Raw genomic sequence first — 57,671 nt, 5'->3', positions numbered from 1 at the left:
TACTTCTAATAACGCACTTATTTCCTCATTTAGAAAGCTATATTCAGCGGCCAAAACAGAGTGTCACCCAATTTCAGCAGCTCATTGGAAACGGATAGCATGGCGGTGGTGGCCATTGGCCTTATTGGGATATTGGTTGAGACGACTGTTATGAAGCTAATGTTCCGGTACATAAGAGCTAGGGTTACATTAAAAGTATTATTTTATTTTTTTCTTTCAATAATACTTGCTTGTATCGCACAGGCGGAAACAGGTGGCACCATTCCTGTTGGAAAATTTTCGAGCGGAGGATTGGAAGGATGGGAGGAAAAGCTCTTTAATGGTAAAACAAGCTATGTTTTTGTTCAGTTGGGTGACACAACTGCTCTTAAAGCTGACAGTAAAGCCAGTGCATCAGGGTTAGTAAAAAAAATTACTGTAGATATTAAAAAATACCCTTATCTGACTTGGCGTTGGCGCGTTTCAAATAGATTAGGCCAAATGGATGAAAAACAAAAATCTGGTGATGACTATGCAGCAAGGATATATGTTGTAGTATCTGGAGGCCTATTTTTTTGGAATACTAAAGCAATAAATTATGTTTGGTCGAGTAATTTGCCAAAGGGTACATCCTGGCCGAATGCCTTTGCAGGAAGTAGCGCACGAATGTATGCAATACGTTCTTCCGATGACCAGCTAGAAACGTGGTACGAAGAAAAACGCAATGTCTATGAAGATTTTAGAAAATTGTTTGGTTCAGAAGTGCGATATATTCATGTGGTCGCTTTGATGACTGATACTGATAATAGTGAAGGTAAGGTAGTTTCCTACTACGGTGATATTACTTTTTCACAAAAGTGATATCCAGCAGGGTTATGGCTAAAATTTAGTTAGAAGGAAGAACGATAATTAATATCAACTTATGGTGAACTTAATTGAAATGTACTAACCTAATAGACAAAAGGTTTCTATTAATGTGTTTGTAAATTGGATCGGTAGATGGCTTTTATATTCAGGTTCATTGCCCTAGCTCTCTTGATAACTGTTGGTTTAGCGTACAGTAGTATATTGGCTGATGTGGGGGTGATTGATTCTGAAATTATTTCTTCTTTCGAGAAAACTACTGATATGCACTTTGACCATTCGGTTTCAACTGCGCATGTACATGTAGATGAAGATCTTACCGAAAGTTTAGCGCAGAATTGTCATCACAGTTCTGGTCCCTCATGTAGTGGTTGTTGTTTGTTTTCGTATGGCGCAATAAATTTTGTGCATCATAATGATATATGGGTTCATAGAGCCGATAAATATTACAATTCCTGTATTTTAACTGGCCTAAAGCGGCCGCCAAAGTTAATTCCTCAGTCTTTTCAGGTTTAGTTTTTTCGTCAGGTAACGGGTTAGTTATCGACTTATACCATGAATTGTTATGAGGAATTTTGAAATGTCATTCTCTAAAGTCATTAGTGCATTATCTATCTCTGCGTAATCATCCCAATGCTTCCAGGTTTCATTCGGATTAATCAGAAAACTGTCGAAGCACTCTGGATCATTGCTATCTTGCCAAGCGACTTCAATTGGGTAGCTATCGTCTGATAAACCGCTTGCTTCTACATCAAAAATTATCATTTTTGGTAGTTTGCTCCAGTTAGTAAAAATCACATTTAGAACACAAACCTGTATTAATATTTTACCATCAAAACTGATACAACCGGAAAATTCCATGGTTTGACAAGTAATTTCGGCATAATAACTTTCACGACCAGCTATTGTAGAGCACTATTTTCTGGTATCAATATAGTTTGAGACCTTTGCTACGCTCGTGACGTCGTGCAAAGGTCTCAGTTTGGCATATTGAATTGGTGACAAGCATAATGACCTAAATGGATTAGACTGACTGCTATTGCAGGATGAAATATGGACTCCCTAGAGCAAGAATTAGCACATATAGAAACTCAATTGGCAGCTATAGAAAAAGAAAAATCTGCCTTGCTCGAGCGTAAGCACCTTCTTCAGAACCAATTTACGGAAAAACAGATACCCGCTATTCAAATCGAAACACTCAGCGTGGATGACAAAGTGGCTTTGTTTTCCTGCCTCTTTAAAGGCCGAACCGATATATTTTCTCGACGATGGGAAAACAAGCAGGGCCGAAGTGGCTATGCCGTTGCATGCAGCAACGAATGGCGCCAAGGGATTTGTCACAAGCCTCGTATAAAATGCGGTGACTGCCAGCATAGAGCATTAAGTGCTATTGATTATGCGGTTATCTATGATCACCTTGCCGGCAAACATACTGTTGGTTTATACCCTCTTTTACAGGGTGATGATTGCTGGTTATTAGCGGTAGATTTCGATAAGTCAGATTGGCAGCAATCCATCACTGCATATAGAGAAATTTGTTTAGACTTTTCTTTACCAGTTCTCGTTGAGCGATCTCGATCCGGTAACGGTGCGCATGTTTGGGTATTCTTTGAAGAAACCGTTCCTGCGAAAGATGCTCGAAGATTAGGTTTTTCGCTATTAGATAAAGCAATGGAGAAACATGCCGGTTTATCCTTTGAGTCTTATGACCGACTGTTTCCTAATCAAGACACCATGCCTGAAGGCGGCTTAGGAAATCTTATTGCACTGCCCTTACAGAATGAACCTAGAAAAGTTGGAAATTCAGTATTTATTGATGAGCAGTTTAAAGCTGATACAGATCAATGGGCAGAGTTAGCTAAAGTAAAAAGGGTAAGTCGACGTGAGCTATATGATTTGTTGGATCAACTCGAAGACAACTCAGACAATAGTCTAGACCTAAAACCTTGGGAGAAATCTTTCCCTGTTAAAAAGGATAAAATTGAAGGCTGCCCTCTCAAAGTTGCCGTTGTTTTGGCAAACAAGATCTACATCCCCATCGAAGGAATGCCCCAGGCTCTAATTGCGAGAATGAAGCGCGTTGCCAGTTTCTCCAACCCTGTGTTCTTTAAAACTCAAGCGCTGCGTTTTTCAACCAACGGCATTCCTCGCTTCATTTGTTTGGCGACCATTGAACAAGGCTATCTGTGTTTACCAAGAGGTTGTTTTGACGAGGTTACGGAAATCCTAAACCAGCAAGAAATTCAGATAGAAATTGATGAAAAGAGACAAACAGGACAAAAACAGAAAGGCATCAAGTTTAAAGGGGAACTGAGGCCTGACCAGAAATCTGCCGTGAAGGCCCTAAGTCAACATGATGTGGGGGTGTTGCACGCACCGACAGCTTTTGGAAAAACGATTACTGCGATTGGTGTAATTCATAAACGTAAAGTAAACACACTGATACTTGTGCATAGTCGACAGCTGCTGGACCAATGGAAGGAGCGCTTGTCGATGTTTTTAGATAATGCCGAGATTGGCGTTATAGGTGGAGGTAAACGAAAGGCTACCGGGATGATTGATGTGGCAACGTACCAAAGCCTAATCAATCGAACCGACAATACCGTGGACCCTGCGGTTTTCGAGTATGGCCAAGTCATTATTGATGAATGTCACCACATTTCTGCACCCAACTATGAGCGTTTGCTTAATGAAATTCATGCGAAATATGTTCTGGGTGTGACCGCAACACCTCAAAGGCAGGATGGCCATCAACCCATTATATTTATGCATGCAGGGCCTATTCGGCATGCTGTTGCTTCATCAAAACAAAACCAGTTTGATCAGAGGGTTATTACTAAACTTATTTCTAGCATTCCGCCAACAGAGATGTTGAATCCTGAATCTCGACCTCATATTGCTGAGGTATATCGGTGGTTAATGGAGAGTGAGAGCAGAAACCAACAAATCATTAATGATGTGGCGCTTTCTGTCAACGAAGGTCGTAACCCAATCCTGCTAACAGAAAGGCGCGAGCATGTTGAGCTACTCAGTGATCTATTGAAAGATAAAAGTATTTCATTCACTGTTCTTCGTGGGGGAATGAAAGTGAAAGAACGCAAAGATGCAATGGCATCCTTGGATGAATCACAAGTGCTGATAGCGACAGGTAAATACATTGGAGAAGGGTTTGACCTTCCAAAACTCGACACACTATTTCTAGCGCTTCCGATTTCCTGGAAAGGGTCGTTAGCTCAATATGCTGGTCGTATTCATCGTACAGCGGAAGGGAAAGAAAAAGTCGTCATTTATGACTATGTGGATAATCAGCTTCCAATGTTGCAAAGAATGTTTCAGCGTCGCCAGAAAGGTTATAGAGCCTTAGGTTATACTGTTTTCGAGTCAGGATCGGATGGTTTTATTCAGGGATCATTGGTCTAGATCAATGTGAAAGTACTAAATTTACTAGAAAATCTTAATGCCTGATAAAAACAATAAATAACAATGACTTAGAATAATAAATAAAAATGGTCGACTAAAAAGTGAGAATTTTGCTCACTTTATATGTTGTTCTGCACAGCCATTTGTTGCTACATATCCACTCTCTTTAAAACTCCAGATTATTCTTTAAAAGCCCGCTATCATTAGCGATCGTTTCTTTGGCTCAGCTTATCTCAATGTCTGAAATCTGATTAATTGTTTTTCATATGTATTTTTTTAGGATATCAGCGGATGTTCGAGTTCATCTGAAAAGGTGAAGAGCAAGTTATTTTCTTTAATAGTTGGTTTGTCTCAGTTTGTTTCGTCAGGAATAATTATCCGAAGCTTATTCGGTTGAGCTAAGAGAAAGGATGGCGTAAAGCCCAACATTGACCTGAAAGTGTGGCAATAGTGTGATGAGTCATTAAAGCCAGCCGCAACCGCCGCCTCTGTTAAATTTTCTCCCTGACCGACTAAAATAGCTGTTACATATAATCGATGCCATAGGCGATAGCGGCGAATTGGAACACCAGTTTGTTGCTTAAATAATTGAACTAAGCGTGAGGCTGATAGGTTGACAGCTAACGCAAGGTCATCAAGTGATAAATTATCACCTATTGTTTGTTTAATTAATTTTATTACTTCCACAACGCGCGGATCAGTGTCGTAGCAATCCATACAAGCCTGATTATTCTTGGTTAGTAGGTGCTCAATGTATTCGTATGCAGGCTTCGATTCTAATTGTGATCGATACATTTCCCAAAAGTCAGCAATAAACTCATCTTCACAAAATAATTGATATCCTATCCCATTCTCATGTTTCTGCATCAATCGTGATAATGAAGAATAATCGACGCCAAGCGGGTCCAAATTGCAGTTCACAATAATCGCATTATGGGTCTCTACACGAACGGACATACCTGCTGGTAAAAGCAAACTCCAGCATTCTATTGGCTCTAATTGTTCTTTTGTTTGAAAGGTTATAGGTTTATCTAGGGCAACCACTAAGGCTGCTGCACCTTGTGATAGATCTAGAGTTTCAAACAAGGGGCCAATATATAGCGTTCGCTTATCCCATAGATATAACAAGGATGGGTTAATGTTATGCACCATAATATCACTCGATATTGACTCATTTTTTTGTTGCTATGCAGCTTAAAGTTGGTTACTGCTATCGCTAAACAAGGCCCTATAAAAAACCACAATACAGCTTACACCTGTATACTATAAAAGATAAAAAGTTCAAGCTCACCCACATCATTCCCTTTTAGTGAGCTGTTTATCGATTTCAACAGATAAAAACAAACATTATCAAATCTTACAAGCGTCGCCCTTTTCGTAAATTCTATTCTTGCCATGTTGAAATTCCTTCAGCAATAAAAATAATATTTTAAGGACGAGACTATGAAAAAAATATTAATTCCCTTAGCGACGGTATTAACAATCGCGCTTTCATCTCAGGCACAGGCCGGATGGTTTTCCGATTTCTTTAGCTATACAAAAACAAAACACCCTATCGTTCTAGTACCGGGTATCTTTGCTTTCGACACGATTGCAGGCATTGATTATTGGTATCAAATTCCAGCTAGTTTAGAAGCAAAAGGTGCTGAAGTTCATGTAGCAAAGATTAATGCATTTGATAGTTCTGCGATGCGTGGTGAGGCGCTTATTGCTCAACTGGAAGAAATTCAGGCAGCGTCTGGTGGTAGTATTCAGAAGTTTAATCTTATGGGCCACAGCCAAGGTGGTATGACGGCACGTTACGTTATGAATGTTCGTCCAGACCTAGTTGCTTCAGTCACGACTATGGCGACACCACATACAGGTTCACCACTTGCAGATTTGGTAACAGATATTGCTCCGCCAGAATCTGTGCAAGGCGTTTTATTCGAAGTATTTGCGAATACGGTTGGTAATTTAGTGAATTTACTTTCTGATAATAAAAAAGATCAGTCTGATATTTACGCAATGCTTGGTGAATTTAATGAAGCTGGTGCTGCACAGTTCAATGCTAACTTTCCGCTTGGCTTACCCGCATCAGAATGTGGAGCTGGGCCATCGAATGTTACGATAAACGGTGAAAATATTAAGTTATATTCTTGGGGCGGTACTGGGCATTTAACCGGTGGTCTTGATATCTCAGACGCATTATTTGCTATTACCAGTCTTGCATTTGACGAAGCAAACGATGGTGTTACGGGTATTTGTTCCAGTCACTTCGGCTCAATATTGCGTGATGATTACTTCATGAACCATCTTGATATTAATAACCACGTTCTAGGCCTTGTTTCTATTTTTGAAACTAACCCTAAAACCGTTTTCAAAAACCATGCTAATCGTCTAAAAAAGGCAGGTATGTAAGTGTAATTACCGCTAGCACATTGAAGGATTGTTACTCCCTAACAATCCTTTATTAAACTTATCTCAACTAACTCTGCGGTTTACACTATGAACACGAAAAAAACGATCATCGCAAGTAGCTTGTTTCTAGCTGTCGTTTTGTTAACGAGCTACCTTGTTAGCAAACCTAATCACTTTGGTGACACTGTAACTTCTGTAGGTGCAGGAAACGCTGAAACAATTACATCTGCAAAAGCAACAAACCAGCGGTTACTTGATGATGCCCTTAATCATAAAATAGTGAAAATTCACTCAGATAACGTCCCGTCATTAGCTGGTATAGAGCATGAAACAAATATTCTCACAGATAGTGAAGGCAATTTACGGGTAGATGAGTCTTTAAAAGAATTGTTTGAATTTTATTTATCTTCCATTGGTGAAGAGCCTTTCGAGCAGGTGCTTCAGAGAATTCAGTCAGAACTAGACTCTCAATTGAAATCCCCTGCGCTAGAACAGGCTTTATCCTTATTGAAACGCTATGTTGACTATAAAATTGAACTAGTAAGTATTGATCAAGAAGCACCAAGTCCACTGGTTCACTCAAATTCAGCTATTGAAAATATTAAGCATCAGAAATCTCAGTTGAGTGCTTTAAGGTCAAGCTACTTTGATCCGGTCGAATACCAGCAGTTTTTCGAACAAGAAGAGCTTTATGATAACTACATGATCTCTCGCATAGAAATAACCCGCGACCAAGCATTGGATGAAGAAACAAAGAGGCAAAATATAGATGCCCTAGAACAAACGCTTCCAGAAGAAATTAGGTCTGTTAGAAAAAAGGTCTCATTGCATGGAAACTTGTATGCACGTGCAGAAAAAATGAAATCTGAAGGTTTCAGTAATGAAGCGGTTTTTCAAATAAGAGAAGAGTCTTTAGGAACGGAGGCTGCAGAAGCCTTAGCAAAATTAGACGACGACCGAGCGCAATGGCAGAAGCGTTTAACAGGCTACAAACAACAACGAGATGCGATTATTGACTCCGGGCTTAGTCAGGCAGATCAATTGCGTGCGATCAATAACATAATCGACGTGAATTTTTCGGGTACTGAAAGGCTCAGGGTTAGGGCGCTAAATAGTAGCTTGTAGAAGCCGCTGTTATCTTTATTTCAGTCCTTACTTCTTTCTCATATTAAGTTTATTCTTTGGCAAACATAAATAAAATTTAGGCTTAACTAAAGTAGTTACGAGATAAGCATTAGGTACTCTCTATGTCGAAATAATTCTTATACCACTTCCTGTGCGGCTGCCAATAACGTCAATCCTATTTGCCATTTGTTCTTTGAGTCTGTTACGTGTGAAATGAGACCTATCATAAGTTCGCTAGCTTGTAGGTTTGTTAAGACTCTTTGCGGCGTCGAGTGATTCTATATCGAGACAGCTAAAGCCTTCGTCGATAAATAGGGTGTCTAGTTTAATTCCACCCGCATAAGACTGAACCGCATCGGATAAATCACGTGCCAAAGATAGCACAGTAAGAGAAAAAGGGGGGTGGAGGGATTAAATATTAATCAAATCAAATTTGGTTAAAAAGAAATCCCTCCGTCCCCTTTGCTCTTTCACCCATGCGATGTAGTTCATGACCGCAGTCATCACAGCTTTTGTCTTCGTCTGCCAGGTCGTGAATGATGACATCACGTGGTAAGTCTTTTGGTAAAGGTTTACGAACCGGTTTTTTACGCTCGTAGGTGATCGACTCTTTTTCGGCTTCGGTAGGCTCTGCTTCAGACTCATCTGCTAATTGCTCCACCTCATTAAATAACTCACCCTGACCCGGGTAGCCTTCAGTGCTTTTACCAAATTGTTTATGCTGAGCTAAACGAAACTGTTCAGTAAGATAAGCGATAGTCTCATCTCTTTCTGCGAGAAGTTTCTTCAGTAAAATAGGGTCGTCAGGGAGTGATTCGATGTCTGTTTTCATGCGTGTATTTTAACAAAACACACGCTAACTTGCTGTTTTTATTTATACTATTTGTCTGATTTTATTACATAATATTTTGATAATTGACAGCTTGATGACCGATGACATCATAGCCTTCCAGCAACCAAGACAACTGCTGTTCATTCAACTCTAAACACGCTTCATCAATACGGCTTGGCCATTTGAATTTATCTTTTTCAAGTCGTTTATACCATAAGGCAAAGCCGGTTTTATCCCAATAAAGTATCTTCAATTTATCCTTGGCTTTGTTGCAGAAAATAAACAAAGCACCGCTCATGGCTGGCAGATTCATCTCAGACTCAATGATCACAGAAAGGCCGTTAATCGATTTTCTGAAATCGACAAATTGCCGATGAAGATAAATGCGCGAAGGCTGAACAAACATCTTCATGATAAGCCCTTTATCACGCTGACCAAAAAGTCAGATGATATCGACTCAGGAAAAGACAGCTCACCGGCTTGGGTGATTAGCGTGATGGTTTGTTTAGGGCGTGTCGCTTGCGTGACTTTTTCAGATATCTGTCGAACAACTTTCGCTTCGACAAAGTTATTGCCCGTCGAGTGACGCTGCTTATTAAGATAGAAAGCAGAGCTGCTGATTTTATGTTTGGAGCAGAACTCTGAAATGGTTAAACCGCTTTCTTTTTGAGTGGCAAAGATGGCTGGCCAGTCGTGTTTGGGTCGTTTTTTTGTCATGTGCTAGTTCCTTTTGAATTTTGGAACTAGCGTAATTAATTGTTGAGATTCATATTAGGTGTGCTTCGCGTGACGCTTACTTATCTATACTGTTTTTTACAGCAGTAACTACGTATTCGCTTGCTGAAGGAAAGGCGACTAAGAAAGAAGAGCTTCAGCCTCCTGAAGATTTCAGCAAAGATGAAGTTATCCATATACACAACTTAACTGAGCCAACTGCTGCAGGAGTGCCAGAAGGGGAGTCTTATGTAATCCATGAAGATGCGATGGAAGAGCACCCTCATGGACATAAAGTACATCCTCATACGATTAAAGGAGCTGAAAGACATGGCATGAGAGCCAGTGACTATAAACGAGAAATGTTTGGCACTGACTAAGTCAGATTCAGTCTTCTTATACTACTTTCCACCTTGCCTTGTGAAATTGGAGGTTAAACTCAAGGCTCGGTGGATATAGGTATATGGGAAGTAATTTAACACTGGAGATAGTTATCGGTTCTAATTATGAGCTTATCTCTATTGCTTCGTTAGATCTACCTACCATAAAAATAGCAATTCCAGTAATAAATATACCTAGCCATTGAATAGGAGACAATAACTCAAAGAAATATATATATCCTATTAATAATCCAAAAACAGGTGTTAAGAAACTAAAAACATTTAGTTTAAAGAGTGGCGCTCTTCGTAATAACCAGAACCACAAAACAAAAGGTAACGCAGTGCCGAATAATGTCAGGACTGATAGAATTAATATGTAATCAAGAGTAAGTTGTAACGACAGTATGTTACCTTGATAAAGGTTGAGGGCCCCTAAAGGAATCGCTCCGATACAGAGCTGTAACCCCATGGCGTTGTAGATATCCACTTTGTTAGCAATTCGTTTAAGTAAAATATTACTAACGGCAATGCCTATGGCCGCAATGAGAACGAATAATATGCCTTGAACCATATTTGGGTTATTAAGTGTAATTGACCCTGAGCTTATGATAAATATTCCAATAAAGCCTAGCCCTATACCAATCATTGAGTTTTTACTTGGACGTTCACTAAGAAAGTACCAACCAAGCAAGCTTGCAATCAATGGTTGAGTGTTTGTAATGACGGTCGCTAAACCTGGCGATAACAAACTTCCCGCATAAAACATCCCCCAAAAGCCAATACTAGTAGCAGTAAATCCAGCAAAAGTAATAGTAATCCATTCCTTCGTATTATTGGGAAAAGGGCGATTGCCTTAGCTTATATTGGCCGACTGTATGAGCATGAGAAAGTCATTCGTGAGCAGTCATTAACTGGCCAGGAAAAACAGGATTATCGTCACCAAAACAGTACACCAGTAGTGGATGCGTTTTTTAATTGGTGTCACGAACAGCGACAACGCATTGATCTGGTGAAAAGTAACCCTCTATCCAAAGCCCTGGCTTATGTAATGAAGCGTGAGGCAGCGCTACGTGTTTACTTAAATGATCCTGAGGTGCCAATGGATACTAATCACCTTGAACGGGCGCTTCGGGTGATCCCCATGGGGCGTCGGAACTGGTTGTTCTCATGGACGGAGTTTGGCGCGGAACAGGTTGGTGTTATTCAAAGCCTGCTAGTGACTTGCAAGTTACATGGCGTTAACCCTTATGACTACTTAATTGATGTTTTACAGCGTATTAGTTGTCATCCAGCCAGTAAGGTTGGAGAACTAACCCCTAGGGTGTGGAAAGAAAAATTTGCAGCGAATCCAATGCGCTCAGATGTGGAGAATTTAACTAATGGCAGATAAAAAGGTTTACCAGGACTGGTCTGATAGTGCGGCTAAAGTCAGAGCGATTGCTTCTGACTCCCCATTAGAGCTTTGGCAAAAGAGCCACTTGGTTGCAGGTGCATATGCAGGTTTAGCCCTAGAAGGGTTGAAATCAAAGCACCGGCATAAGATCCTTGGCGGGTTCTCTAAAATGAACGGGATACTCTCACAGTATACGCTGAACACATATGATGAATACCAGATCATTAAGGAAGAGGACTTACGTGAGATCGTCAGAATCGTCATGTCGCTGGAGCCGTAAGGTTAAAGGGCATTAAACTCCTGTTAGTGCAATGACACCTGAAAATGACCGGTTACGGCGCAGGAACAGAATTATTTATTGAAGTAGCTATTCGTTCACTGCCAGTGAAGTTTATGGGGAGGTATCCGATATTAAGATTAAACTGATTGCCAATTAGTGTGGTAGGATTATTTTTTGAAGGTGAAATTTTCGACGATGCACTGTTGGGAGTTACGCCCATGCCAATTAATGCCCCTCCTGCAGCAATACCCGATACAAACCGACGTCTTGAGATTTTGGCATTTCCGAAAAATGTGTAATTAAGATCTTTCATGTGTTCTCTCTTAGCTGATCTATTGATGGTAGATTGGCAAGGCTGTCCACATTATATTTAGCAGTATTAATTTGGTAATTGTAAAAAAACTTATCTTTCTAACAGTAAATATAGTTGAAAAAAAAGCCCTGGTAAATTGAGGGCTTTTTTATCATATTTAATATTAATTACTACCTACCTACATCCATTCGCTTATGGTCAGAAGCCATATGCTCAGTGTGTGCAGGCATGGCATGGGGCGCATGACTTACATCACTATCTAGATTACTATTTTTGGCATCATCAAATACCCAACGCTTGTGCTCTGCCGCTGTATGATTCATATCAACAGCTCTAGGGTCTCCATGTTGAAGATAGACTGTTTGAATTTTTTCAGCTTTCTTTTCCCAGAGATTTCCGCCTTCTGCTAGCGCCCCCATTGAAAAAGTAAGAAGAAGTATTGTTGTAATCGCAGTAAAAGTTTTCATTTTATATACCTCAATAATTTTATATTAGTGGATGCTTAGTTGCTTCCAACACTCATTCGTTTATGGTCAGAACCCATGTGATTCATATGGGCCTGAATTGCAACAGGGGGATGACTGGCATCATCATTCAAAGGACTGTTATCGGCATCATCAAATAACCAACGTTTATGCTGAACGGCTGTATGGTTCATTTCACTCGCCGCTGGTGCGCCATGATGTAAATGGGGAGAAGACACTTTTAAAACTCTTTCCTCCCACTGATTTCCACCATCTGCAAATGATGACATTGAGAAAGTTAAAACTAAGGTGCTAGTGATCGCCGTTAATTTAGACATAGATATATCCTCACGATATTCAATAACCAAGTGTTATTTCTTTGACTTTTTAAAGTGTCTGCTCAAGTGTTACCCAATTGGTAGCAGTTTAAGAGCTTCTGACTTGGGAGTGGCTTTAAATGCGAGGAGGTCTGATCTCTTTGTCGAGATAGGCGAAGAAAAAACGGTCAATGTAATAGGATTGATAGATGCTACCAACTTCAATTTTCTCTGGCATCAGAGTGAATACGGCGGCACATAACATACAACCGCCACAGTGGAGAAGTGACTTGTTGTCTGGGCAATGATTTATTGATGAAGGACTTACATTGCTGTTTTGGTCAATACTTTGCTTCTGAAGGTGGCTGTCGTGATAGGCCTGATTGAATGTACCTGAACTATTTTCAGCAGCCAATACTTGATTGCTTGAGTCAAAACTTTCAGCCACAGCAAACTGGCTAGATGAAGCTAAGAGCATCATTAGTATCAGTATGTGTAAAATAAGTTTTGCTTGCCGTTCAATCATTTTATGTTTGCCTTCGTATTTATCTTAAATACAAATTGCTACCTACAAAAACCAACCAGAAGAAGTATCTTGTTAATCAATATAGACCTGTGTGCAAGGCACAGGTCAAGAGCAACTTTAATATTTTTTCTTTTTTCTTGACCTGGAGTTAACTCCGAAGCCGCTTTTGAATTATATGATCTGCTGGAGCGGGTATTAATGGCGACGGAAGAAAAGTATCGCCACCAGGTCCGGCGTCACTTACAAAATTGTCAGCCGGATAGAAATCCTAATCTGGATTTATGGGAGGATGATCTGGATTTTTGACGAGTTATATCTCATGCTGCTTTGGGGAGGGTGTATCCCTAAGGTAGTGTGGGATGATCTTGTTTATCTCACGCTAAATAGGTCGAGATGAAAGCTCTGAATTTAGGCGGGACGTAACAAGGGGCATGGTCAAAACTATGGACGTGCAGAGTCACACCCTGAGCGCACAATATCAGCAGCGAAAGCAATATTGTCTAGGAAAACAGTATCCGTTGATTTATTTTCCGAAAAGAATTCATTAGCCCAGTCTATCAACTTCAATACTCAAAAGGAAATATCTGATTTTTGTGGAGATCTTTGCAACCCATAAGAGAACAAGCTTTAAAGGTAGTTACGTGGACTTCATAAATTCTAAGAGCAAAGGTAATTTTGTAGAGGCCAAATTCACCCGGTAAATAAATGCATTAGGGGGACCCTAGCTATTAGACCATCTCAAGGGTCCGCTTAGAGTCTGAAGCCGACTACACAAAGATGATTGTTGATCATGGCTTTCGGCGAAGAGGCATGGTCAAACTACACTATACCTTTTAGGTTAAACTCCATGATTATTACTGTTCACGTTGCTAGAGCTTGAAAGTTTTGTCAACAGTAGGTCGCTATAATGTTTGTTTCTTGGATTGGCGTAATACAACTGAGAAATGAGTTGCAGTTGGTAACTATCTAGAGCACAAGGGCTATTTAACGCGGAATCTAGGTAGCAGCGAACTTCGGCTAGATCACTAACTCTTCCAGCGAGCATATAGTCCAAAGCACTTTTGCCGTTAAAAGGAACGGCAGAATTATTCTTTTTTATCCAGGAAGACGCTTGCTCTAAAGAGGGAAATAGAATTCTAAGTATTTATATATACCGAATATGTAAGAGATGCGCTCAAACACGTCGTTAGTCAGGTTAACTTCTGAAAGAGCTTTATACTGGGCAAAACTGCTACTGGGAATATTACCTAATAATATCTTTTGCTGAGATGGTTTTAATTCCCACTCATCAGTAATCCTAAAAAATCCTTTAAGCGCTACTAGCCCTACACATTTTCGATTTAAAGACTTTGTAACGTCGTTAACCATTTTGAACTCACTACTATAGTTTGATCAATCGCTGTTTAATGCTTAGGTATCGGGATAGATTTATCTTACAGTGTAATTGAGAGCGAAAGAACAAGGTGCTATATATATAGCCATTCTATGTCTAGACATTCTTTGGCCAAAATTATAAACGACTGTTATCAACAGTAAGTGTGAATAACTCTGTGGAAATATAACGTTGCACTATATATATTGCCAATAGTACGATGCGGTTAATATTTGTACAGTCAAAATAATTTCAAAAGTGATTGGTGAGAACCATTTTTTCTTTTACTCAACATAGGATAGTAAAGAAAATTCCTATTTGCACCTGTCGATTTAGGAATAAAGGGTAGGGGGAGTGGCATTACATATTCATGTGTTGCATAACGGTATGCAATGGAGCCGAACGGTCACAGTAATAAATTTTGACGTATTGGTTTAAAATTCAAGTTAACCAGCGGCCTGGTCATTTTTTTTCAGCATTGGTGTATAGGGTACTTCAGCAGTCAGTGCAAGATAGGACGGCACCCACATGCATAGATATATGAGCAGCAAGCACCAATTTATTGGGATTTACTATCAATTACTAAAAAGCGTACTAAATATCTGAAAAGAGAAGGCTTAGTAGTGCCGACCTATCGATAGTTCTGGGTTAGGTTTCTTGAGGGCATTGCGCTGACAGATCCTGATCTATCAATCCATGACAAATCGATGCTTCAAACAATTACAGTGTTTGCAAAGAGGCTTAAGCTTGGTTTGAAGCAGCGATTGCAGCATTTCCCTTGATAAACAGAATCAATAGCCAAAATAATAACTTTTAATGGTTTACCATACGTCGAGAGAGTTGTAGACATAGCGATTTAAGGTGAACAGTATTGGGGATTAGAAAAAGATTCATTACCAGTATGGCAGGTAGAATAATAAAATGAAAACCTCGGTTAAGGAATACCGACCAGAACAACAAAGCAAAACTAACTTTTGGGCTGCGGTAGGAAGCCAGGTTGCATGAAGCTGTTCACAGCGGACTTTCTTAGACCGTATACAGCAAACTGACACATGTGTCGGGGCTTGATAAAAAGGAACAGGCTAAAGTCACCGTTATAACTCCTGCAACGCTGAAACGAAGATTTCAGGCAGGCCGCTTCAATCGGGATGAGAGTGACCGCCTGTTTCGTTTTGCGAAAGTGTTGAAGGCAGCGATAGACCTCTTCGAAGGCGATATTAATTCCGCAAGGACTTGATTGTATCAATCTATTAGAGGAGTCGGAGGGAGTCGTCCAGTAGATATGATAGCTACCTTTGCAAATACAAGAGCAATGCTGGACCTGATCGGGCGCCTAGAACACGGGGTGTTCGCTTAATCATTCCTATTTATCGAATAACAAAAATGAATCGCAGACTTGAGAGAGATGATATGAATACTATGTCTATTCGACTATCACGCCATATATTCCGATTATTGTTATTATCGGAATATTGACATACTAGAAATTACCTCTATTATTAGCGTTAACTTCTTCAAATAATTACTAATGACATGTCCACTGCCTCACAAATTATACCAAAAGTAGTCTTCGACAATTTAGAACACCTAGATAATCCTTTCAATAAGAAGGTATTTGATACGTCAGTATTTTTTCAAAACAAAGAGGAAATACTATCCAAATCTGAAATCGATTATGAATACGCCTGGAAATTTTTGTACAGCTACAATGGCAGTTCTGCGACCTTTAATTCATATCGCCGTGAAATAGAACGAATCTTACTTTGGTCGTGGCATATACATGAATGTCCAGTGTTAGAATTAAAAAGAGAAGATATCGAACAATACATAGCGTTCTGTATTAGCCCTCCAAAGCATTGGATTGGTATTAAGAATGTTGCACGCTTTAAATTGATGAATGGTGAGCGACTTCAAAATCCAGATTGGCGACCGTTTGTTGTGCACGTTAAAAAAGATGAAGCTAGGAAAGGCATCAAACCGGCTATAAAGGATTATATTTTTTCCCCCGCAGGTATTCAGGCAACGTTTTCAATTTTATCTTCATTCTTTAATTTTTTGATACAAGAAGAAATCTGTACGATGAATCCTGTTGCTTTGATTCGGCAAAAAAGTAAATACATGAAAAAACAACAACACAAATCTCCGGTTCGGCGTGTCAGTAACTTGCAGTGGGAATATGTTATTGAAACGATTGAAGAGCTAGCGAACCAAGCTCCTGAAAAGTATGAAAGATCCTTATTCATAATTAACTGTCTTTTTACCATGTATCTCAGGATTTCAGAACTCGTAGCAGATGAACGTTCAATTCCGGTCATGAGTGATTTCAGAAAAGATGTTGATGGTAATTGGTGGCTCCATGTTACAGGTAAAGGAAATAAAAGTCGTATCGTTACCGTGAGCGAGGATATGTTGGAATCACTGAAGCGGTACCGACGTTTCCTTGGTCAATCATCCTTGCCCATCACTGATGACATGGCACCAATACTCCCCAAAATAATCGGTAAAGGTCCGGTTACTAGTACCCGAATTGTCAGGTCAGTTGTACAAGATTGTTTCGACGTTGCATATAACAAGATGAAAGAACATGGTTTAGAAGAAGACGCGCAAGAACTAAAAGTGGCCACTGTACATTGGCTTAGACACACAGGCATTTCAGAAGATGTAAAAACAAGACCGCGTGAACACGTCAGGGATGATGCGGGTCATGCATCAATGCAAACAACGGATCGCTACATTGAGTCTGACTTACGGGAGCGCCATGCCTCTGGTAAAAATAAACGATCAAAAAACTTATAGCCTTAGAAGTCCTTACTTATCAAAAAAACACATACTGAATACAAATAAATCAATGTGTTAGGAGTGCTTAAAGACCTATATGAACCGAATATTGTCCAGAACCCTCTTTAGTAAAATTTTTATATCTAACCAAATTGAGGTCTGGCAGGGAAATGCCTTATTTTCGCCAAAAGCCCATTAACATACTGATTTAGCAATTTATTTAATAGCCTCAGGAAAAAGCTAGAGTTGTTCCAATCGGAGAGGTATTCCGATTAATATCCATGTTGTAGTTACCAAATCGATTGATATGAGCACGCCTATACGGTGAAATACCTGCCAGCATTTCAGGTGTAAGCTCATGCCCTTCTTCTACAAATTTCTTTAGTGCTCTCGTCATGTTTTCAGCGTTATACAAAATGACCATGTTTGAGACAAGGTGATTGTATTTGATTATTTTATGCTGTTCTGGACGTAGGTTTTCAGCAATAATCCCATCGCCTCCAAAAAATAGCCATTTAGTAAAACCATTAAACTCTTTACTTTTGTTGGTTGCTGCCTGAATGGTTTGCCGTAACTCAACTTCATTGATATATCGAAGTAAAAACACGGTTCGCACTACTTTTCCCAGTTCACGAAAAGCGAGGTAGAGTTTGTTTTTCTTACTGTGAGTGCCAAGCCGTCTAAGAATGGCAGAAGGTGATATTTTTCCTTTCTTGATAGAAATCACAATGCGCATCATATCAATAAAGTGTCGCTCAATCAGTTTGAAATCAATAGCGTTGCCTTTAAATAGTGCGTCAATATTTTTATATTTGTTCCGTTTGTCGGGACGAAATAATTGCAGGTCTGAAAGGCCTCGTATGCGAGGCATCAAATTAATACCCAATAAATAAGATAGGCCAAATACAGTATAACTTTGAGCTTGTGTATCACCATGCACGGTATCTGGTTGAATGTCTGATTCGTTTTTAATCAAACCATCTAAAATATAAATCGCCTCATAAGCCCCAAGGAATAAAACGACTGAATAAGGCAATATAGCTATCAGCCACATGAAAATAGCCAATACCTCCATACCCACCATAACGAATATGGTATTCCGATATTAAGTTTTCCTCAAATAACTCGAATTTAGTGCCATCAGCGGATACATATTTGCCTTTACCCCAATAGCCTGGTAAATCAAGCTTTTTGTATCGATTAATCACTTCGGTGATAGCTGATTGAAGTTTATCTTCAGAGGAGTGCTTTAGATTCAACCACGATACTTGACGACGACTAAACTCTTTTATCGATTTGGCTGTTTGAACTGGCCCCAAATTACACCCATAACAGAACAGCGTCACAATGAAGCGTTTCTGCCGATTACTAATACGACTCAGATTTCCAGACAGTGGGCCAAATTTTTTGTGTAAATTAAGCCATTTTTCAACATCGGTTAGAATATCAACGATACTGGCAGGAGGTAGATTTTTTGTCAGCCAATCATCCAGGAACTCAATATTACTTTCAGTTTTTTTCGACACGACTTTCTTTATCGAGATGCTATTATTGAGAATCGTGGCGTGCGTATTTTCAGGAAAATTATCGTCAGCCTGCTTCGTCATTTCTGTGAGCCAGCTTTTTAAATGTTGAGTGAACACCTTGGCATTACTTAGTGGAAGTCCGACTTGTTCCTCAAAAACAGGCATTTCTTTAGCAAGTTCGTCATCACCCACTAATTGCTCTCGGTAATCGTCATATTCTGCACTATAAGGAATATGTAAATCGGCCGAGCCCAGCTCTTGCTTGATTAAAACAATGATTGCCAACTCTAAATACTTTCGATCCACAGAATCATAAGACCTTGCATGCTTCTGTCGTTCGAAAACCATCTTTTGCCATCGCTCAGGTAACCACTCTTCTTTGAAAGGTTGCCCGATCATAGCTTCTAGCTCTTCACGACTTAATTTAAGTTTGTGGCTTTTGGAAAGAGACCGTAGAAGGCTGGTGAGTAATACCGTACTTTCATCACTTGATGTGCTTTTAACGTCTAATATTTTAAGGCAGTTCATAAGTAAACTGCGCTTTTGTTTATAAGGCTTTAACAAGAAAGGGATATAATTATTTCCCGCGTATGCCATGTGTTGCTCACAGCCGATCAATTAAATCCTCAGCATCGCCTCCAATCACGTCCTCAATCGCTTTAATGCGTGATTTATCATCCGCGCCTTGTTGATAGCCTTCTAATACACCTTTAAAAGAGTCAATTAGCTTCTCTACATCCGATCTTTGTTTTAGCAAATATTGGTCAAGTTGAACCTGTCCACTACGGAGTAGTTTTCGAATTAATTTAATAAAGATATTCGCCACATCATCCAGCGCCTTGCTATGCTGACTACGAATTAGTATGCAGGCTAATGCATAACGTTTGTTCTCAGTAAGTTTAGCCATTTCATGAGCATTGAGTGCACGTGCTTCTAATGTAAATTGTTTCAGTTTAGCGCTAGGAATATCAGGTTTTGGCAGAGATTCGCTAAGATCATGTAACCAATGTACATGCTGCAAATAGCTGCGAACTTCCTTGTTGGTAGGTTGCTTTGGTTCTCGTTTAAGGGCTTGCCAGAGGCTGCACTACACTTGGTTCACTTTGTTTCTTTGATAGTAGCTCTTTGATGCGGTCTTTATTGGCCTCAGATAAGTTTTCAGTGATGGATTGGAAGTGCTTATCATTAACTTGAGTGCGAATACGTTGCGCCATGGATTGTAAGCCAGAAAGACCTGGTAACTCATAACAATGGTGGACTAGCTCTTCTAACATGACTTTGATGATGTCGTTGACACTTTCCTTGGATTGAGCATGTTTATAGCTTAGTTTCTCTAGCCAAGACCATTTTTCGTTGGTAAAAGGCTTAATGCCTAGATATTTCCGTATGATGACTAACTGCCGACTACGACTACCTGAAGCTTCAAATGCGGAAATTTCTTTCCTTTTAGGGTATTTCTTCAGTTTTAATGCGTCTGCTAGGTGCTTTAATAATATATCGGGAATATCTGTTAGCACTAGGAAATACCCTAAGCGCTGAGCTAATTTTAGGTGCGCTAAAAAGGCCAATCGCGCAAGGGGTTGTCGTTTTTGGTTTGCTAGAGTGAGCTCAGTTACCGTGGGTGAAAAATGTGTTGAAAGCTCTTGTTGGGTTAACTCTGCTGGTAATAAAGGATAAGCTGAATCCGGTGCGATCATGCGATTGAGTCACTTATTTATTGTTATGAAATTTTTTATTATTAAGACCACATTTTTTTACTTTTCATGTCTTGGATATTTGCTTCCAATAAACATTGCTGATCCGCTGCTGACTCATAGAGTTCATGCAGTAGATCGTCAACAAGCTCATTAAGGTGATCATTATCTCGATACGGCATATAAATAAAATAGTATCCAGTTTGATTTCCTTGGATCATGCCAAGCGGTTTTAAGCAGAACTGCTCAATATTTTCGCGTACTGCTTTTAAGTTACGTACACCTTTATGGTATTTTTGTAATGCACAATGTACCTGTAATTTAGCCACAGGTAGCTTCAGAATTTTTGTTTTATTCTCTTCTGCCTGTGGCCGTATTTTGCTTAAGCCTTGTTCAATTTTTTGTTGGCCATATAAGTCGGGGGCTTCGATATAACGCATGGCAGAATTGACATCTTTCCAACCAACGTACTCCATTAATGATTTTAAATCCCACTGCTGATTGTTCGCCCAAGTCGCAAATCCTCGGCGTAAGGAGTGGCTGCTATAATCAAGATGATTTTCAATCCCCGCTTCTTTTAGAAGCTTTTTTAGAATAACGGCAATACTATCAGTGTGTAAGCCTTTCTCTCAAACAACACCCCAACGAGATACAGCCCTGAAAACAGGACCTTGTTGACAATTTAGCACAGTCAACCAATCTTGATACGCATCAACTGGGCACAACTGGCTTAAAGCTGGTGCTCTCATGTGGCGACCACGCGATGAACGATCCGTTTTACTTTTCTGCACTTTGATGTCCATTCCAGTACCTGGGCTGACGGATATATTCTCAAGCTGTAGTCCAGATAATTCATCACTCCGAAAGCCGCGCCAAAAACCTAGTAGCAGAAGTGCCTTATTGCGCTTTAATAGCAAAAGCTGCTGCGGGCTACCTTCACTTTGTGCAGAAAGTAATTTCTGGTCTAACCAGGCAACAACCTGCTTTAATTCTTCTAGCTGTAATGGTTTAGCCTGTTTTTCTGTATAAGGGTGTTCTTCTGCAATACCTTTAAGTATTTTCTTGACGATCGGTGTCTTGGTCGGATCAGGAAAACCTTGCTGTACGTGCCACTGAGCAATACCCACCAAGCGCTGTTTTAAAGTGTTTAGCGATAGGCTTTCTGCGAAGTCAGCCAAGTAACGGGCTACCTGTTCCGCTGTTGCGGGTAAAAATCCCCCCCAGCGTACTTCGAAATGCTCAATCGCTGATTGATAGCTTTGACGCGTATTATCTCGGGTCGCAGCATGCAAGTATCTTTCGATCTTATTTACTGGTTGCGTGATTGGTTGATTTTCTTTGTGCATCGCAGCCTGTCCCAGCAGTCTTTAAAATAGACTTATTCGTACTGAATTCGAGTCAATTCTCAGTGTACGGATGCCCTAGAGTTAATGCAGTGGATTCTATTTGCATTTAACCTCGACTACTCAGACAAAAGCCACGTAGGGCTTTATGACACGTTCACAAAGTTTTTAATTAAAGAATATTCAGAAGGCAGAAACGTCGCGATTATTATCGATGAAGCACAGCATTTAGGTATGAAATTATTAGAGCAAGTCAGGCTATTGTCGAACCTTAACTCAGGTAAACACACCGCGTTACAGTTTTTAATTGTCGGCCAACCAGAGCTAAGAGAACAGCTAATAAAACCAGAATTTCAACAATTTACCCAGCGGGTTATTGTCGACTACCACCTAAAAGCGCTGAGTTATAATGAGACTGTCGGCTATATACGCCATCGACTCATGACCGTCGGAGGCGCGCCTTCATTATTTTGTGAAGAAGGTATGCACCTAATATGGGAGCACAGCGGAGGAGTACCCAGAATAATTAATGTGCTGTGCGATTTATCGCTGGTCTATGGCTACTCAGCACAGCTCAAGGATAAAATTTATCCCTGTATAATTAAAGAGGTTCTTCATGATAAAGGTATGGAGATACCAACGTTAAAACAGATTCAAAAGCAAAGCACGATGTAACGGGTTTGCTTTTGAATAGTGATAATAAGCCTATTAAACAGGCTCTCTCATTGTTACAAACTCTTCTGCTGCAGTTGGGTGTATGCCTATAGTCTCATCAAAGTGGGCTTTCGTTGCGCCTGCTTTCATCGCGACAGCCACGCCTTGCATAATCTCACCAGCTTCAGGGCCTACCATATGTGCGCCGACAACGCGATCAGTCTTAACATCGACGAGCAGCTTCATAAATGTGCGTTCATCTCTACCCGACATGGTATGCTTCATTGGGCGAAAGTCTGATTTATACACATCAATATCCCCAAAGCGTTCACGCGCTTGCTGCTCGGTTAAACCGACCGTACCAATGGTAGGCTGACAAAACACAGCAGTAGGTATATTGTCGTAATCCATATTAATAGGTTTACCCGCAAATAAGTGACGAGCTAACGCCATGCCTTCAGCCAGTGCAACAGGTGTAAGTTGGTAGCCACCTTTAACATCACCTACTGCAAAAATATTATCGACTGAGGTCGTAAAATGGCTATCTACCACAATGTTGCCCGCGTCGTTTAACGTGATGTCGGTGTTTTCTATACCGATATCTTGAATGTGTGCTTTGCGACCCGTTGCAGCTAAAACCAAACCTGTATTAACGATGCTGCCGTCTTCCAGGGTGACTTTATAAGCGTCAGACGCTTTAGATACTGATTGTATATTGTTGTTAAACAATAAGTTCACGCCTTTCTTTTCTATTTCAGTTTTAGCAAACTGACGTACATCTTCGTCGAAACCACGTAAGAAAAGATCACCCCGATAAATCAAAGTGGTATCAACACCCAGGCCATTTAAAATACCGGCAAGCTCAACAGCAATGTAACCCCCACCTAAGACCATTGCTGATTTAGGTAAGTCTGGTAAGAAGAAAAACTCATTTGAAGTAATAGCGTGTTCTGAACCCTCAAACTCAGGCACAAACGGCCAGCTACCCGTTGCGATAGCGATATATTTAGCCGTGATGGTTTGATCACCAACTGAAACCGTGTGGTGATCAATAAAGCGTGCTCTACCGGTGTGAACAGTCACCCCAGCACCTTCAAGTAAATTATTATAAATACCATTTAAACGACTGATTTCGTTTGTCTTGTTATCTCTTAGCGTATGCCAATTAAAGTTCAGTTTACCGTTATTTGTCCAACCAAAACCCGCCCCGTCTTCTAAGTCTTCTGCAATATGTGAAGCGTAAACAAATAGCTTTTTAGGTACACAACCTACGTTGACACAGGTTCCCCCCATATAACGATCTTCTGCAACAGCAACTTTAGCCCCAAGGCTTGAAGCAATACGAGACAGGCGAACACCGCCTGAGCCTGCACCGATGACAAACAGATCGTAATCGTACTCTGACATAGAATAGGTTTCCTAAATTTGAAGGGGAAATAAACGCTAAGCGGTTTGAGGTATTCTAGGTTTAAATAAAACCGTTTCTGTAAAATTTTCCAGTTTAACCTCACCTACTTTTTCATAACCCAAGGATTCATAAAATTTAATGTATCGTGTATTACCGGTATCTAGCCCAATACCACATGAACGTGGATTTTCGCTACAAAGCTTTTCAACCGCTTCTAACAGCAAACGACCGTATCCTTGTCTTTGATGTGATGCTTTTATACCCATCAATGGGAGTTCATGATGCTCGTTTCCTGGCAGTGTTGCCTTAACTTGCATATGGTAATCAATATATCGTCGAGTAGAACTAAGCCCTGCGGTGAGCATCATCCTGATACGCCAATTAAACTGCTCAGCCAGGTTTAGCCTTACAGTAGGGCTACCGACCAGCGCAATACCTACTAGCGCATTATTGATACTTAATCCGATAACATCTTGCCCATGAGCGAAGTGAAGATCGATTAACTCTCTAATGGTTGCACGAACGCGTTGGTCATACCCTGCACGTGACGAATCAAATAAGTACTTAAAGGTAGGCTCATCTCGGTAAGCATGGTAAAGAATACTCTTTGCTTCAGCCGTAGCGGCTGGGTTAAGCCTTACAATTTCAGCTTGGTCACATTCCGCAGTATCTGTCATTATTTTTCTCCTGCACTGACTTTAGGTCGTTTGGGTTAACCTTTCAACGTTAAGCGAACGTTAACCAACCCACCTTTTTCATCTTTGTCGATCGAAACTTGTGACACTTCGATGTTATAGGATGAATTCAAATCTTTTAACCATAAAATTACGGTATTAAAAGGGACTTTTTCAAGCCATACACGCACTTTACGTTCACCCGATGGCTCGAATCGTTTTAAGTTTATCTTATGCTTTTGAGCATTTGAACTCACAGTCGAGACCAAAGACTGGCTATCTATAATTTTAGATGAATGGCTGCCAGCATCGCCAACGAGGGACCTTGCAATACCCTCATTGGCGCGAACCCAACTAAGCAGCTCTTGACTACTTTTAAGGTTTGCCTCCTGCTTTTTTGAAAATTCATGGGCTGGAGACCACACTAAAAAATATAATATGGCTAACACTAAGGCACCCGAGAGTAGCAACAAAGCTTGCTGGTCTCGTTTAGGTAATGAATCAAATTGACGCATTGCCGAAACAACAGAGGGTGAGTTTTTAATCTTTGTTATAATGGACATCATTAGCTACCTGTGACGCTTAGGCGCCCTCTTACACTGTTCTGCTCGTTAATAGCAGAGCTTATTTTAGCACCCAACCCTGCATCGGTAAGACCGTTTTTAAGTTGATCGAGTTGCTGGAACGACCCTGCTCTCAACTCAATCGTTAGCTCTTGTCGCTGATCACTGTAGTTAACACTTTTAAATTCAATGGTTTGGTTATTGGGTACTTTAGAGTATTGATAACCTGCTTCACTCAGAAGACTAAGGAAGTCCGTATTACCTTGCGAGGCATTAGCAGAGTTAAGTTTACCCTGAAGTGTACGCCTTAAATTATTGACAGAAACACGCCTTTCAGCAGGGAATAGAGATTTGTACACGTCTAATGCTGCTTGAGAATAATTCTCTGCCTCATCTTGGTAGTAGTACCCTTTGCCGAGGTCGACACCCACTTGAAGGCAAAACCAGATGCCTGCAACTGCAGCTACGGCCTTCCACTTTTTAAATGATGGCGCGCTAGCATTTGCAATTTTAAAGTCGCCCTGACAAAGGTTTATACCTTTTGTACCTTGTTGAAACCAAGATTCACATAGCAACTCGAGTATCGGAACGTTAAGGTCGTGAGTAGTCCACTCAAAGCCTTCAGTCTGCTGCAGTTCAGCCAGCACTATTTTGAGTGAATCTGCTTGTTCAGGCGGTATATAGCAACTGACCTTCTTTTTATCGGTGCCTTCACTGGTACCTTCTGTGATCAGTACAGACTCAAAATAACTGACCAGGTTAAATCGTTTAACCCGACTAACCGTACCGGGTTTGATGTCGACTAATGCCCAGTCGTTTTCAAAACCAATGACCGCGTCAACCCCTTGTATAGGGAGTAACGAGGCATCACTGTAGATCGCATGTATAGTAAACCCGGTATGCACGAGCGCATCAAAATACAGTTTAAAGAAATCGTAGCTAATAACCTCAACAGAATAATTACCATTGCTCAACTTGTCGCCCAATGCAATGTGTACGCTATCTATGTCTTCTGATAATTGATCTTCAACCGCAAATGGCAGAGCTTGCTGCACATACCGTGACTGCTTGCCCGGGATTGTGACCTGAGTTGAATTTATAATATTGGCAGGAATCAAACCGATAATTTGAACATCTTCAATAGCATTTTGATCAAGCAGTTGTTGGACATCTTCAAATCGCTCGGCAAACCCTCCTGCAATTTTTTGACCAGCACGAGCATAAAGAGCCCACTCAAAATTGGACAGCCCTTCATCTTCCTTTTCGGGCAACGAAAGTGCACGAATAAACAACTTATTTGGCATTATTATTCTCTTTATGTCCCTTAAATTCTTTAGCGTTTGTTAACTCTAACCTTACAGGCATAGCAGTGTAAATCGACTAACCATAATTTTGTTTTATTCCACCACTAACATATCTTTGGTGATGATGTATTTTTGACCTTGATCTCGTGCTAGTAGTGATATCGTTCCATCACTAGCGTCTCGATGAAGAACAGACACCAACCGACTAACACGATCAGATAACGTGACCTTAGATGACACGCTAAAGTATTCGCTGTTAACCGAAAAACGGCCTTCCAACTCTAAACCTGCATACTCAGGCAATACTTTAAATTCATCTAACGTTTTAAACGGAGTGTCAACCCTATAGTCGATTATAGCCTGACCCTCATCATCTGTTAGTATTTTTCCTTTCGCTAGCGAACGATAAATCTCTTTTGTACAAGTATTAACATTAATGGATTTTACCCCAACGGGTAAGGCCGATACATGAGGTAGCAACAGTGCATAATACTCGGGAGTCATACCGTCTATTAACATGAGTTCAGATATCGATGCAAACGGCTGATTCCCTGTTCGGTATGGCTTATCTTTTATCAAATAATCGCCGTCTTCAGCGCCTTCAGCGCCATCGACCTCATTATTTTCATCAATCCAATCAATAATTTTTTCGATTTTAAGATCATTAATCTCTAAAACTATGAATAGATTAACAAATCGATTGATGACTACTTGGTCTTTTGTACCATTAGAATTGATGAGACTATTGATATTAAGCTTGCCTTGTAAGTCATCAATCTGCCCTTCAATAACACCATAATCAACGGGAAAACCGACAGCTGAAGCGCCCCAATCTTCTTTAAGGGTATCAATATATTCCTTTTCTTTTTTGTCTTCTTCCCAGTCAACAAAAAGTGTTTGGCGAGCCACTTGCTCGGCACCTAATGCATACTCATAAGCTTGGCTTTGAATTAAGCTGTTGGACGCTTTTTTTATAAACAAGCTCTGACGCGAAATCATCCCACTGGCTAGAATGGTGACAAGTGCAAACACAAAAAGCACCATCATAAGCGCAACACCCTTTTGCTTATGGGGTAAAGAGCCTCTGTTTAATGCCGTGTAAGCTATCAAGCGCATAATTCCAATAATTCAGGGTTACTACAACCGGCTGTCATAATTAACTTATCCATTATTTAAGCCGGCGTCATCTTGTTGGCTACTTTCTTGTGTACTGCCTTCTTGTTGGCTGTCGTCTTCCTCAGCATTCGATCCGCCACTTCCACTATTTCCGCCATTAGCAGCCGACTTAACATCCATAAACTGAGGTAGGTCATACAAGCGCACTAGCGTTCCAAAATAATGATGCTCTATCGTCAACTCTATCGCCTTGGGTAATAAATGATGACCTACTAATACATTGTTTGTATTGGTTTGCTCTGGAGGCCACGATTCACTCCATTGATTGTCATCATTCATAAAGCGCACTGATAGCGTGTCAATATCGGTCAATACCGTTTGAATAACACTTTCGCTATCCTGGGGGCGATCCAGTACGGTCCAATAATGCCTTAGCAACTCGCCATCTAATAGCTCATAAGAAACACGTTGCAGATCGCTGCGAGCGTCACCCGTAGGGTTTCGCCACCCCGCTCTCGTTAATTCAATAAAATATAAGGCATTACGGTTCGATACGGCAGGTTGAAAGTCACCATATTCATCTCTAATAGAGCGATGGCTAATCTGCTGAATATCACGAGATAAAATCAGCATCATTTTTTGAAGCTTTTCAAACCGCTCACTATTTTTCTGAGTGATTTCTTGTGCTCTTATGGTTCCGCTAAGCAACTGCCAGGTTCCAAGACCAATCAAAGCAGTAATACCGATGGCAATAAGTACTTCTAGAAGTGTAAAACCTGCTTGATGCCCCCTCTTACTCATCGGGCTCATGTTACTCGAATGGTTCATCAATGAAGTCCTACAAAGCCTGAATACGTAAGAATCTGGCTCCCTTCATCAAATTGATCATCAGAATCTTTGTGAAAAATGACTAAATCAACGCGGTTAAAATTAGCATTAGGGGTCTTAGAAACCTTTGAAACAAGCTTCCAGTGATCTTTGGCGAACTCAATATCTTCTTTGCTTTCTTTCGCTGGAGGCAAGTCACCGCTTAAACGGACTTCTGCCATTTTATTTTCAGCAATCCAGTTAGCAATAGTTTTTAAACGTATCCGTTCATACTGCGAAATAGTTTGAGAGGTAACCTTTTGAATGACTGTAGCAACAAGGCTGAAAATAATCAGCGCAATCATCACTTCTAAAAGGGTAAAGCCTTTAGATTTAGACGTTGCACTTGTACCCGTAAATGCACTTGTACTGGTAGTTTTGCTTGTAGCAGTAAAAGCAGAAGAAGGAAGGTTCAACATTAATTATTCCTCCTCCTTTCCGGGTTCTAATAACGTAATATCTTCAAGCCCATCTGAGGATATGACAAACTGACCGTCTTTATTTTGATTGACCTGCAACGTAATGGTAAAGGGAGTCACTTCTCCGCTCGATAGCAACATCATATCGGGTCTTTTTAAATCGTCTTCGTCTTTACCCAGAATTTTAAGGTCATCGCCCTCTTTACGAAACTCTATGGCAACCCACTCAGGAAACGACCTATTTTTTAAGACGGCAATAGTTGAGCCAGACCAAGTAAGCGCTTCATCATCATATTCAAGAAACTCATAACCATCCTCATCAATACTAAAGCCAATCTCTGAGTTAGATAATATCGCTTCTTCTGAAGCCATTCGAAGTAAAGCATGCAGTCGCTGAGCCTCGTTAGCGAGCTCTCGTTGCTGTTTTCCGCTGCCTAGCGTGAAAACAGCAACGCCACTAAGAAGCCCTAGTAATACCATGACCACTAGAATTTCAATCAGTGTGAAGCCTGCTTGTGTTGACGCTTGAGTACGGCTTGGAATAATCATTATAGAAGACGTTAGGTTTGCTAATTTAATAGCCGCCTAAGCTAGTCTTTAACATCCCAGTTACCGATATCTGCACCTTCTTCTTCACCGCCTTCTTTACCGTCAGAACCTAAAGAATAAAGATCAAATGGGCCGTTAACACCAGGGCTTATGTACTGATAAGGCGTACCCCATGGATCAACCGGAACGGTTTTCATGTAGCCGTCTTTATTCCAGTTTTTAGGTTCAGGAAAGCCGCTAGGCTTAGATACCAATGCCTCTAACCCTTGCTCAGTACTGGGATAACTAAAGTTATCTAGCTTATAAAGATCTAGCGCGTTAGACACTTCTCTAATTTGAGTTTCAGCAACGGTTACACGTGCTTGCTCGCCTCTACCTAGAATATTAGGCGCTACAACCGCAACTAATAGACCCAAAATAACCATGACGACCATGATTTCGATTAACGTAAAGCCACGTTGTTGTTTGATAATATCCATTTTATTTTTCTCGAAAATAATTAATACAGACTATTGTTTCTACTGACGCTTAAATAACATTACGTCACTTTTTACTAACCAACCAAATTACTCATACTCAAGATAGGTAACATGATTGCCAGCACGATAATAAGAACAACTACCCCCATTACCAACAACATCAGAGGCTCAAACAATCCTACGATTGTTGAAATAAGCCCTTCGAGGTCGTTTTCTTGGTTTCTTGCCGTTCTTTCGAGCATTTGGTCTAGCTCACCACTCGACTCTCCACTTGCGACCATGTGAAGCATCATCGGTGGAAAATAGCCGGTTTTTTCTAAGGATTTTGTCAGGCTGGAGCCCTCACTTACCATCACAGCAGCATCCATAATTGATGACTTGAGACAGTCATTCGACAACACTTCCCCAGAAATACGGATGGCTTCAACTAACGGTACACCACTGCTATTCAATATACTTAACGTACTTGCGAATCGAGCAGTATTCATCCCCTTAGATAACTTAGAAATAAATGGCGTAGATAAGATCTTTTTGTGAACCGCAAATCGAAAATCATCTTTCTTCAAAAAATACTGAAAGATAATAAAGCCAATGATAAGCGCAATAAGAATATACATTCCCCAATTACTAAGGAAGTTACTCACTACTAGCATCGATTGGGTTAACGAAGGTAACTCCTGCCCATTGTTAACAAATACTTCGATTATGTCAGGTACGACATAAGTGAGAAGAAATACAACAATAGAAATGGCAACAACCGACAATATTACCGGGTAAATAGCAGCCAGTTGTATTTTTTGCCTAGCTTGCTGGCGTGACTCTGTATAATCAGCCAATCTATTAAGGACTAAATCCATGTGGCCCGCATGTTCACCGGCAGAAACCGTTGAACGGTAAAGCTTAGGAAACGCGTTCGGAAATTCAGCCATACTATCGGCCAAGGTGTGCCCTTCTAATACTTTTGCTCTAATGGCAAGCATAATACTTCGAATACGAGGCTTATCATTTTGGTCAGACACAGCGCTTAGCGCTTCCTCAATGGGAATACCGGCTTGAATTAATGTTGCTATTTGTCGCGTAATGAGTGCTAAATCCTTAACACTTAGACTCTTACCTTGAGAGGTGAATGAACGTGTCTTTCCCTCCTTGGCTACAGTCGTTTCGACAGAGAGCGGGGTAAGCCCTTTTTCGCGCAACTGCTGACGTACCTGCCTTGAACTATCCGCCTCTATAACACCTTTCTTTTGGCGTCCTTTTTCATCTAGCGCTTTATAATCGAACGCAGCCATACATTACTCCCTATGCGTGACGCGCAGAACTTCTTCAACCGATGTAACACCCGCTAGAATCTTAGCGACACCATCAGCATGAATGCTCGGGCCACATTTACGGGCATAAGCTTCTAGTTCAAGTTCGCCTGCCTTACTATGAATAAGGTTACGCATCTGATCATCAATGTCGACGACTTCGTAGATACCCATTCGGCCTTTGTATCCTAAATGGTTACATTCAGTACACCCTTTTGCACGATAAATAGTGGGTCTAGTTTCAACGTCTTGCTGCAAAAACTCACAGGCTTCTTGATCTGGCTGATAAGGTTCTCTACAGGTTTGGCAAAGTACTCTCACTAACCGTTGAGCAATAATGCCCACCATGCTGGACGAGATCAAGAACGGTTCGACGCCCATGTCAATTAGGCGAGTAATGGAACCCACGGCACTATTGGTGTGTAACGTAGATAATACCAAGTGACCGGTTAAACTCGCTTGAACCGCAATTTCTGAAGTCTCAAGGTCTCGAATCTCACCAATCATCACCACATCTGGATCTTGACGAAGTATTGCTCTCAACCCTCTTGAGAAGGTCATATCGACTTTTGTATTAACTTGAGTTTGACCAATACCCGGTAAGTTATACTCGATAGGATCTTCTACGGTCAGGATATTACGGCTTTTATCATTTATTTCAGACAGTCCAGCATAAAGCGTGGTGGTTTTACCAGAACCGGTCGGGCCCGTCACCAGAATAATGCCGTGCGGCCTTGTCACAAGCCCTTTCAGGGTCTTTAGATCGCGATGAGACATCCCTAGCGAGTCAAGCTTTAACCTACCCGCTTGCTTATCAAGCAAACGCAGTACGATACGCTCACCATTGGCAGATGGCATCGTTGATACACGAATATCCACTTCACGACCACCCACTCTGAGGGATATACGCCCATCTTGAGGAATTCTTTTTTCTGCGATATCCAGTTTAGACATAACTTTGATACGACTAATCAACAGCGGTGCTAATGCGCGTTTTGGTTGAACGATTTCACGTAATACACCGTCTACTCTAAAGCGAACAACTAATTGCTTTTCAAATGTCTCTATATGTATATCAGATGCACCGGTTTTGACCGCTTCGGTAAGGATGGCGTTGATCAGGCGTATAATAGGTGCATCATCTTCTTGCTCTAACAAATCTTCTGTTTCAGGCACTGAGTCTGCAAGACTGGCTAAGTCCATGTCGTCACCTAGCCCTTCAACCATTTGCATAGCTTCAGCCGAGTCGTTTTGGTAAGCAAATGATAAAGACTCTTCAAACGCCTCTTTAGAAACCTGCTCAAAACGTAAAACACCTTGAGTAATTCGATTTAACTCACAAAATAAGCGATTGTTAAGCGATTGAGCGTGAAGGACGCAAAGTTCACCTGTATGATCTTTTGCGATCACGACAGAGTGTTTTTTTGCAAAACCAAAAGGCAGTCTGCCATGAATAGTTTCTGGTTCTGAAAGAACGAGGTCTGAGCTAGTTTCGAAGTTCAAAGCGAGCTCCCTAAATGAATTGATTTGAGCAAAGCATTAATCGTTAACATTTTTTATTATAGTCGTCCCTATTAAAGTAGTAGCGAATTATCCTTGAAATAAAACTAAATTTATAAGGTATTCAGCACATTTTGAATGTTAATTACGTCTAACGCAAAATTTATTTTATTAACAATACGTTAATTAAAGGGGCTCGTCATCGCAAACAATACTATAATTATCTTTGTTAGCGTTCTAATATAAAAATTCACCCAATAAGAACAAAGGTTAGCTCGCCCCGTGAACAAATTAGCACTACAACAAAAAGCACCTGTTATCATCTTAATTATATTGGTTGCAGCTATGCTTTTCACTTTAGCGATTCAAGCATATGACTTTTTTATGCCACCTAACGATCAAGCGATAGCGTTGGCACAAAAGAAAGAAATAAAGCCTATTCAAACCGCTCGTCCGCAAAGAGAGATTGATCAATTTGAATTATTTGGCAATCCTGCTGACAGCGAACAACAAGAAGCGATAGTAACCACTGAAAATTTACCAAAAACGAATTTACGACTTGTTCTACGAGGCGTCTCTGCATCCAATGAAGTAGAACGAGTCAGTGCTTTAATCGAAGGGCCAGACAAAGAAACCCTAAAATACTCAATAAACGACGAGTTACCCGGCAGCGCTAAACTTAAAAGCGTTCATGAAAAAAGAATTGTCATACAGCGCAATGGCCGACTCGAAAATCTGTACTTCCCAGAAGATACCAATATTGGGATCGTTCGAAACAACAACGCGGAAGGCAGCACGCCAAATTCGCAAACAGCTCAGTCACCACAACCCATACCAGTACCTCAAAGCTATCAACGACCCACCGTTGACTTAGACACTCTTAGCGAAGAACGTAAAAATGAGATCAAGCACCGCCTTGAACAACTCAGAGAGAAAATGAAGCAATCACAACAATGAACAGCTAACATTAGTGATTAGAGACGCAACTGGCTAGATGGGAATAATGCATTTATCACACACTGCCAAGACTCATGTCCGTAATACTCTGATACTCGCATTGTCGCTGAGCGTCTCTCTGCTTTATGCCTTCGAACTAAGTGACAAGCTGCTCGATTTTATCGAGAACAAATACGGTCAACCCGCCAAAAGCCGTCTAATGCTATGGCAGCGACTGGCTACCACCCCTACCCAGCTTTCTACCCAAGATAAACTAGACCAAGTAAACACATTCTTTAATCGTGCGAATTTTAAATCTGATTTAGAACATTGGGGCGAAGAAGATTATTGGGCGACTCCTGTAGAGCTTCTTGCCACCAATGCCGGCGACTGTGAAGATTACTCTATTGCAAAGTACTTCACCCTCAAAACAATGGGCGTACCTGTCGAAAAGCTTCGCATTACATACGTTAAAGCCATTAGGCTTAACCAGGCACACATGGTGCTAGCCTACTATGAAACACCAAGCTCAGAGCCCTTAATACTCGACAACTTAATTTCTTCTATTAAACCCGCCTCTAAACGCACTGACCTTGTACCGGTGTATAGCTTTAATGGTGATGGTTTATGGCTTTCTAAGCAGCGAGGGCAAGGAAAAAGAATCGGTGAAGCCGGAAAACTTTCTCGCTGGGTAGACCTAAACTCACGGTTATTAAAAGGTCTTCAATAGTCTCTCCTCCCAATCAACTAAGCATCCATGATCAACTTTTCACAATTGACAGTTGACGTTAACGTCAACGTAATTCAATATATTGATATCCAGCATCAACCCTCATGACAGAAATAGACTAATTAAATGACTAAAACCTTTTCTATTAGCGATTTATCAAAAGAGTTCGATGTCACCACAAGAACCATTCGTTTTTACGAAGCAGAAGGCTTACTGGCACCGACTCGAGATGGACAAAAAAGAATTTATTCTGATCAAGATAGAGTCAACCTCAAGCTTATTCTAAGAGGTAAACGATTAGGGTTTAGCCTGTCAGAATCAAAAGCGCTCATCGAGTTGTATGACCCCGCATCAGGCAATGCTAAACAACTTTCGACATTACTCGAAAAAATCGAACAACAACGTTCACTGCTCGCACAGCAATTAGTCGATATAGAATTGATGCAAGTAGAACTAGACGAAGCCGAAATACGCTGCCGAGAAGCCTTCTCGAACGCCAACAAATAATAAAAAGATAGGAAACAACAATGGCTAACCAATACACCACACTCAACTTTGGTTTAGGCGAAACCATCAACATGCTAAGGGATCAAGTAAAGCAGTTTGCAGATACCCAAATAGCCCCTATTGCAGTCAAAACTGACAAAGACAACGCATTCCCTAATGAGCTTTGGCAACAATTAGGAGATATGGGATTGCTCGGTATAACCGTCGATGAGTCATTGGGGGGGGCCAGCATGGGCTATCTTGCACATACCATCGCTATGGAAGAAATTAGCCGAGCATCTGCATCTATAGGCCTCAGCTATGGCGCCCATTCAAACCTCTGCGTCAATCAAATATTTAGAAATGGTAACGATGATCAACGCAAAAAGTACCTACCCAAGTTGATTTCAGGTGAGCATATTGGCGCTTTAGCCATGAGCGAACCCAATGCCGGTAGCGATGTGGTGAGCATGAAATTACGTGCCGAAAAGAAAGGCGATAAATATATCCTCAACGGTAGCAAAATGTGGATTACCAATGGCCCCGATGCACATACCTATGTGATCTACGCTAAAACCGATATTAAAAAAGGCCCACACGGCATTACTGCATTTATCGTTGAACGAAACGCCCCAGGCTTTAGCCGCTCTGAAAAACTAGACAAGTTAGGCATGCGAGGTTCTAACACCTGTGAATTAGTCTTCCAAGACTGCGAAGTACCAGAACAAAACATACTAGGCGGCGAAAACAATGGCGTTAAAGTGCTGATGAGCGGCTTAGATTATGAACGTGTCGTACTAGCAGGCGGCCCCGTCGGCATTATGCAAGCCTGTATGGACATCGTTGTACCTTATATACATGAACGTAAACAATTTAATCAATCCATAGGTGAATTTCAGCTAATACAGGGCAAGGTCGCAGATATGTACACTACACTTAATGCATGTAGAGCTTACTTGTATGCGGTTGCCAATGCCTGTGATCGCGGTGAAACAACCCGTAAAGATGCCGCTGGCGTAATTTTATATTGTGCAGAAGCTGCCACACAAATGGCGCTCGATGCGATACAAATATTAGGTGGAAACGGCTATATAAACGAGTTTTCAGCAGGCCGCTTATTACGAGACGCCAAGTTATACGAGATAGGCGCAGGAACATCAGAGATAAGAAGAATGTTAATTGGTCGAGAAGTGTTTCTAGAATCAAAGTAGCGCGCGTTTTAGCGCATCGAGCTACCCAAACATAAGCGCTCATTATAATTTGTCACCGATCAGGAAAAACCATGGCCATCATCAAGAGTAAAGTTAACACTCACTCTGACGCGTTTAAGCAACGAAAAATAGCAATGGCTGAGTTAGTCAGTAAACTCGATTTAGTTGTTGATGAAATAAAGTTAGGTGGCGGTGAAACAGCCCTAAAAAAACACCTAGCAAAAGGGAAACTTCCACCTCGTGAGCGTGTTGCCAAACTACTTGACCCAGGAACACCGTTTCTCGAAATAGCCCAACTAGCAGCCTATGACGTCTACCAAGATAAAGTGCCCGCTGCAGGTGTAATAGCAGGCATAGGTCGAGTAGAAGGCATCGAATGCATGATCGTCGCCAATGATTCAACCGTAAAAGGCGGGACGTACTACCCTCTTTCAGTTAAGAAACATATCAGAGCACAAACCATTGCCGAGGAAAATGGCTTACCCTGCATCTATTTAGTTGATTCAGGTGGTGCAAATTTACCCCAGCAAGACGAAGTGTTCCCTGACGCTGAGCATTTCGGTCATATATTTTATCGGCAAGCCAATATGTCCGCTAAAGGTATACCTCAAATTGCCGTTGTTATGGGGCTCTGCACTGCTGGCGGCGCTTATGTACCCGCCATGGCAGACGAAAGCATCATGGTCAAAGATCAAAGCACTATATTTCTCGCAGGCCCACCATTAGTGAAAGCGGCAACAGGCGAAGAGGTATCAGCAGAAGAGCTCGGGGGCGCAGATGTTCACTGCAAAAAGTCGGGGGTAGCTGATTACTATGCTCAAAATGATGAACATGCACTTCACCTAGCAAGACAATGCATTAAAAACACCCATCACCAAAAACAGCCTGTACCCAGTTACAGCGTACCTGAAGAGCCACTCTATTCACCCGAAGAATTACATGGCGTTGTGCCAGTGGATTTAAAAACACCCTACGACGCAAGAGAGGTGATCGCAAGGTTAGTCGATGGCTCTGAATTTGACGAGTTCAAGCAATTATTTGGAACCACGTTAGTCTGTGGCTTTGCGCGTATTATGGGGTATCCCGTCGGCATCATTGCCAATAACGGCGTGTTATTTTCTGAATCTGCTCAAAAAGGCGCACATTTTATAGCGCTATGCTGTCAACGAAATATCCCCCTCGTATTTCTGCAAAATATCACTGGTTTTATGGTAGGTAAAAAATATGAAGAAGGCGGAATCGCTAAACATGGCGCGAAAATGGTCACGGCTGTAGCGTGTGCAAAGGTACCTAAATACACCGTTGTGATTGGCGGTAGCTTTGGTGCAGGCAACTACGGCATGTGTGGTCGTGCCTACAACCCTCGCTTTATGTGGATGTGGCCGAACGCCCGAATATCAGTGATGGGAGGCGAGCAAGCAGCGGGTGTTTTAGCACAAGTTAAACGTACCAATTTTGAGCGAAAAAACATTGATTGGACTGAGCAAGAAGAGCGCGATTTTAAGCAGCCCATTATTGACCAGTTCGATAAACAATCTGACCCGTACTATGCCAGTGCCCGTCTTTGGGATGATGGCATCATTAAGCCTTCAGACACTCGAAGAGTGTTAGGTTTAGCGATTTCCGCATCATTTAATACTAAAGCAGAAGAGACTCGGTTTGGCGTATTCCGCATGTAATCGTGATGTTCACGCCCTTTAAATGGGTCTACTAACAGCAAACACTTTTCTATACAGCGTTTAACGGATAAGACCATGAATACACATCACACAACAGCAGCAGAAACCACTCTTATTTACGAAGTAACGTCAAATGGCGTTGCACGCATCACGCTAAATAGACCTGAAGTCAGAAATGCATTTGATAGCCAATTAATTCTAAACCTAACGGCCGCCTTTAATCATGCCGATCAAAGCTCTGAGGTTAAGGTTATCTTACTCAGCTCAAGTGGTGATCACTTTTCAGCGGGGGCCGATTTAAACTGGATGAAATCGATGGCCAATGCCAGCTACGATGAGAACCTTGCCGACGCACGACAACTTGAAAAGCTCATGTCAACGATTAACCAGTGCTGTAAACCTGTTGTGACAAAAGTAAGGGGGTCTGTTTTTGGTGGTGGCATCGGATTACTCTCATGCTCAGACATTGTAATAGCTGAAAATGAATCTCGTTTTGCGCTAAGTGAAGTAAAACTGGGGTTAAGTCCCGCCACTATCGCCCCTTTTGTTATTGATGCTATAGGCGCACGCCCTGCCCGTCGTTTATTTTTAACCGGCGAAGTGTTTAATGCCGAAAAAGCACTATCACTAGGCTTAATTAGTGAAATCGTAGACCCCGACTCAATCAATGAAGTAACCAATAACATTATCTCAATGCTGCTCAAAAATGCACCCAATGCCCTAACCCAGTCGAAAAGGTTAATCAGCAAAGTCAGCAACTCGGTAAAAGGCCAAGCGTTAACAGACTATACCTGCGAGTTGATAGCGGCATTAAGAGTTTCAGAAGAAGGCCAAGAAGGCTTAACTGCATTTTTAGAGAAACGTTCTCCCGTCTGGCCAGAACAAACAAATAATGATACGCCACCTAGCAAGGCAGACTAACGTATGTTTACCAAAATACTCATAGCAAACCGTGGTGAAATTGCCTGTAGAATCATAAAAACGGCCAAGGCAATGGGCATCAAGACTGTAGCGGTATATTCAGATGCCGACCGACAGGCCCTTTTTGTCGACATGGCAGACGAAGCATACTACCTAGGCGGCGCCGAACCTGCGCAAAGTTATTTAAAGTTAGCGTCCATCATTGAAATTGCTAAAACGGCAGGTGCACAAGCCATACACCCAGGTTATGGCTTTCTTTCCGAGAACCCTAACCTCCCAAAACAGTGTCAGCAAAACAATATCGTGTTTATTGGGCCACCCGCTGAATCCATCGAGGCGATGGGGTCAAAAAGCCAAGCAAAATTGATTATGAGCAAGGCCGGTGTACCACTGGTTCCGGGGTATCATGGCGATGACCAGTCAATTGAAATATTGACAGAAGAATCACTCACCATTGGTTTTCCTCAACTCATAAAAGCTTCTGCGGGTGGTGGCGGTAAGGGCATGCGAATCGTGCGATCCATTCAGCAAGTGGAATCCTCAATACGCGCTGCAAAACGAGAAGCACTGTCTTCGTTTGGCGACGAAAAGTTACTCATCGAGAAATACATTGAGCAACCTAGGCATATAGAAGTTCAAATATTCTGCGATGAAAATAACAATGGCGTGTATTTATATGATCGAGACTGTTCAATACAGCGCCGCCATCAAAAAATAATAGAAGAAGCCCCTGCTCCTGGGTTATCGCCCGAGACTCGAGCGGCCATGGGTAAGGCTGCACTAGACTGCGCTCAAGCAATCAATTATGTCGGCGCTGGAACCGTCGAGTTTTTGCTCGATAAAGATGAACAATTTTACTTTATGGAAATGAATACCCGGCTTCAGGTTGAACACCCCGTGACAGAGATGATCACCCAAGTCGACCTTGTGGAATGGCAGTTCCGTATTGCCAATGGTGAGCCCTTACCGCTTTCACAACAAGAAATACCCTGTGTAGGCCATGCATTTGAGTCACGTATTTATGCTGAAAGTCCCGCACATGATTTTTTACCTGCAACAGGTACGATTCGCTACCTTAGCCAACCTAAACCAAACGACAACATAAGGATAGATACAGGCATAAGGCAGAACGATACCATCAGCGTATTTTACGACCCTATGATCGCCAAACTTATTACATGGGGCGACAACCGTAAAATTGCAGCGCGTAAAATGAATCAAGCGCTTAATAGCTTTCATATATCGGGGGTCGAGACAAATTGCGACTTTTTAAAGTCAGTCATCACTCATCCGTCATTTCTAAAAAAAGACATTACCACCGAGTTTATTGAGCAGCACTCAACAACGTTATTTGCATCACCGATCGTCAAAACAACCGACTTATTGATGGCCGCTACACTGTACATTCATCTAATCACTAATCGAGCACCATTACGACAAAACAACCAATCTCATATCGCATCTCCTTGGGATAACACTGATTTATGGCATTTGAATGGAAGCCAAACAAGCACATTCACCTTAGTGAGTGCAGATCAGCCTTTTATATTCAACGTATCAAAAGGTCGCTATGAGCAGTTATCAATCAACTATGAAGGCCAGACCTATGAAATTGCCTACAGCGTTGATGCGAATAAGATCACCACTCGTATTAACGGGACTAAATCATCGAATCAGTTCTACATTTCGGAAGACAGTATCCACCTCTTTACAGAGGGTTGCTCATTGCAGTTTTCGCTGCCAGTTAGCAATTATCAGTATGAAGAACCGCAACCAGAAGGCTCATTATTTGCACCTATCCACGGAAAAATTGTAAGTGTTGAAGTAGACACTGGCCAGCACGTTGAAAAAGGCGATGCGCTAATTATCATCGAAGCGATGAAAATGGAGCACACTATTTCTGCACCAGATGCAGGTATTATTAAAGAGGTTTTCTGCAAAACACAGGATTTAGTCGATGCAGAAAATCAATTGATTGAGTTTGAAGTGCTTAAAACCTCCTCTAAGGACAGTCAAAAAAATGTCTGATAACGTCAAGCTGATTGAGGTAGGTCCGCGAGACGGACTACAAAATGAAACAACAGTGCTTTCGATAGCCCAGAAAGTACAATTTATAGACCTTTTATCGAAAACAGGGCTTAAAACAATTGAAGCGGGTAGCTTTGTATCCCCTAAATGGGTGCCTCAAATGGCAACCAGTCACGAGGTATTCCAATCTATTGTAAGAACTGCCGGTGTTACCTACTCTGCTTTAACGCCTAATATGAAAGGCTTAGAGCAAGCAATAACAGCCAGCGTAGATGAAGTAGCTATTTTTACGGCCGCCTCTGAAACGTTTTGCCAAAAGAATATCAATTGCAGTATCGAACAGAGCATTGAACGATTCATCCCCCTAATGGCATTAGCAAAAGCACATAACTTAAAAGTAAGAGGTTATGTGTCATGCGTCATGGGCTGCCCTTATGAAGGCGCTATAAGCCATAAACAAGTGGCCGACACAGTAAAGCAATTAGTCAATATTGGCTGCTATGAAATATCCCTAGGCGATACCATCGGTGTGGGCACAGCACATAACGTTAAAGCACTGATTAAAGGCCTAACCAACGAAATCGACGTCTCTCAATTAGCTGTTCACTTTCATGACACCTACGGGCAAGCCTTAGCAAATATCTATGCATCGTTGGAAACCGGCATAAGAACGGTCGACGCTTCCGCCGCAGGACTCGGGGGTTGCCCGTATGCCAAAGGTGCGTCAGGAAATGTAGCCACTGAAGATGTCGTCTATATGCTAAACGGATTAGGCCTCAACTCAGGTGTAGACCTCAATCAACTGATCGACGCAGGACGTTATATTTGCCAGCAGCTTAACCGCCAAAATGGCTCAAAAGTCGCCATCGCACATCCGACGAAATAACGGTACTAGAAAATGAATGAATTACTTTGGGCGCCCGATAAAAAGCACATATCAACAGCCAACCTGACACAGTTTGAGTCATTTATAGCAGAAAAATATGGACGAACGTTCGCAGGCTACCCAGAACTTCATCAATGGAGTATCGAATATAAAGAACACTTTTGGGCTAGCATCGTTGAATATTTCAATTTGAAAGGCTCGTTTGAAGCATCAACGGTATTGGTTGAAGGTGAAATCTTTCAACAGACTCAATGGTTTCCAGACGCGACTCTAAACTTTGCCGAGAACCTATTACCTAAGCGTAATGACGATATCGCAATCATTGATCGTAATGAAAACGGTGGCCGTAAAACACTAACCTACGCCCAGCTCTATGATGAAGTAGAACGAGTGGCAGCCTCTATGCGTGAGTTAGGCGTAACTAAAGGTGATCGCGTCGCAGGTTTTTTACCCAATTGCAGTGAATCCATTATTGCCATGCTAGCAACAACCAGTATCGGCGCAGTTTGGTCATCGTGCTCCCCAGACTTTGGTATTAACGGTGTAATAGATCGCCTAGGCCAGATACAACCCAAATTGTTAATTGCCACCAATGGTTACCACTATGCAGGTAAGCGCATTAGCACGACAGAAAGAGTTAAAAGCATTGTTCAGTTGCTTAACGCGTTAACTCAGCTCGTCGTAGTTGAGTATATTGATGACGAACCAAAACTAAATTACGGCGTTAAAACTAGTGCTTGGCAAGACTTCACCCCTAACACACCAACACCATTAACATTCACCCCCGTCCACTTCTCCGACTCCCTATATATTATGTACTCCTCAGGAACAACAGGAGTACCAAAGTGTATTGTTCATGGCGTAGGCGGCACACTATTGCAGCACGTTAAAGAACTAGCACTGCATACGAACCTTAATGAATCGGATAACATATTTTATTACACGACCTGCGGTTGGATGATGTGGAACTGGGTGGTCAGCTCATTATCTCAAGGCGCAACACTCACGTTATTTGATGGCTCCCCATTTCACCCAACACCCAGCACTTTGTTTGATATTGCAGAACAAGAACAGATATCGATATTCGGTGCGAGCGCGAAATATTTCGCTGCCTGCGATAAGGCAGGTCTTCACCCCTTAAAAACACATAACCTAACAACACTCAACACCCTACTATCAACCGGCTCCCCACTTGCGCACGAAACCTTTGATTACCTCTACCAAAAAGTAAAAAAAGATATGTGTGTATCTAGCATTTCAGGTGGAACAGATATCGTGTCTTGCTTTGCCTTGGGTAATCCCGTACTCCCCGTTTATCGCGGAGAATTACAATGTGCCGGATTAGGTATGGACGTAGCATTTTATGATGAACGTGGACACACCTTACAAGAAGGTAAAGGTGAACTTGTATGCCAAACTCCCTTCCCCTCAATGCCCACAGGCTTCTGGAACGATAAAGGAGGTTTAAAATATAAAAAAGCGTATTTCGAATCCTTTGAGAACTGTTGGGCACATGGGGATTATGGCGAAGTTATTAACCATAGAGACAAGACAGGCCAAATAATTCAACAAGGCATCATCATACATGGCAGATCCGATGCCGTTCTAAACCCAGGCGGAGTCAGGATTGGAACAGCAGAGATATACCGACAGGTTGAAAAAATAGACGACGTATTAGAATCCATTGCCATAGGTCAGCAATGGGAAGACGACGTAAGAGTAATCTTATTTGTAAGATTAAAACCCGGTATAAAACTAGACAACACACTGACTCAAAAAATTAAATACACCATCAGAGCCAATACAACGCCCAGACACGTACCCGCAAAAATAATACAAGTAACAGATATACCCAGAACCATCAGTGGCAAAATCGTAGAGTTAGCGGTTAGAAATGTGGTGCATGGAGAGACAGTAAAGAACCAAGACGCACTGGCCAACCCAGAAGCGTTAACGTTATTCGAAGGGCTAGACGCGCTAACGTCTTAAAGGTCATTAAGGTGTAAAACCAACAGACAACTATATTTTGCCGCCTTTAGCTAAATATAAAGCACAAAAAAGCCCGAATAAATCGGGCTTTTTCAAATAGTTATAAGACGTTACTAAAGTAGTTTCTTATAACTATAAACAGTAATTACAGTGCTTTATCAAGCTCTGGTACTGCGTCGAACAAGTCTGCAACTAAGCCGTAGTCTGCAACCTGGAAAATAGGTGCTTCTTCGTCTTTGTTGATAGCAACAATAACTTTACTTCCAGACATACCTGCCAAGTGCTGAATCGCACCAGAGATACCCACTGCAATGTAAAGGTTTGGTGCTACAATCTTACCTGTTTGACCAACTTGCATATCGTTTGGTACGAAGCCAGCATCTACAGCGGCACGTGATGCACCTACTGCTGCGCCAAGCTTATCAGCGACTGCTTCAAGCATCTTGAAGTTTTCACCGTTCTGCATACCACGACCACCAGACACAACAATTTCTGCGCTAGTAAGGTCAGGACGATCAGATTTAGCAATTTCAGCACTTACGAATGCAGAAATGCCAGCGTCTTGCGCGCCATCAACATTTTCAACTGATGCAGAACCGCCTTCGGCAGATACTGGATCAAATGCTGTTGTACGTACAGTAATAACTTTAACACTGTCAGAAGACTGAACAGTCGCAATAGCATTACCTGCATAAATTGGACGCTTAAATGTATCAGCAGACTCAACACTTACGATGTCAGAAATCTGTGCTACATCTAAAAGCGCTGCAACACGTGGTAAGAAGTCTTTGCCAGTTGTTCCTGCAGAAGCAACAATGTGGCTATAGCCTTTACCAAGATCAGCAACTAATAAAGAAAGATTTTCAGCCAATTGATGACCGTAGGCTGCATTGTCTGCAACTAAAACCTTGCTTACACCTTCAACTTTTGCTGCGGCTTCTGCGGCTGCACCACAGTTTTCACCAACAACAAGAAGTTCTACGTCACCACCCATAGCTTTAGCTGCAGAAACGACGTTTAAAGTAGCAGCTTTTAAGCTACCATTTTCATGATCAGCAATAACAAGAATGCTCATTTAGATCACCTTCGCTTCGTTTTTCAGTTTATCTACAAGTTCAGCAACGTCAGCCACTTTAATACCTGCCTGACGCGTAGCAGGTTCTTCAACCTTCAGCGTAGTAAGTCTTGGCTTAAGCTCAACACCCAAATCAGCAGGAGAAGTCATTTCTAATGGCTTCTTCTTAGCTTTCATGATGTTAGGAAGTGAAGCATAACGTGGCTCATTCAAACGAAGGTCAGTAGTAACGACTGCAGGCAGGTTAAGCGCTACAGTTACCAAACCACCATCGATTTCACGAGTAACATTTACTTTGTCGCCATCTACAGCAACTTCAGAAGCAAATGTTCCCTGAGCCATACCCGTTAAGGCAGCAAGCATCTGACCTGTCTGATTGTTATCAGAGTCAATAGACTGCTTACCAAGGATAACTAGGTTAGGTTGTTCTTTTTCAACAACAGCTTTAAGAAGTTTAGCAACATCGAGTGCCTGCACATCTTCGTCAGTTTCGATAAGAATACCGCGGTCTGCACCTAAAGCAAGAGAAGTACGAACTTGCTCTTGAGCAACTTTAGGACCGATTGAGACAACTACGATCTCACTGACTACGCCCTTTTCTTTCAATCGAACAGCTTCTTCAACTGCGATTTCACAAAAGGGGTTCATTGCCATCTTGACATTTGTCAGATCAACACCTGTATTATCAGGTTTTACTCGAACCTTGACGTTGTAGTCGATTACACGTTTAACAGCGACCAGAACCTTCATAGATTCCTCGTTTATTAGCGATTGATTGATTGTTGGCTCTTACGAATGAGGTAGAAAAAGCAACACATCCATTGCAAGAGATGCAAAAAGGATGAGTTCAGAAACCCTCCACCCTACGCAAAGCGACCTAATACTGACTATAAAATGCGTCTCGGTCAATACTTAACAGTCAAAACCGAGTAAAAAATGGCCATTTTTAAGCAAAAAAAGTGAGACATAATCTCACTTAACAAGAAATAACCACCCACCTGCCATGCTATAACCTATTGATATTAAATTTATTTCAATAAAACATGAAGTATGTATGGGTTCATTTCAAACAAACGTTTGTTTGAAATCGGTTTTAGTATATCCTTTTAATGGCTAGGGCGTTATAATCCGCGTCCATAAATTGGGTTTCTATTTTACCATCCCAACAGAAGCTAATACGATTTTATAAAAATCTTAAGTAGCCTATCTGCTAGTCAGCTACTTATATTACATAAACTAGAGAGAGATGACCGAGGAGACCTATAGTGGAACGTGAATCAATGGAATTTGACGTCCTAATCGTAGGCGCCGGCCCAGCAGGTCTATCTGCTGCCTGTCGAATACTACAACTTGCACAGGAATCTGGTGACGAATTAACCGTCTGTGTTGTGGAAAAAGGGTCAGAAGTTGGCGCTCACATCCTAGCGGGTACTGTTTTTGAGCCAAGCGCATTGAATGAGTTATTCCCGAACTGGAAAGAACTTGGCGCACCTTTAAACACCCCCGTAACGCGTGACGATATCTTTGTTCTTAAAAACAAAGAGAAAGCAGTTAAAGTGCCTAACGCATTTGTACCTAAAAACATGCATAACGATGGCAACTACATCGTCAGTTTAGGTAATGTATGCCGTTGGTTGGCTGAACAAGCTGAAGGCATGGGCGCAGAAGTTTACCCTGGCTTTGCTGCATCAGAAGTTTTATATAACGAAGACGGAAGTGTTCGCGGTATTTTAACTGGCGACATGGGTGTTGACGAAGAAGGCAACCCTAAAGACTCTTACATGCCAGGCATGGAACTACTTGCTAAATACACGCTATTTACAGAAGGTTGTCGCGGTCATTTAGGCAAGCAGTTAATCGAAAAGTTTGAACTAGATAAAGACTCAGACCCTCAGCATTACGGTATCGGTATCAAAGAACTTTGGGATATCGACCCCGCTAAACACGAGCCTGGTCTTGTTGTACATACAGCTGGCTGGCCGTTAGATGAAAATGGTGCAAGTGGTGGCTCATTCCTATACCACTTAGAGAATAATCAAGTTTACGTTGGCCTTATTACCGACCTTAACTACTCTAACCCTCATCTAAGCCCGTTTGAAGAATTTCAGCGCTTGAAAACCAACACTGAAATTAAGAAATATTTAGAAGGCGGTAAGCGCGTATCTTACGGCGCAAGAGCGATTACTAAAGGTGGCTTTAACGCACTTCCTAAGATGACATTCCCTGGTGGTTTAATTCTTGGTTGTGATGCAGGAACACTTAACTTCTCTAAGATTAAGGGTTCTCATACCGCAATGAAGACCGGTATGTTAGGTGCTGAAACAGTATTTGAAGCACTTAAAGCAGGTTCTACTGGCGGCGAAGATCTTGTTGCATATGCAGACAAGTATAAAGCTTCAAGCGTTTATAAAGAACTTTATGACTCGCGTAACTTCGGCCCTGCTATGCATAAGTTTGGTAGCATGATCGGTGGCGCAGTTGCATTCTTCGAGCAGAACATCTTACGTGGCAGCTTACCCTTTACGCTACACGACAGACATCACGACTATGCTCAAATGAAGCCTGCTGCAGAGTGTAAGAAAATCACTTACGATAAGCCCGATAACGTATTAACGTTTGATCGCTTAACATCTGTATTTATCTCAAATACAAACCACGAAGAAAATCAGCAGTGTCACCTTAAGCTTAAAGATGCTGCCATTCCGATTCGTGATAACTTACCAATGTATGATGAGCCAGCGCAAAGATACTGCCCTGCTGGCGTATATGAAGTTGTTGAAAATGATGACGGTTCTAAGAAGTTCCAAATCAACTCACAAAACTGCGTACATTGTAAGACATGTGATATCAAAGATCCTGCACAAAACATCACCTGGGTAACACCAGAAGGTGGCGGCGGTCCTAACTATCCCAATATGTAAGCAACAGCTGCTTAGCAAAAAGGGCTTCATGGTTTCATGAAGCCCTTTTTTGTTTTCAGCTATCTAGTAACGAAATCAGGGTTTATGAGCCTCCCCTATTGAAGCGGGAAGAACAAGCCGTTACTCCATACCCCTGTATGCTCTTTGCCGTTTACCTTATGGTGTTCTGCTATCTCTACCAAGCGATAAAATACATTTCGGTTTATCAAGCCTTTTAGGTTTCGTCTGACAGTGAGTAATGGGACAGGTTCACCCGATTCAGATTCGTTTACGACAAACTGATCTTGTTGATTCAGCATCACATCTTCACCCACACTATCTTTAAAAATGAGAGTAGGCTTTCCGCTGACATCATCAACACGAAAATCCACTATCGAGAATGGCGCCACATCGACCGAAATTTTCATCTTCTCAACAGGGGTTACTAAAAAGTAACCATCACCTTCATCTAAACGTAGAATCGAGGAGAACAACTTAACCATGGCTTTTCTCGCCATTTTATCCCCTTGATAGTACCAATCACCCTCCCTATCAATTCGAATATCAATCTCACCCACGACGTCTGGATTCCATTGATCAACAGGCGGATAGCCATTTTTTGTCTTGCTATCTTTAATGTCAGCCAAGACCTTCATCGTGTCTTCAAGCTGGTCGTTAGACTTTTTAGCCGTCATGTGAACACCTGTTTTTGATCGATACGTTGATAAACTCGTTTACGCGCCAACATTCTGAGAATGTGTTAACTATAGCCCTCTTTGCCACTCCTGGCGTAAAGGTATCGCCCCGGGCTTATTTAATGCCAGATCAATCTTATCCAACATAGCCTGTTTATCTGCGCCTAAGTTTCCTTTTAATACAAGGTAATTTGAAGCGTGATCAGAGCGAAAGACCGTATCTGTTAATTCTAAATTAGCGATAAATGTCCTAATCTCTTCAAATAACTCAGTTTGCTGAAGCGGCTCGTAATCACCCTTAAATCCATCACGGAATCGCTCATCCCCCATAGGAAAAGAAACAACTAACGTCGACACAAATTCAGGCTGAGTTTCATTCATTAATCGCGCCGTATTAACCGCATGCTGTTCAGAAAACGTTCGACCACCCAAACCATTTAGAATCATCACCGATGACTTAATACCCGCCGCCTTTAACTTTAAAAGTGCAGCTTTAGATGAGTCAAACGTTTCGCCTTTTTGCACGCACTCAAGCACCTTATCGTCACCCGATTCACAGCCGACATACACCATACTTAGGCCGAGAGATTGCAGTTCAGCCAACTCTTCTACAGTCTTGTTTTTGATATTTCTAGGCAGGCAGTATGCGGTGACGCGTTCTCGGTGAGTAAAGTGCGTATTAATACATTCAAGTATTTCTTTAAGGCGCCTAAATGAAAGCGTCATTGCATCGCCATCAGCCAAAAAGAAACGGCGCATACCCGGCATCTTAGCTGCAACTGCCCTCACTTCTTTTTCAATTTCAGCAATTGCCTTTGGCTTAAACTTTTTTTGAGGCGCTGTGTACATCTCACAAAAGGTACAATTATTATAAGAGCAGCCGTTAGAGACCTGAAGTATGAGTGACTTCGCCTCTGAAGGCGGTCGAAAAACAGGTTCTATGTAGTCAATAGGTAAATAATTCATAGATTTATTAACTCACTAATATAAACATTGAAAAGACAGCTATTTAGCCGATTATAACACGTATATAAAATTTCGAGCCCTGCATAATTACCCTTGTAGAAAGTACAATATAACCGATAAACTGATTGTTTATGTTGATGCCAGAACAGCCAACGGATTAACACTTAAAACGTTATAAGTCAGCGCATTATAAATAAGGAACCCACCACCATGAATGATGAATTCCCACTTCATGCAGACATTTGCTATTTAAACCATGCGGCTGTATCACCTTGGCCAAAGCGCACACAAAACGCCGTGTCTAAATTTGCAGCTCAAAATACTGAGTATGGCGCCACTTATTATCTCGACTGGCTTAAAGTAGAAGCGTCATTAAGACAAAGACTCGCAAATTTAATAGGCTCACCCTCCTCCGCTGATATTGCATTATCAAAAAGCACTTCAGAAGCACTATCAATCATAGCCTATGGCCTTGAATGGTCCGAAGGTGATGAGATCATCATTAGCAATCAAGAATTCCCATCCAATCGTATTGTGTGGGAGTCTCTTGCGTCTAAAGGTGTAAAACTAAGAATTGCAGACATTGACGACATTGAACACCAAGACGCAGTGGAGGCAATAGCCGCTGAAATTAACGAAAATACTAAATTAATCTCTATAAGCTCGGTTCAATATGCATCAGGGCTCAAGGTTGATATTAATCGTCTAGGTAAAATATGTCATTCTAAAGATATTCTATATTGTATTGATGCCATCCAGAGTCTTGGGGCTATCGACTTTGATATTAATAAGAATCATGCAGATTTTGTCGTGGCTGACGGTCATAAATGGATGATGGGACCTGAAGGGTTAGCACTGCTTTATGTAAAGCCGACAATTCGCGACACTCTGTCGATTCAACAATACGGCTGGCACATGGTTGAGCACCGAGGAGACTATACACGTAAGACCTGGGAACCCGCATCAGATGCCACGCGGTTCGAATGCGGTAGTCCAAACATGCTAGGAATACATGCGTTAAATGCAAGTTTATCGCTTATAGAAGACATGGGGATAAAAACCATCGAGCAACAACTACAAAGCAATATTGCATACCTGATAGAGCAACTTAAAACACTGCCTAATGTTGAGATACTATCACCCATCAAAGAAGCTGACCGAGCAGGCATCGTAACTTTCAAAATAGCAGGGGTAGATTCTAATAAACTATATTCTGAGCTAATGCAGCAAAGCGTAATATGCGCATGCAGAGGCGGCGGCGTTAGATTCTCACCCCATTTTTATACACAAAAACACGTGATTGATAATGCGATTAAAAAGGTAAAGAGCCTCACTCATACGTGAATAACAAACACTCAACACCTGTCACTCTCACGTAAATGACAAACACTCGTCATCCCTACACAAACAACAAATATATATCATCCTCGCGAATGCGGGGATCCAGACCTTCTAACCCATTAAGCAGAAGGAAGCACAGCCTTTAAAGTAAAACAGCCATCAAACGGATTTTCAGCATGAAGGTGAACCACCATCGCAGTAGAAAAATTAATAGAGTGTAGTAAATCCCCATCAACCATTAAGCTGATCAACTTACCCACCAGCGGCATATGAGCCGTTATAAGAACTGAGTGATGAGACTCGCTCAGGGTATAGAGCCAGTCCGTCACTTTTGACGGGTTATAGTCAGGCGTTAAACGAGGCTGAATGTTTATCGACAGTCCAAGTTCAGTCTTTGCAATTTCCGCTGTTTGTTTGGCTCTAAGATAAGGGCTAGAGTAGATAGCGTTAATTGGGCATGACTGATTAGCCAACGCTTTAACCGAGCGCAAGACCTCTTCTCGGCCACGAAGCGTCAACTCGCGATTAATATCACTATCAGCGTTAAACGATGCTTCGCCGTGGCGCATTATAAATACGTCCAAACTACGTTCCCCTTATGTATCAGCCCATCCTTAATAGGTTTAGTTGATACGTAGATTACTTTCCCTTTGGCCACTCAGAGAACGGATAAGGTTTTTTCTCGTCTGCATAGCTCAAGAAACGAACAATCTGTGAAACATAGGTCGCTAACGATGCTCCGAACGCTGTTAGTCTTTCGTTTGGACCATTACCAAAAGTGGTGACGACGGCTTGTAATATTGCCATAACAATCACCACAAGATCAGAAATTTTATAAACGATGTAAAACATCACCATATATAAAATTCTTAACCAATGACCTTCTTTATCGTATTCACTATTGTCTGACATAACGTTCTCTTTTTAAACGGGTAAACTTATATAAACAATTATACTTCATGTCTTGGCAGGATAAACTCAACATCGGTACTCTGCTGAGCGAGCATCATGCCACTAATAATATTTTTAATTTCTTTTTGCTCAATCAAAATAGAATAAAGCCCTTGCACAAGCGGCATGTACACTTCTAATTCATCGGCTTTCGCTTTAACAGACTTAAGTGTATTAATACCCTCAGCCACTTCACCTAGTTCCGCTATGGCGTCCTCAAGCTTCTTACCCTTACCGACTGAATACCCTACTCTGTAATTACGGCTTAGTGAAGAATTACATGTCACCATTAAATCACCTACACCGGCCAAACCTAAGAAGGTCATCGGGTTTGCACCTAGACAAACCGCAAATCGGCTCATTTCAGCCAAGCTACGGGTGACTAACATCGACTTGGTATTCTCACCCATGCCATAGGCTTCCGCTAAGCCCGACATAATGGCATATATATTCTTTAATGCCCCACCTAGTTCAACCCCATAGATATCAAGATTGGCATAAACACGAAAATAGCTACATCCTAACAACTCTTGAATACAGCTACGCACTTCAGGGGATTCGCTGGCAATAACTGTTGCCGTTAGTGTTTTTTGAGCGATTTCTTTAGCCAAATTAGGGCCACTTAGCACACCAATAGGATTGTTAGGCAGCACTTCTTGAAGAATTTGGCTCATTAACAAAAATGTACCACTCTCAATTCCTTTGGTCGTACTCACCACAATCTGATGAGGCTTGATAAGTGTTTGAGCTTTTTCGACAACAGCGCGAAAAGATTTACTCGGAATAGAGACAAAAATAATATCACTTTCGCTGATAGCTTGCTCAATATCGGTGGTCGCTATAAGATTTTCATGAAGATCATAACCCGGCATGTAACGTTCATTTTCGCGGGTTTCTTGTACTTTAGCAGCTCGTTTTGCATCTCTCATCCACAAAAAGACACGATGACCATTAGTGGCAGCGATATTAGCTATTGCGGTGCCAAAACTACCACCACCGAGAACTGTAACTGTTCTTGTAACTGACATATATAAACCAGAGTCAAAATTATAAGAAGAGAGCTAGCACGAAAGAAAAAAGTATTAAAATAGCGTGTTAGCTCTACCTACAAAAAATATATTAATGTGTGCAGGGTACTTAGCACATCAATAGTATCTAGAAGTATCGTGATTATTTCAATGAGTTAGGGCTGTCTGCTCAGATTTATTTTCACATTCAAGCGCTTGAACTAAGTCTTCAAACTCTTCGCGGTTTGAATCATTAAGCGCCATTAACGTTTGGTGTGCATCCAGAACTTTCTCTCGAACTTGCTGCTCAGTCGCTTTAAGAATAGGAATTTCTTCAAGTTCAGATAGCTCGACAGCAGGCTCTTTCATGATGATAAATATTTCACCAAACCCCATGGTTTGAATGATGCGAGTAACGTCAGGGTTGGTCGAAATAATGGTAGGAAGGAATGAACTTTTCTTACGAGCTAAAACAGCTATTTTTGCTAACAAGCCCAGTGTTGTACTATCTATGATCGTCGTTTCAGAAAGGTCAACCACCACTGTTTTAAACAGAGGGTTAGATGACATTGCATCAATAATAAGATCAAGCGTAGAACAAAGGTAGAGGCGAATCTCTCCTATGAACTTTAATACATAGATACCCTGTTGCTCGGCTTGCAAAATCTTATAACTAGCCATCTTGATCATTCACTCCAGAAACAGTCAAAATTGCGATATCATCAGGAAGTTCATGTATCTCGTTGAGTTTTAATGCCTCAACTAACTCCCTAATACTACTATTACCATTCACATTGCCAACACCAGCATTAACATCACTATCACTACTAGCATCATTATCAGTACCGTTGTCAGTACTAATAACACTACGCTCAGCTAGCTTCAATAACATTTGTTCTTTTTCGGCTAAGTTTTTAGCGTCTAACACTTCCAGTATGCCATCAGTAAATAACCATAGGTCAAACTTCTTAGGCAGCACCCTATCATACACTCTAAAGGTAGGGGCTTCGAACAGACCTATCGGCATACCTGTCCCCTCAAGATACTCTGCATGACCGTCTGTCACTAATATAGGCATTGGAAAATGGGCACCAACTGAGTACGTGAGTGTATTGGTCGTATTATCATGAATACCCACAAACATCGTTAGATGTTTACCAAACTCTGTTTCAAGTAATTCACGGTTAATCCGGTGAAGCATACGGTCAGGGTACAATATTTCATCAGTTGACCCTCGTTTAAAATTTCTAAGCAAACGATTTGAAAGGTTCTTTAATAAAACCGTTACAAACGCAGACGAAGCGCCATGCCCAGAAACGTCAGCAATATAGAATATAGATCGCTGACTATCAATCTTAAAAAAGTCTAAAAAATCTCCGCTTAAATAAAGCGACGGTTTAATCATATAATCACAATTTAAACCTTTTAACTTTTTCTCCCGCTCCGGTAGCATTTTCATTTGAATCTTCAAACCGGCTTTCTGGTCAGCTTTAAGCTCAGATATACCGGCCTTTAGCTCCCGGTTAGCATCTTCAAGCTCAATACTGTAGCGCTGATTGAGTTTAACTAATCGAATTTTTTCAGATATCCGTTTAATGATTTCTTGCACTACCGAAAAATCATTAAACGGCTTAATAATAAAATCCGACGCACCCGCCCTTAAAGCGGTCACCACATCTGATGCGTCTTCTGTGTGTGAAAATGCAATAACAGGAGAAGGCGGAAAGTCGGGATCTCTAAGCGTCGACAGTAAACTGATTTCATCAGCCGTCAAATCGCCAAAAATAATATCAGGCCGACCGTTAGCAATGCTCACAAGCGCTTCTTTTATACTACTCACAGACACAACATAATAACCGATACGCAGAAGGCCACTCGACAAATATTGCCGACAACTTTCGTCTTTATCGATGACTAACATCCGTTCAGCATGTATTGACATATCTAAACAACCACAAACGTGTAGTTAAGTATCGGGTTTTTATACGTTTCATTATAGGAAACACCTATAACTAGTCTAACGCTATTAAATTGTTTGTACAGGTTAACCTTCACGGTGGTTAAAACCGTGCGAAGCGTCACAACTCACTCTAACATCACACGAGTTAACAATGTTTTGCATTAAAGTCGACTGTTTAGAAAATACCATGCCAATACCGATACTTTTTTATTATAAATTTGTGGTGAAACCTAATGAATCAGAGGTTAAGCTGTTAATTTAGAGCATGCATACTAATTTATCTCTAAGGCTTTGTACTTATAGCCACACTCGCGTTTAATTTGTATGAGGCCTGTTTAGTTTTTTAGAATAAACAGATAACACCGACATCGTATTTAGTTATAAAAAGCACTCTAATTTAAAATTTTAGATAGGTAGCGTGAAACAACATGGATTACTTTCCCGAAGACTTATTAGGCGCTCACAGTAAACTCATTATGGACCCTGTTCATGGAGGCATACCGTTATTCCCCCATGAAGTTGCCATATTAGATCACCCTCTATTTCAACGCTTACGAAACATATGTCAAAACGATATTTTGTCTCTGGTATTCCCAGGCGCAACCCATTCTCGTTTTTTGCATAGTATCGGTGTCATGCACGTGGGTGAGCGCATATTTTTATCGATGGTTAAGAGTTATTTAGAATCACGCCGCTACAAAGCAAAGGTGAGCACCACCCAAGAACAGTTTTTTGCAATCGATTACTTCAACAAAGTCATCAGACTGGCCTGCCTGCTTCATGACTGTGGCCACTCTAGTTTTTCTCATCAATTTACCAAAACATCTAAAATTAAAGACATGATGGAGTCATCAGGATTATTTCAGAAACTCTGGGCAGGCATAGACACCCAAGACCTTTACGACGCGACACCGACGATTATCGAGCACGAACACTACTCAAGTCGCTGCGCTCATCAACTACTCACTGATACAGGCGTGCAAGCGTCAGGCATTGAGCTAATTGACGTGCTGGCCATTATGGAAACCACGTCTGCGACCACTAGCGCTGTATTTAATAAGCATGCAGAATATTTCTGGCAATTTATCACCGGCAGCAAAGAAGTAGAGTGGAAAACCTCAACCACTATCCCACAGCTCGTTGCGGAATTATTATCCTCAATTATCTCAGGTGAAGTCGATGCAGACAGAGCCGATTACATGCTACGCGACGGGTTCCATTCATCGGTCACCATTGGCGGGTTTAACCTAGACCACCTACTTAGCAACTTAAGGTTTGGTTGGGACCCACAAACACCGTGGTTAGGACTTGCCATTACATCCAAAGGCCTAAGCGCACTTGAAGACTTTGTGTATAGCCGAAACCAGATGTACCGAAACGTTTACGGTCATAAAACAGCACTTGGTTTTGACTGGTTATTAAGAGAAGCCATTAACGAAGTGCTCGAAGAGAATGATATCTCAGATTATGTAGAGCAATGTTTAACGGATCTAGATGAATTCAGACACCTAACCGATAACTACTTCTGGGAATGTTTTAGACATCACGCCAGAAAACATCCTGACAGCTATTCATATTGCATTATTAATCGCGTAAAGCTTAAACATATCGATACACAATATGATTTACCACCTGATCAAATTGAACGTCGAAAACAAGCCCTTGCGGACCAATTAAAACTAGATAAAACAGCGGTAGTGTCTTGCACCATGAATGCAAAGTTCTCAAAAATAAGAGAAGACTTTGATCAGATGAAGGTACTGGTAAAAGACGCCATCACTCATAAACATCGACTAAAGCTAATACCCGAGGTCAGCACGTTTTTTAATAAATTTACTGATGGTACTATTACGCATTTTTACCTCAAGCCTAAACGACTAGGGTAACGTGAGTGATGGCATTTTTAGGTTTACTATCACCGTATAAACCACACGGCTCAAATGGCGTTACAAGGTAACGCCATATAAAATAATGAACAGAATTTAAATTAACTCGCTTAAAAATTAAGAATCTTACTTTATGAAAATTGTATCATTTAACGTCAATGGCCTTCGTTCAAGACTGCACCAAATGGAAGCCCTCGTATCGACCTACTCTCCCGATATCATAGGCCTACAAGAAACCAAAGTGCACGACCCTGAATTCCCACTTGAGCAAATGGAAGCACTCGGCTATCACGTAGAGTATTTTGGCCAAAAAGGTCACTATGGCGTAGCCATGCTATCAAAGCTAACGCCAACAAACGTTATAAAAGGCTTTCCCGGCGATGACGAAGAATCTCAAAAACGAATGATCATTGGACACTTTGACGTTGACGGAAAAGAACTCGTCGTGATGAATGGATACTTTCCTCAAGGTGAAAGCCGCGACCACCCGACTAAATTTCCGGCAAAACAAACGTTTTATGAAGACCTACAAAACCTATTAGTTGAAGACTATTCAAACGATCAAAATCTTATCGTAATGGGCGATCTGAATATATCTCCAGAAGATATAGATATCGGCATTGGCGCGGATAACGCAAAGCGCTGGTTAAGAACCGGAAAATGTAGTTTCTTGCCAGAAGAGCGTGAATGGTTAGCACGACTTAAAGGTTGGGGGCTTAAAGATACTTACCGCGAGCTTTATCCAACGTCAACTGAGTACTACAGCTGGTTTGACTACCGCAGTAGAGCATTTCAACGAGAACCAAAACGTGGCTTACGAATAGATCAAATTTGGGCAACGCCACCGTTGGTAGAAAAGCTTGATGCCTCGGGAATCTACTATGATATAAGAGCCATGGACAAGCCATCAGATCACTGCCCAATATGGTCCGATTTTAGCCTGTAACCGCTAACGTTTATAATTAGCGCAGCCATTGATAAAAAGGCTTTATGATGTGAAGTAGTTATCCTATTTGGAGCTACTTTGCACAAGCTCTTTGTATTCAGCAATTTAAACAGGGTATTATACCTCCAAAGTGACAGGACGTATTTTAAACAATGAAAACCCGTGATCGAATACTACATACCACACTAGAGCTATTTAATGAGTGTGGCGAACCTAATGTCACCACCCTGCAAATAGCCGATGAAATGGATATTAGTCCGGGTAATCTTTATTATCATTTCAAAAACAAAACTGAGATCCTAAGCGAGCTATTTGATTGGTACGAGAGAGAAATCGGTGAAATTCTAGACGTCCCTGAAACAAGTTTAGATGTAGAAGACCAATGGTTATTCTTACACCTTATTTTTGAAGTCATCGCTCGCTATCGGTTCTTATATCAAGACCTCGTTAACGTCATGTCTAGACATGAAAGACTGGCCAACAAATTTAAAAAAATCATCACTAAAAAAACTAACGCA

Annotated in this window: 59 protein-coding genes and 4 pseudogenes (2 of these 63 running past the window's edge); 25 read left to right on the top strand and 38 right to left on the bottom strand. The window is 41.4% G+C overall.

All coding sequences use genetic code 11. The annotated features are described in order from the left end of the window. A protein-coding gene (locus NKI27_RS10430; protein WP_265045994.1) for a phospholipase D-like domain-containing protein crosses the window boundary here: on the top strand, positions 1-154 show its final stretch. Its footprint begins 1,004 nt before the window's first position; only the last 154 of its 1,158 coding nucleotides appear in the window; its start codon lies beyond the left edge, outside the window; the stop codon is at positions 152-154. After that, positions 100-840 carry a DUF3047 domain-containing protein gene (locus tag NKI27_RS10425; RefSeq protein WP_265045993.1) on the top strand — a complete coding sequence of 247 codons (741 nt, stop codon included), beginning with the start codon at positions 100-102 and terminating at the stop codon, positions 838-840. The genes NKI27_RS10430 and NKI27_RS10425 overlap by 55 nt, the downstream gene beginning before the upstream one ends. A gap of 543 nt (positions 841-1,383) precedes the next feature. On the opposite strand, the gene NKI27_RS10420 is transcribed toward NKI27_RS10425, so the two are convergent. Further along, on the bottom strand, positions 1,384-1,704 hold the full coding sequence (locus NKI27_RS10420; protein ID WP_265045992.1) for a hypothetical protein: 321 nt from the start codon (positions 1,702-1,704) through the stop codon (positions 1,384-1,386). A gap of 192 nt (positions 1,705-1,896) precedes the next feature. On the opposite strand from NKI27_RS10420, the gene NKI27_RS10415 reads away from it, so the two are divergent. After that, the gene (locus NKI27_RS10415) at positions 1,897-4,263 is read left to right on the top strand and encodes a TOTE conflict system archaeo-eukaryotic primase domain-containing protein (protein WP_265045991.1); all 2,367 of its coding nucleotides are present in this window, start codon (positions 1,897-1,899) and stop codon (positions 4,261-4,263) included. Between the two features lie 351 nt (positions 4,264-4,614). On the opposite strand, the gene NKI27_RS10410 is transcribed toward NKI27_RS10415, so the two are convergent. Next, on the bottom strand, positions 4,615-5,415 hold the full coding sequence (locus tag NKI27_RS10410) for a helix-turn-helix transcriptional regulator (RefSeq protein ID WP_265045990.1): 801 nt from the start codon (positions 5,413-5,415) through the stop codon (positions 4,615-4,617). A gap of 291 nt (positions 5,416-5,706) precedes the next feature. Between NKI27_RS10410 and NKI27_RS10405 the strand changes: the two genes are divergently transcribed. Continuing rightward, positions 5,707-6,663, top strand: a complete 957-nt coding sequence (locus NKI27_RS10405; protein ID WP_265045989.1) for an esterase/lipase family protein — start codon at positions 5,707-5,709, stop codon at positions 6,661-6,663. Positions 6,664-6,750: 87 nt separating this feature from the next. Further along, positions 6,751-7,788, top strand: a complete 1,038-nt coding sequence (locus tag NKI27_RS10400; RefSeq protein ID WP_265045988.1) for a lipase secretion chaperone — start codon at positions 6,751-6,753, stop codon at positions 7,786-7,788. 234 nt (positions 7,789-8,022) lie between these two features. Here NKI27_RS10400 and NKI27_RS10395 read toward each other — a convergent pair whose 3' ends face one another. The 4 genes and pseudogenes from NKI27_RS10395 to tnpA form a co-directional block, all read right to left on the bottom strand. Further along, positions 8,023-8,163: a hypothetical protein gene (locus NKI27_RS10395; protein ID WP_265045987.1), complete on the bottom strand. Its 141-nt coding sequence runs from the start codon at positions 8,161-8,163 to the stop codon at positions 8,023-8,025. Positions 8,164-8,257: 94 nt separating this feature from the next. Beyond that, positions 8,258-8,620: pseudogene (locus NKI27_RS10390) on the bottom strand (IS66 family transposase); the annotation flags it as partial. A 64-nt stretch (positions 8,621-8,684) separates the two neighbouring features. Further along, the gene (gene tnpB / locus NKI27_RS10385; protein WP_265045986.1) at positions 8,685-9,032 is read right to left on the bottom strand and encodes an IS66 family insertion sequence element accessory protein TnpB; all 348 of its coding nucleotides are present in this window, start codon (positions 9,030-9,032) and stop codon (positions 8,685-8,687) included. Then, positions 9,029-9,337, bottom strand: coding sequence for an IS66 family insertion sequence element accessory protein TnpA (tnpA, locus tag NKI27_RS10380; RefSeq protein WP_265045985.1), 309 nt, complete (start codon positions 9,335-9,337; stop codon positions 9,029-9,031). Before tnpA ends, tnpB begins: the two co-directional genes overlap by 4 nt. Positions 9,338-9,564: 227 nt before the next feature. On the opposite strand from tnpA, the gene NKI27_RS10375 reads away from it, so the two are divergent. After that, complete coding sequence (locus tag NKI27_RS10375) at positions 9,565-9,714, top strand: hypothetical protein (protein WP_265045984.1); 150 nt, start codon at positions 9,565-9,567, stop codon at positions 9,712-9,714. Between the two features lie 124 nt (positions 9,715-9,838). Here the strand turns inward: NKI27_RS10375 and NKI27_RS10370 are convergent, their stop codons facing one another. Both NKI27_RS10370 and NKI27_RS10365 read right to left on the bottom strand, forming a co-directional pair. Further along, a complete protein-coding gene (locus tag NKI27_RS10370) occupies positions 9,839-10,324 on the bottom strand; it encodes a DMT family transporter (protein ID WP_455168462.1) in 486 nt (161 codons plus the stop codon). Positions 10,325-10,327: 3 nt separating this feature from the next. Further along, positions 10,328-10,540 (bottom strand): annotated as a pseudogene (locus tag NKI27_RS10365) (EamA family transporter); the annotation flags it as partial. Positions 10,541-10,564: 24 nt separating this feature from the next. On the opposite strand from NKI27_RS10365, the pseudogene NKI27_RS10360 reads away from it, so the two are divergent. Then, positions 10,565-11,104 (top strand): annotated as a pseudogene (locus tag NKI27_RS10360) (IS66 family transposase); the annotation flags it as partial. Beyond that, a complete protein-coding gene (locus NKI27_RS10355) occupies positions 11,094-11,387 on the top strand; it encodes a hypothetical protein (RefSeq protein WP_265045983.1) in 294 nt (97 codons plus the stop codon). The pseudogene NKI27_RS10360 and the gene NKI27_RS10355, both read left to right, overlap by 11 nt. A gap of 52 nt (positions 11,388-11,439) precedes the next feature. Here NKI27_RS10355 and NKI27_RS10350 read toward each other — a convergent pair whose 3' ends face one another. The 5 genes from NKI27_RS10350 to NKI27_RS19460 all read right to left on the bottom strand — a co-directional run bounded on the left by NKI27_RS10350 (position 11,440) and on the right by NKI27_RS19460 (position 14,142). Beyond that, positions 11,440-11,700: a twin-arginine translocation signal domain-containing protein gene (locus NKI27_RS10350; protein WP_265045982.1), complete on the bottom strand. Its 261-nt coding sequence runs from the start codon at positions 11,698-11,700 to the stop codon at positions 11,440-11,442. Positions 11,701-11,870: 170 nt separating this feature from the next. Beyond that, positions 11,871-12,167 carry a hypothetical protein gene (locus NKI27_RS10345; protein WP_265045981.1) on the bottom strand — a complete coding sequence of 99 codons (297 nt, stop codon included), beginning with the start codon at positions 12,165-12,167 and terminating at the stop codon, positions 11,871-11,873. Positions 12,168-12,202: 35 nt separating this feature from the next. Continuing rightward, the gene (locus NKI27_RS10340) at positions 12,203-12,502 is read right to left on the bottom strand and encodes a hypothetical protein (RefSeq protein ID WP_265045980.1); all 300 of its coding nucleotides are present in this window, start codon (positions 12,500-12,502) and stop codon (positions 12,203-12,205) included. Between the two features lie 115 nt (positions 12,503-12,617). After that, entirely contained in the window at positions 12,618-13,007 is a 390-nt protein-coding gene (locus NKI27_RS10335; RefSeq protein WP_265045979.1) for a hypothetical protein, read from the bottom strand. An 838-nt stretch (positions 13,008-13,845) separates the two neighbouring features. Continuing rightward, complete coding sequence (locus tag NKI27_RS19460; RefSeq protein ID WP_406803147.1) at positions 13,846-14,142, bottom strand: antitoxin Xre/MbcA/ParS toxin-binding domain-containing protein; 297 nt, start codon at positions 14,140-14,142, stop codon at positions 13,846-13,848. Positions 14,143-15,433: 1,291 nt separating this feature from the next. On the opposite strand from NKI27_RS19460, the gene NKI27_RS19455 reads away from it, so the two are divergent. Continuing rightward, entirely contained in the window at positions 15,434-15,616 is a 183-nt protein-coding gene (locus tag NKI27_RS19455; RefSeq protein ID WP_406802325.1) for an antitoxin Xre-like helix-turn-helix domain-containing protein, read from the top strand. A 296-nt stretch (positions 15,617-15,912) separates the two neighbouring features. Further along, the gene (locus tag NKI27_RS10330; protein WP_265045978.1) at positions 15,913-17,175 is read left to right on the top strand and encodes a tyrosine-type recombinase/integrase; all 1,263 of its coding nucleotides are present in this window, start codon (positions 15,913-15,915) and stop codon (positions 17,173-17,175) included. A gap of 211 nt (positions 17,176-17,386) precedes the next feature. Here the strand turns inward: NKI27_RS10330 and NKI27_RS19450 are convergent. The 5 genes and pseudogenes from NKI27_RS19450 to NKI27_RS10315 form a co-directional block, all read right to left on the bottom strand. Next, a pseudogene (locus NKI27_RS19450) lies at positions 17,387-18,764 on the bottom strand (transposase). Positions 18,765-19,287: 523 nt separating this feature from the next. After that, a complete protein-coding gene (locus NKI27_RS19445) occupies positions 19,288-19,704 on the bottom strand; it encodes a hypothetical protein (protein ID WP_406802324.1) in 417 nt (138 codons plus the stop codon). Between the two features lie 43 nt (positions 19,705-19,747). Next, positions 19,748-20,380, bottom strand: coding sequence for a DUF4158 domain-containing protein (locus NKI27_RS19440; RefSeq protein ID WP_406802322.1), 633 nt, complete (start codon positions 20,378-20,380; stop codon positions 19,748-19,750). 41 nt (positions 20,381-20,421) lie between these two features. Continuing rightward, entirely contained in the window at positions 20,422-20,982 is a 561-nt protein-coding gene (locus NKI27_RS10320; protein ID WP_265049501.1) for a tyrosine-type recombinase/integrase, read from the bottom strand. 24 nt (positions 20,983-21,006) lie between these two features. Next, on the bottom strand, positions 21,007-21,723 hold the full coding sequence (locus tag NKI27_RS10315) for a hypothetical protein (protein ID WP_265045977.1): 717 nt from the start codon (positions 21,721-21,723) through the stop codon (positions 21,007-21,009). A gap of 45 nt (positions 21,724-21,768) precedes the next feature. Between NKI27_RS10315 and NKI27_RS10310 the strand changes: the two genes are divergently transcribed. Beyond that, a complete protein-coding gene (locus NKI27_RS10310; protein ID WP_265049500.1) occupies positions 21,769-22,395 on the top strand; it encodes an ExeA family protein in 627 nt (208 codons plus the stop codon). 33 nt (positions 22,396-22,428) lie between these two features. Here the strand turns inward: NKI27_RS10310 and gorA are convergent, their stop codons facing one another. From gorA to gspE, 11 genes are all read right to left on the bottom strand, one after another. Further along, on the bottom strand, positions 22,429-23,781 hold the full coding sequence (gene gorA, locus NKI27_RS10305) for a glutathione-disulfide reductase (RefSeq protein WP_265045976.1): 1,353 nt from the start codon (positions 23,779-23,781) through the stop codon (positions 22,429-22,431). Positions 23,782-23,817: 36 nt separating this feature from the next. Then, complete coding sequence (locus NKI27_RS10300; protein ID WP_265045975.1) at positions 23,818-24,459, bottom strand: GNAT family N-acetyltransferase; 642 nt, start codon at positions 24,457-24,459, stop codon at positions 23,818-23,820. Positions 24,460-24,494: 35 nt separating this feature from the next. Further along, positions 24,495-25,022, bottom strand: coding sequence for a type II secretion system protein M (locus tag NKI27_RS10295; RefSeq protein WP_265045974.1), 528 nt, complete (start codon positions 25,020-25,022; stop codon positions 24,495-24,497). Further along, entirely contained in the window at positions 25,022-26,323 is a 1,302-nt protein-coding gene (gene gspL, locus NKI27_RS10290; protein WP_265045973.1) for a type II secretion system protein GspL, read from the bottom strand. The genes NKI27_RS10295 and gspL overlap by 1 nt, the downstream gene beginning before the upstream one ends. 93 nt (positions 26,324-26,416) lie before the next feature. Beyond that, positions 26,417-27,439, bottom strand: a complete 1,023-nt coding sequence (gene gspK, locus NKI27_RS10285; RefSeq protein ID WP_265045972.1) for a type II secretion system minor pseudopilin GspK — start codon at positions 27,437-27,439, stop codon at positions 26,417-26,419. Positions 27,440-27,484: 45 nt separating this feature from the next. Then, entirely contained in the window at positions 27,485-28,267 is a 783-nt protein-coding gene (gene gspJ, locus NKI27_RS10280) for a type II secretion system minor pseudopilin GspJ (protein WP_265045971.1), read from the bottom strand. Then, the gene (gene gspI / locus NKI27_RS10275; RefSeq protein WP_265045970.1) at positions 28,267-28,725 is read right to left on the bottom strand and encodes a type II secretion system minor pseudopilin GspI; all 459 of its coding nucleotides are present in this window, start codon (positions 28,723-28,725) and stop codon (positions 28,267-28,269) included. Before gspI ends, gspJ begins: the two co-directional genes overlap by 1 nt. 3 nt (positions 28,726-28,728) lie before the next feature. Then, positions 28,729-29,274 carry a type II secretion system minor pseudopilin GspH gene (gene gspH / locus NKI27_RS10270; RefSeq protein WP_265045969.1) on the bottom strand — a complete coding sequence of 182 codons (546 nt, stop codon included), beginning with the start codon at positions 29,272-29,274 and terminating at the stop codon, positions 28,729-28,731. 41 nt (positions 29,275-29,315) lie between these two features. Further along, the gene (gene gspG, locus NKI27_RS10265) at positions 29,316-29,753 is read right to left on the bottom strand and encodes a type II secretion system major pseudopilin GspG (protein ID WP_265045968.1); all 438 of its coding nucleotides are present in this window, start codon (positions 29,751-29,753) and stop codon (positions 29,316-29,318) included. Positions 29,754-29,827: 74 nt separating this feature from the next. Then, on the bottom strand, positions 29,828-31,042 hold the full coding sequence (gene gspF / locus NKI27_RS10260; protein ID WP_265045967.1) for a type II secretion system inner membrane protein GspF: 1,215 nt from the start codon (positions 31,040-31,042) through the stop codon (positions 29,828-29,830). Positions 31,043-31,045: 3 nt separating this feature from the next. Further along, entirely contained in the window at positions 31,046-32,563 is a 1,518-nt protein-coding gene (gspE, locus tag NKI27_RS10255; RefSeq protein ID WP_265045966.1) for a type II secretion system ATPase GspE, read from the bottom strand. Positions 32,564-32,842: 279 nt separating this feature from the next. Between gspE and NKI27_RS10250 the strand changes: the two genes are divergently transcribed. The 9 genes from NKI27_RS10250 to NKI27_RS10210 all read left to right on the top strand — a co-directional run bounded on the left by NKI27_RS10250 (position 32,843) and on the right by NKI27_RS10210 (position 43,426). Next, positions 32,843-33,517 carry a type II secretion system protein N gene (locus NKI27_RS10250; protein WP_265045965.1) on the top strand — a complete coding sequence of 225 codons (675 nt, stop codon included), beginning with the start codon at positions 32,843-32,845 and terminating at the stop codon, positions 33,515-33,517. Between the two features lie 46 nt (positions 33,518-33,563). Then, a complete protein-coding gene (locus tag NKI27_RS10245) occupies positions 33,564-34,226 on the top strand; it encodes a transglutaminase-like cysteine peptidase (RefSeq protein ID WP_265045964.1) in 663 nt (220 codons plus the stop codon). A 126-nt stretch (positions 34,227-34,352) separates the two neighbouring features. Next, a complete protein-coding gene (locus tag NKI27_RS10240; RefSeq protein WP_265045963.1) occupies positions 34,353-34,733 on the top strand; it encodes a MerR family transcriptional regulator in 381 nt (126 codons plus the stop codon). Positions 34,734-34,753: 20 nt separating this feature from the next. Next, positions 34,754-35,923 carry an isovaleryl-CoA dehydrogenase gene (locus NKI27_RS10235; RefSeq protein ID WP_265045962.1) on the top strand — a complete coding sequence of 390 codons (1,170 nt, stop codon included), beginning with the start codon at positions 34,754-34,756 and terminating at the stop codon, positions 35,921-35,923. 71 nt (positions 35,924-35,994) lie between these two features. Beyond that, the gene (locus NKI27_RS10230) at positions 35,995-37,602 is read left to right on the top strand and encodes a carboxyl transferase domain-containing protein (RefSeq protein ID WP_265045961.1); all 1,608 of its coding nucleotides are present in this window, start codon (positions 35,995-35,997) and stop codon (positions 37,600-37,602) included. 75 nt (positions 37,603-37,677) lie between these two features. Next, positions 37,678-38,523, top strand: coding sequence for an enoyl-CoA hydratase-related protein (locus tag NKI27_RS10225; RefSeq protein ID WP_265045960.1), 846 nt, complete (start codon positions 37,678-37,680; stop codon positions 38,521-38,523). A 3-nt stretch (positions 38,524-38,526) separates the two neighbouring features. Continuing rightward, the gene (locus NKI27_RS10220; protein WP_265045959.1) at positions 38,527-40,551 is read left to right on the top strand and encodes an acetyl-CoA carboxylase biotin carboxylase subunit; all 2,025 of its coding nucleotides are present in this window, start codon (positions 38,527-38,529) and stop codon (positions 40,549-40,551) included. Further along, positions 40,544-41,437 carry a hydroxymethylglutaryl-CoA lyase gene (locus NKI27_RS10215; protein ID WP_265045958.1) on the top strand — a complete coding sequence of 298 codons (894 nt, stop codon included), beginning with the start codon at positions 40,544-40,546 and terminating at the stop codon, positions 41,435-41,437. The genes NKI27_RS10220 and NKI27_RS10215 overlap by 8 nt, the downstream gene beginning before the upstream one ends. Positions 41,438-41,449: 12 nt before the next feature. Then, on the top strand, positions 41,450-43,426 hold the full coding sequence (locus NKI27_RS10210; RefSeq protein WP_265045957.1) for an acetoacetate--CoA ligase: 1,977 nt from the start codon (positions 41,450-41,452) through the stop codon (positions 43,424-43,426). 145 nt (positions 43,427-43,571) lie between these two features. Here the strand turns inward: NKI27_RS10210 and NKI27_RS10205 are convergent, their stop codons facing one another. Together NKI27_RS10205 and NKI27_RS10200 are read right to left on the bottom strand one after the other, a co-directional pair. Next, positions 43,572-44,501: an electron transfer flavoprotein subunit alpha/FixB family protein gene (locus NKI27_RS10205; protein WP_265045956.1), complete on the bottom strand. Its 930-nt coding sequence runs from the start codon at positions 44,499-44,501 to the stop codon at positions 43,572-43,574. Continuing rightward, complete coding sequence (locus NKI27_RS10200; RefSeq protein ID WP_265045955.1) at positions 44,502-45,251, bottom strand: electron transfer flavoprotein subunit beta/FixA family protein; 750 nt, start codon at positions 45,249-45,251, stop codon at positions 44,502-44,504. Positions 45,252-45,766: 515 nt separating this feature from the next. Between NKI27_RS10200 and NKI27_RS10195 the strand changes: the two genes are divergently transcribed. Next, positions 45,767-47,422, top strand: a complete 1,656-nt coding sequence (locus tag NKI27_RS10195) for an electron transfer flavoprotein-ubiquinone oxidoreductase (protein WP_265045954.1) — start codon at positions 45,767-45,769, stop codon at positions 47,420-47,422. A gap of 95 nt (positions 47,423-47,517) precedes the next feature. Here the strand turns inward: NKI27_RS10195 and NKI27_RS10190 are convergent, their stop codons facing one another. Further along, entirely contained in the window at positions 47,518-48,096 is a 579-nt protein-coding gene (locus tag NKI27_RS10190; RefSeq protein ID WP_265045953.1) for a DUF1285 domain-containing protein, read from the bottom strand. Between the two features lie 69 nt (positions 48,097-48,165). Beyond that, complete coding sequence (locus NKI27_RS10185; RefSeq protein ID WP_265045952.1) at positions 48,166-49,062, bottom strand: radical SAM protein; 897 nt, start codon at positions 49,060-49,062, stop codon at positions 48,166-48,168. A 210-nt stretch (positions 49,063-49,272) separates the two neighbouring features. On the opposite strand from NKI27_RS10185, the gene NKI27_RS10180 reads away from it, so the two are divergent. Further along, the gene (locus NKI27_RS10180; RefSeq protein ID WP_265045951.1) at positions 49,273-50,406 is read left to right on the top strand and encodes an aminotransferase class V-fold PLP-dependent enzyme; all 1,134 of its coding nucleotides are present in this window, start codon (positions 49,273-49,275) and stop codon (positions 50,404-50,406) included. A gap of 116 nt (positions 50,407-50,522) precedes the next feature. On the opposite strand, the gene sixA is transcribed toward NKI27_RS10180, so the two are convergent. The 5 genes from sixA to NKI27_RS10155 form a co-directional block, all read right to left on the bottom strand. Further along, entirely contained in the window at positions 50,523-50,987 is a 465-nt protein-coding gene (sixA, locus tag NKI27_RS10175) for a phosphohistidine phosphatase SixA (protein ID WP_265045950.1), read from the bottom strand. A gap of 55 nt (positions 50,988-51,042) precedes the next feature. Next, a complete protein-coding gene (locus NKI27_RS10170) occupies positions 51,043-51,315 on the bottom strand; it encodes a DUF4389 domain-containing protein (protein WP_265045949.1) in 273 nt (90 codons plus the stop codon). Between the two features lie 38 nt (positions 51,316-51,353). Beyond that, the gene (locus NKI27_RS10165) at positions 51,354-52,382 is read right to left on the bottom strand and encodes an NAD(P)H-dependent glycerol-3-phosphate dehydrogenase (protein WP_265045948.1); all 1,029 of its coding nucleotides are present in this window, start codon (positions 52,380-52,382) and stop codon (positions 51,354-51,356) included. Between the two features lie 147 nt (positions 52,383-52,529). Then, the gene (locus tag NKI27_RS10160; protein ID WP_265045947.1) at positions 52,530-53,042 is read right to left on the bottom strand and encodes an STAS domain-containing protein; all 513 of its coding nucleotides are present in this window, start codon (positions 53,040-53,042) and stop codon (positions 52,530-52,532) included. Further along, a complete protein-coding gene (locus NKI27_RS10155) occupies positions 53,035-54,303 on the bottom strand; it encodes a PP2C family protein-serine/threonine phosphatase (RefSeq protein WP_265045946.1) in 1,269 nt (422 codons plus the stop codon). Before NKI27_RS10155 ends, NKI27_RS10160 begins: the two co-directional genes overlap by 8 nt. Positions 54,304-54,749: 446 nt before the next feature. Here NKI27_RS10155 and NKI27_RS10150 point away from each other — a divergent pair, with 446 nt between their 5' ends. The 3 genes from NKI27_RS10150 to NKI27_RS10140 all read left to right on the top strand — a co-directional run. Next, the gene (locus NKI27_RS10150; protein ID WP_265045945.1) at positions 54,750-56,207 is read left to right on the top strand and encodes an HD domain-containing protein; all 1,458 of its coding nucleotides are present in this window, start codon (positions 54,750-54,752) and stop codon (positions 56,205-56,207) included. A 133-nt stretch (positions 56,208-56,340) separates the two neighbouring features. Then, a complete protein-coding gene (gene xthA / locus NKI27_RS10145; protein ID WP_265045944.1) occupies positions 56,341-57,153 on the top strand; it encodes an exodeoxyribonuclease III in 813 nt (270 codons plus the stop codon). A gap of 152 nt (positions 57,154-57,305) precedes the next feature. After that, positions 57,306-57,671: the 5' portion of a TetR/AcrR family transcriptional regulator gene (locus NKI27_RS10140; RefSeq protein ID WP_265045943.1), read on the top strand. Its footprint extends 249 nt past the window's final position; the window shows 366 of its 615 coding nt (coding positions 1-366); its start codon is at positions 57,306-57,308; its stop codon lies off the right edge, out of view.

It is taken from the genome of Alkalimarinus alittae, from assembly GCF_026016465.1.
Taxonomy (GTDB): domain Bacteria; phylum Pseudomonadota; class Gammaproteobacteria; order Pseudomonadales; family Oleiphilaceae; genus Alkalimarinus; species Alkalimarinus alittae.
The sequence above is the reverse complement of the archived record's forward strand: the minus strand, read 5'-3'. Positions and strand labels throughout refer to the sequence as shown.

Bases quoted from the DNA above. Each gene is read 5' to 3' on its own strand.
- NKI27_RS10425 (WP_265045993.1), top strand. From the start codon at position 100: ATGGCGGTGGTGGCCATTGGCCTTATTGGGATATTGGTTGAGACGACT.
- NKI27_RS10420 (WP_265045992.1), bottom strand. From the start codon at position 1,704: ATGGAATTTTCCGGTTGTATCAGTTTTGATGGTAAAATATTAATACAG.
- NKI27_RS10415 (WP_265045991.1), top strand. From the start codon at position 1,897: ATGGACTCCCTAGAGCAAGAATTAGCACATATAGAAACTCAATTGGCA.
- NKI27_RS10410 (WP_265045990.1), bottom strand. From the start codon at position 5,415: ATGGTGCATAACATTAACCCATCCTTGTTATATCTATGGGATAAGCGA.
- NKI27_RS10405 (WP_265045989.1), top strand. From the start codon at position 5,707: ATGAAAAAAATATTAATTCCCTTAGCGACGGTATTAACAATCGCGCTT.
- NKI27_RS10400 (WP_265045988.1), top strand. From the start codon at position 6,751: ATGAACACGAAAAAAACGATCATCGCAAGTAGCTTGTTTCTAGCTGTC.
- tnpB (WP_265045986.1), bottom strand. From the start codon at position 9,032: ATGAAGATGTTTGTTCAGCCTTCGCGCATTTATCTTCATCGGCAATTT.
- tnpA (WP_265045985.1), bottom strand. From the start codon at position 9,337: ATGACAAAAAAACGACCCAAACACGACTGGCCAGCCATCTTTGCCACT.
- NKI27_RS10355 (WP_265045983.1), top strand. From the start codon at position 11,094: ATGGCAGATAAAAAGGTTTACCAGGACTGGTCTGATAGTGCGGCTAAA.
- NKI27_RS10350 (WP_265045982.1), bottom strand. From the start codon at position 11,700: ATGAAAGATCTTAATTACACATTTTTCGGAAATGCCAAAATCTCAAGA.
- NKI27_RS10345 (WP_265045981.1), bottom strand. From the start codon at position 12,167: ATGAAAACTTTTACTGCGATTACAACAATACTTCTTCTTACTTTTTCA.
- NKI27_RS10340 (WP_265045980.1), bottom strand. From the start codon at position 12,502: ATGTCTAAATTAACGGCGATCACTAGCACCTTAGTTTTAACTTTCTCA.
- NKI27_RS10335 (WP_265045979.1), bottom strand. From the start codon at position 13,007: ATGATTGAACGGCAAGCAAAACTTATTTTACACATACTGATACTAATG.
- NKI27_RS10330 (WP_265045978.1), top strand. From the start codon at position 15,913: ATGTCCACTGCCTCACAAATTATACCAAAAGTAGTCTTCGACAATTTA.
- NKI27_RS19440 (WP_406802322.1), bottom strand. From the start codon at position 20,380: ATGATCGCACCGGATTCAGCTTATCCTTTATTACCAGCAGAGTTAACC.
- NKI27_RS10315 (WP_265045977.1), bottom strand. From the start codon at position 21,723: ATGCACAAAGAAAATCAACCAATCACGCAACCAGTAAATAAGATCGAA.
- gorA (WP_265045976.1), bottom strand. From the start codon at position 23,781: ATGTCAGAGTACGATTACGATCTGTTTGTCATCGGTGCAGGCTCAGGC.
- NKI27_RS10300 (WP_265045975.1), bottom strand. From the start codon at position 24,459: ATGACAGATACTGCGGAATGTGACCAAGCTGAAATTGTAAGGCTTAAC.
- NKI27_RS10295 (WP_265045974.1), bottom strand. From the start codon at position 25,022: ATGATGTCCATTATAACAAAGATTAAAAACTCACCCTCTGTTGTTTCG.
- gspL (WP_265045973.1), bottom strand. From the start codon at position 26,323: ATGCCAAATAAGTTGTTTATTCGTGCACTTTCGTTGCCCGAAAAGGAA.
- gspK (WP_265045972.1), bottom strand. From the start codon at position 27,439: ATGCGCTTGATAGCTTACACGGCATTAAACAGAGGCTCTTTACCCCAT.
- gspJ (WP_265045971.1), bottom strand. From the start codon at position 28,267: ATGAACCATTCGAGTAACATGAGCCCGATGAGTAAGAGGGGGCATCAA.
- gspI (WP_265045970.1), bottom strand. From the start codon at position 28,725: ATGTTGAACCTTCCTTCTTCTGCTTTTACTGCTACAAGCAAAACTACC.
- gspH (WP_265045969.1), bottom strand. From the start codon at position 29,274: ATGATTATTCCAAGCCGTACTCAAGCGTCAACACAAGCAGGCTTCACA.
- gspG (WP_265045968.1), bottom strand. From the start codon at position 29,753: ATGGATATTATCAAACAACAACGTGGCTTTACGTTAATCGAAATCATG.
- gspF (WP_265045967.1), bottom strand. From the start codon at position 31,042: ATGGCTGCGTTCGATTATAAAGCGCTAGATGAAAAAGGACGCCAAAAG.
- NKI27_RS10245 (WP_265045964.1), top strand. From the start codon at position 33,564: ATGCATTTATCACACACTGCCAAGACTCATGTCCGTAATACTCTGATA.
- NKI27_RS10240 (WP_265045963.1), top strand. From the start codon at position 34,353: ATGACTAAAACCTTTTCTATTAGCGATTTATCAAAAGAGTTCGATGTC.
- NKI27_RS10235 (WP_265045962.1), top strand. From the start codon at position 34,754: ATGGCTAACCAATACACCACACTCAACTTTGGTTTAGGCGAAACCATC.
- NKI27_RS10230 (WP_265045961.1), top strand. From the start codon at position 35,995: ATGGCCATCATCAAGAGTAAAGTTAACACTCACTCTGACGCGTTTAAG.
- NKI27_RS10225 (WP_265045960.1), top strand. From the start codon at position 37,678: ATGAATACACATCACACAACAGCAGCAGAAACCACTCTTATTTACGAA.
- NKI27_RS10220 (WP_265045959.1), top strand. From the start codon at position 38,527: ATGTTTACCAAAATACTCATAGCAAACCGTGGTGAAATTGCCTGTAGA.
- NKI27_RS10215 (WP_265045958.1), top strand. From the start codon at position 40,544: ATGTCTGATAACGTCAAGCTGATTGAGGTAGGTCCGCGAGACGGACTA.
- NKI27_RS10210 (WP_265045957.1), top strand. From the start codon at position 41,450: ATGAATGAATTACTTTGGGCGCCCGATAAAAAGCACATATCAACAGCC.
- NKI27_RS10205 (WP_265045956.1), bottom strand. From the start codon at position 44,501: ATGAGCATTCTTGTTATTGCTGATCATGAAAATGGTAGCTTAAAAGCT.
- NKI27_RS10200 (WP_265045955.1), bottom strand. From the start codon at position 45,251: ATGAAGGTTCTGGTCGCTGTTAAACGTGTAATCGACTACAACGTCAAG.
- NKI27_RS10190 (WP_265045953.1), bottom strand. From the start codon at position 48,096: ATGACGGCTAAAAAGTCTAACGACCAGCTTGAAGACACGATGAAGGTC.
- NKI27_RS10185 (WP_265045952.1), bottom strand. From the start codon at position 49,062: ATGAATTATTTACCTATTGACTACATAGAACCTGTTTTTCGACCGCCT.
- NKI27_RS10180 (WP_265045951.1), top strand. From the start codon at position 49,273: ATGAATGATGAATTCCCACTTCATGCAGACATTTGCTATTTAAACCAT.
- NKI27_RS10170 (WP_265045949.1), bottom strand. From the start codon at position 51,315: ATGTCAGACAATAGTGAATACGATAAAGAAGGTCATTGGTTAAGAATT.
- NKI27_RS10165 (WP_265045948.1), bottom strand. From the start codon at position 52,382: ATGTCAGTTACAAGAACAGTTACAGTTCTCGGTGGTGGTAGTTTTGGC.
- NKI27_RS10160 (WP_265045947.1), bottom strand. From the start codon at position 53,042: ATGGCTAGTTATAAGATTTTGCAAGCCGAGCAACAGGGTATCTATGTA.
- NKI27_RS10155 (WP_265045946.1), bottom strand. From the start codon at position 54,303: ATGTCAATACATGCTGAACGGATGTTAGTCATCGATAAAGACGAAAGT.
- NKI27_RS10150 (WP_265045945.1), top strand. From the start codon at position 54,750: ATGGATTACTTTCCCGAAGACTTATTAGGCGCTCACAGTAAACTCATT.
- xthA (WP_265045944.1), top strand. From the start codon at position 56,341: ATGAAAATTGTATCATTTAACGTCAATGGCCTTCGTTCAAGACTGCAC.